At 40.8% G+C, this 50212-nt stretch carries 45 protein-coding genes, 1 pseudogene and 1 other annotated feature; of the genes and pseudogenes, 10 read left to right on the top strand and 36 right to left on the bottom strand.

Translation table 11 applies throughout. From position 1 onward, the window contains the following. Positions 1 to 84 precede the first annotated feature (84 nt). From V7201_RS10950 to V7201_RS10925, 6 genes are all read right to left on the bottom strand, one after another. Complete coding sequence (locus V7201_RS10950) at positions 85 to 1278, bottom strand: putative glycoside hydrolase (RefSeq protein ID WP_335376880.1); 1194 nt, start codon at positions 1276 to 1278, stop codon at positions 85 to 87. Positions 1279 to 1478: 200 nt separating this feature from the next. Then, positions 1479 to 2420 carry an ABC transporter ATP-binding protein gene (locus V7201_RS10945; RefSeq protein WP_335376767.1) on the bottom strand — a complete coding sequence of 314 codons (942 nt, stop codon included), beginning with the start codon at positions 2418 to 2420 and terminating at the stop codon, positions 1479 to 1481. A gap of 22 nt (positions 2421 to 2442) precedes the next feature. Beyond that, positions 2443 to 3477, bottom strand: coding sequence for an ABC transporter ATP-binding protein (locus tag V7201_RS10940; RefSeq protein ID WP_335376766.1), 1035 nt, complete (start codon positions 3475 to 3477; stop codon positions 2443 to 2445). 18 nt (positions 3478 to 3495) lie between these two features. Then, complete coding sequence (gene opp3C / locus V7201_RS10935; protein ID WP_335376765.1) at positions 3496 to 4524, bottom strand: oligopeptide ABC transporter permease; 1029 nt, start codon at positions 4522 to 4524, stop codon at positions 3496 to 3498. Next, the gene (gene opp3b, locus V7201_RS10930) at positions 4524 to 5453 is read right to left on the bottom strand and encodes an oligopeptide ABC transporter permease (RefSeq protein WP_335376764.1); all 930 of its coding nucleotides are present in this window, start codon (positions 5451 to 5453) and stop codon (positions 4524 to 4526) included. The genes opp3C and opp3b overlap by 1 nt, the downstream gene beginning before the upstream one ends. A gap of 139 nt (positions 5454 to 5592) precedes the next feature. Beyond that, positions 5593 to 7293, bottom strand: a complete 1701-nt coding sequence (locus V7201_RS10925) for a peptide ABC transporter substrate-binding protein (protein WP_335376763.1) — start codon at positions 7291 to 7293, stop codon at positions 5593 to 5595. A gap of 274 nt (positions 7294 to 7567) precedes the next feature. Here V7201_RS10925 and V7201_RS10920 point away from each other — a divergent pair, with 274 nt between their 5' ends. Continuing rightward, on the top strand, positions 7568 to 7933 hold the full coding sequence (locus V7201_RS10920) for a DUF3899 domain-containing protein (RefSeq protein ID WP_335376762.1): 366 nt from the start codon (positions 7568 to 7570) through the stop codon (positions 7931 to 7933). Between the two features lie 67 nt (positions 7934 to 8000). Beyond that, positions 8001 to 8228 (top strand) — a binding site (T-box leader). A gap of 59 nt (positions 8229 to 8287) precedes the next feature. Then, the gene (gene trpS / locus V7201_RS10915; RefSeq protein WP_335376761.1) at positions 8288 to 9277 is read left to right on the top strand and encodes a tryptophan--tRNA ligase; all 990 of its coding nucleotides are present in this window, start codon (positions 8288 to 8290) and stop codon (positions 9275 to 9277) included. Between the two features lie 135 nt (positions 9278 to 9412). On the opposite strand, the gene V7201_RS10910 is transcribed toward trpS, so the two are convergent. Next, positions 9413 to 10159, bottom strand: a complete 747-nt coding sequence (locus tag V7201_RS10910; protein ID WP_335376760.1) for a YjbA family protein — start codon at positions 10157 to 10159, stop codon at positions 9413 to 9415. 632 nt (positions 10160 to 10791) lie between these two features. Between V7201_RS10910 and V7201_RS10905 the strand changes: the two genes are divergently transcribed. The 3 genes and pseudogenes from V7201_RS10905 (at position 10792) to V7201_RS10900 (ending at position 11774) form a co-directional block, all read left to right on the top strand. Further along, positions 10792 to 11106: a hypothetical protein gene (locus tag V7201_RS10905; RefSeq protein ID WP_335376759.1), complete on the top strand. Its 315-nt coding sequence runs from the start codon at positions 10792 to 10794 to the stop codon at positions 11104 to 11106. Continuing rightward, positions 11025 to 11195: pseudogene (locus V7201_RS23200) on the top strand (nuclease-related domain-containing protein); the annotation flags it as partial. The gene V7201_RS10905 and the pseudogene V7201_RS23200, both read left to right, overlap by 82 nt. 24 nt (positions 11196 to 11219) lie before the next feature. Beyond that, on the top strand, positions 11220 to 11774 hold the full coding sequence (locus tag V7201_RS10900; RefSeq protein ID WP_335376758.1) for a hypothetical protein: 555 nt from the start codon (positions 11220 to 11222) through the stop codon (positions 11772 to 11774). 67 nt (positions 11775 to 11841) lie between these two features. Here V7201_RS10900 and opp4C (V7201_RS10895) read toward each other — a convergent pair whose 3' ends face one another. From opp4C (V7201_RS10895) to V7201_RS10835, 13 genes are all read right to left on the bottom strand, one after another. After that, positions 11842 to 12750, bottom strand: a complete 909-nt coding sequence (gene opp4C / locus V7201_RS10895) for an oligopeptide ABC transporter permease (protein WP_335376757.1) — start codon at positions 12748 to 12750, stop codon at positions 11842 to 11844. 11 nt (positions 12751 to 12761) lie between these two features. Then, complete coding sequence (opp4B, locus tag V7201_RS10890) at positions 12762 to 13727, bottom strand: oligopeptide ABC transporter permease (RefSeq protein WP_335376756.1); 966 nt, start codon at positions 13725 to 13727, stop codon at positions 12762 to 12764. 34 nt (positions 13728 to 13761) lie between these two features. Further along, complete coding sequence (opp4A, locus tag V7201_RS10885) at positions 13762 to 15480, bottom strand: oligopeptide ABC transporter substrate-binding protein (protein ID WP_335376755.1); 1719 nt, start codon at positions 15478 to 15480, stop codon at positions 13762 to 13764. Between the two features lie 48 nt (positions 15481 to 15528). Further along, positions 15529 to 16515 (bottom strand): ABC transporter ATP-binding protein, encoded by a 987-nt coding sequence (locus V7201_RS10880; RefSeq protein ID WP_335376754.1) that lies wholly within the window; start codon positions 16513 to 16515, stop codon positions 15529 to 15531. Beyond that, positions 16515 to 17537, bottom strand: a complete 1023-nt coding sequence (locus V7201_RS10875) for an ABC transporter ATP-binding protein (protein WP_335376753.1) — start codon at positions 17535 to 17537, stop codon at positions 16515 to 16517. The genes V7201_RS10880 and V7201_RS10875 overlap by 1 nt, the downstream gene beginning before the upstream one ends. A 179-nt stretch (positions 17538 to 17716) precedes the next feature. Then, positions 17717 to 18367: a DUF2268 domain-containing protein gene (locus V7201_RS10870; RefSeq protein WP_335376752.1), complete on the bottom strand. Its 651-nt coding sequence runs from the start codon at positions 18365 to 18367 to the stop codon at positions 17717 to 17719. Positions 18368 to 18643: 276 nt separating this feature from the next. Next, positions 18644 to 19513 (bottom strand): oligopeptide ABC transporter permease, encoded by an 870-nt coding sequence (opp4C, locus tag V7201_RS10865; protein WP_335376879.1) that lies wholly within the window; start codon positions 19511 to 19513, stop codon positions 18644 to 18646. A gap of 57 nt (positions 19514 to 19570) precedes the next feature. After that, positions 19571 to 20521, bottom strand: coding sequence for an ABC transporter permease (locus V7201_RS10860; RefSeq protein ID WP_335376751.1), 951 nt, complete (start codon positions 20519 to 20521; stop codon positions 19571 to 19573). A gap of 387 nt (positions 20522 to 20908) precedes the next feature. Beyond that, entirely contained in the window at positions 20909 to 22567 is a 1659-nt protein-coding gene (locus V7201_RS10855) for a peptide-binding protein (RefSeq protein WP_335376750.1), read from the bottom strand. A 91-nt stretch (positions 22568 to 22658) separates the two neighbouring features. Then, the gene (locus V7201_RS10850; protein WP_335376878.1) at positions 22659 to 23660 is read right to left on the bottom strand and encodes an ABC transporter ATP-binding protein; all 1002 of its coding nucleotides are present in this window, start codon (positions 23658 to 23660) and stop codon (positions 22659 to 22661) included. 17 nt (positions 23661 to 23677) lie between these two features. After that, positions 23678 to 24661 carry an ABC transporter ATP-binding protein gene (locus V7201_RS10845; protein ID WP_335376749.1) on the bottom strand — a complete coding sequence of 328 codons (984 nt, stop codon included), beginning with the start codon at positions 24659 to 24661 and terminating at the stop codon, positions 23678 to 23680. A gap of 713 nt (positions 24662 to 25374) precedes the next feature. After that, positions 25375 to 26616, bottom strand: a complete 1242-nt coding sequence (fabF, locus tag V7201_RS10840) for a beta-ketoacyl-ACP synthase II (protein ID WP_335376748.1) — start codon at positions 26614 to 26616, stop codon at positions 25375 to 25377. 108 nt (positions 26617 to 26724) lie between these two features. After that, positions 26725 to 27657, bottom strand: a complete 933-nt coding sequence (locus V7201_RS10835; protein WP_335376747.1) for a beta-ketoacyl-ACP synthase III — start codon at positions 27655 to 27657, stop codon at positions 26725 to 26727. Positions 27658 to 27857: 200 nt separating this feature from the next. Between V7201_RS10835 and V7201_RS10830 the strand changes: the two genes are divergently transcribed. Beyond that, positions 27858 to 28172: a hypothetical protein gene (locus V7201_RS10830; RefSeq protein WP_335376746.1), complete on the top strand. Its 315-nt coding sequence runs from the start codon at positions 27858 to 27860 to the stop codon at positions 28170 to 28172. A 31-nt stretch (positions 28173 to 28203) separates the two neighbouring features. On the opposite strand, the gene V7201_RS10825 is transcribed toward V7201_RS10830, so the two are convergent. The 4 genes from V7201_RS10825 to V7201_RS10810 all read right to left on the bottom strand — a co-directional run bounded on the left by V7201_RS10825 (position 28204) and on the right by V7201_RS10810 (position 31139). After that, a complete protein-coding gene (locus tag V7201_RS10825; RefSeq protein WP_335376745.1) occupies positions 28204 to 28392 on the bottom strand; it encodes a ComZ family protein in 189 nt (62 codons plus the stop codon). 24 nt (positions 28393 to 28416) lie between these two features. Next, complete coding sequence (locus V7201_RS10820; RefSeq protein ID WP_335376744.1) at positions 28417 to 29367, bottom strand: BMP family ABC transporter substrate-binding protein; 951 nt, start codon at positions 29365 to 29367, stop codon at positions 28417 to 28419. A gap of 140 nt (positions 29368 to 29507) precedes the next feature. Then, positions 29508 to 30335 (bottom strand): hypothetical protein, encoded by an 828-nt coding sequence (locus V7201_RS10815; protein ID WP_335376743.1) that lies wholly within the window; start codon positions 30333 to 30335, stop codon positions 29508 to 29510. A 66-nt stretch (positions 30336 to 30401) separates the two neighbouring features. After that, complete coding sequence (locus V7201_RS10810) at positions 30402 to 31139, bottom strand: hydrolase (protein WP_335376742.1); 738 nt, start codon at positions 31137 to 31139, stop codon at positions 30402 to 30404. Positions 31140 to 31367: 228 nt separating this feature from the next. On the opposite strand from V7201_RS10810, the gene V7201_RS10805 reads away from it, so the two are divergent. Beyond that, positions 31368 to 31559, top strand: a complete 192-nt coding sequence (locus V7201_RS10805) for a YjzD family protein (RefSeq protein WP_335376741.1) — start codon at positions 31368 to 31370, stop codon at positions 31557 to 31559. 86 nt (positions 31560 to 31645) lie between these two features. Here the strand turns inward: V7201_RS10805 and clpB are convergent, their stop codons facing one another. Beyond that, positions 31646 to 34246 (bottom strand): ATP-dependent chaperone ClpB, encoded by a 2601-nt coding sequence (gene clpB, locus V7201_RS10800; protein WP_335376740.1) that lies wholly within the window; start codon positions 34244 to 34246, stop codon positions 31646 to 31648. A gap of 114 nt (positions 34247 to 34360) precedes the next feature. Beyond that, positions 34361 to 34540, bottom strand: a complete 180-nt coding sequence (locus V7201_RS10795) for a YjzC family protein (RefSeq protein ID WP_251477395.1) — start codon at positions 34538 to 34540, stop codon at positions 34361 to 34363. A gap of 270 nt (positions 34541 to 34810) precedes the next feature. On the opposite strand from V7201_RS10795, the gene V7201_RS10790 reads away from it, so the two are divergent. After that, positions 34811 to 35623 (top strand): undecaprenyl-diphosphate phosphatase, encoded by an 813-nt coding sequence (locus V7201_RS10790; protein ID WP_335376739.1) that lies wholly within the window; start codon positions 34811 to 34813, stop codon positions 35621 to 35623. An 80-nt stretch (positions 35624 to 35703) separates the two neighbouring features. On the opposite strand, the gene argF is transcribed toward V7201_RS10790, so the two are convergent. From argF to argC, 7 genes are all read right to left on the bottom strand, one after another. Then, complete coding sequence (gene argF, locus V7201_RS10785) at positions 35704 to 36660, bottom strand: ornithine carbamoyltransferase (RefSeq protein WP_335376738.1); 957 nt, start codon at positions 36658 to 36660, stop codon at positions 35704 to 35706. Continuing rightward, positions 36657 to 39764, bottom strand: a complete 3108-nt coding sequence (locus tag V7201_RS10780; protein ID WP_335376737.1) for a carbamoyl phosphate synthase large subunit — start codon at positions 39762 to 39764, stop codon at positions 36657 to 36659. Before V7201_RS10780 ends, argF begins: the two co-directional genes overlap by 4 nt. Then, a complete protein-coding gene (locus V7201_RS10775) occupies positions 39757 to 40836 on the bottom strand; it encodes a carbamoyl phosphate synthase small subunit (RefSeq protein ID WP_335376736.1) in 1080 nt (359 codons plus the stop codon). Before V7201_RS10775 ends, V7201_RS10780 begins: the two co-directional genes overlap by 8 nt. A 75-nt stretch (positions 40837 to 40911) precedes the next feature. Next, on the bottom strand, positions 40912 to 42066 hold the full coding sequence (locus V7201_RS10770; RefSeq protein ID WP_335376735.1) for an acetylornithine transaminase: 1155 nt from the start codon (positions 42064 to 42066) through the stop codon (positions 40912 to 40914). Continuing rightward, positions 42066 to 42836 carry an acetylglutamate kinase gene (argB, locus tag V7201_RS10765; protein ID WP_335376734.1) on the bottom strand — a complete coding sequence of 257 codons (771 nt, stop codon included), beginning with the start codon at positions 42834 to 42836 and terminating at the stop codon, positions 42066 to 42068. Before argB ends, V7201_RS10770 begins: the two co-directional genes overlap by 1 nt. Before the next feature lie 13 nt (positions 42837 to 42849). Next, positions 42850 to 44085, bottom strand: a complete 1236-nt coding sequence (gene argJ / locus V7201_RS10760) for a bifunctional ornithine acetyltransferase/N-acetylglutamate synthase (protein ID WP_335376733.1) — start codon at positions 44083 to 44085, stop codon at positions 42850 to 42852. Between the two features lie 11 nt (positions 44086 to 44096). Next, positions 44097 to 45131: an N-acetyl-gamma-glutamyl-phosphate reductase gene (gene argC, locus V7201_RS10755; RefSeq protein ID WP_335376732.1), complete on the bottom strand. Its 1035-nt coding sequence runs from the start codon at positions 45129 to 45131 to the stop codon at positions 44097 to 44099. A 226-nt stretch (positions 45132 to 45357) separates the two neighbouring features. On the opposite strand from argC, the gene V7201_RS10750 reads away from it, so the two are divergent. Continuing rightward, a complete protein-coding gene (locus V7201_RS10750; RefSeq protein WP_438825041.1) occupies positions 45358 to 46050 on the top strand; it encodes a Crp/Fnr family transcriptional regulator in 693 nt (230 codons plus the stop codon). Between the two features lie 223 nt (positions 46051 to 46273). On the opposite strand, the gene V7201_RS10745 is transcribed toward V7201_RS10750, so the two are convergent. The 3 genes from V7201_RS10745 to V7201_RS10735 form a co-directional block, all read right to left on the bottom strand. Beyond that, positions 46274 to 46987, bottom strand: coding sequence for a YwiC-like family protein (locus tag V7201_RS10745; protein WP_335376731.1), 714 nt, complete (start codon positions 46985 to 46987; stop codon positions 46274 to 46276). A gap of 363 nt (positions 46988 to 47350) precedes the next feature. Beyond that, positions 47351 to 47878: a molybdopterin-guanine dinucleotide biosynthesis protein B gene (gene mobB / locus V7201_RS10740; protein ID WP_335376730.1), complete on the bottom strand. Its 528-nt coding sequence runs from the start codon at positions 47876 to 47878 to the stop codon at positions 47351 to 47353. Further along, positions 47866 to 49131, bottom strand: a complete 1266-nt coding sequence (locus V7201_RS10735) for a molybdopterin molybdotransferase MoeA (RefSeq protein WP_335376729.1) — start codon at positions 49129 to 49131, stop codon at positions 47866 to 47868. The genes mobB and V7201_RS10735 overlap by 13 nt, the downstream gene beginning before the upstream one ends. 342 nt (positions 49132 to 49473) lie before the next feature. Here V7201_RS10735 and ric point away from each other — a divergent pair, with 342 nt between their 5' ends. Then, the gene (gene ric, locus V7201_RS10730) at positions 49474 to 50172 is read left to right on the top strand and encodes an iron-sulfur cluster repair di-iron protein (protein WP_335376728.1); all 699 of its coding nucleotides are present in this window, start codon (positions 49474 to 49476) and stop codon (positions 50170 to 50172) included. Positions 50173 to 50212 lie beyond the last annotated feature (40 nt).

Raw genomic sequence — 50212 nt, 5'->3', positions numbered from 1 at the left:
CAATCAACAGGATTTAAAAATCAACATTCAGCTTTAACAGAACCTTTCATTTTATTCATACTCTCCGTTTTTATTTACACTTAGTTAAGGAGTGTAATCAACTTTGGGCGTATATCTGTTACTTGCGTTCCATAATAGATATTCATTAATTCCCTGATCATTGAGTGCCCGGATTTGGTCTTCGACTTCTTTCTTTCCGTAAATCAGGTAATTCCCGCTGCCAAGCCATGATGCCGTAAAGTCTTGTAGCCAAGGGCGAGAAATTGGCGGTGTTTTTAATTCATCTAATTTTCTCTTTTCAAGCTTTGCATATTCGACAACAAGCTTGTATGGCTCGGTATCAGGCTTGGCGATTCCAAAATAAGATGTCCAATGGCTTGGATAAATCATGGACGATATTAAATCTACATTTTCAGAGATTTTCGAGAAGTTCTGTCCGATTCCAGGAGCTTCAGGCAATGTCGCTGTATAGCCAAAAATATCTACCGATACTTTTACATCATAAGGCTCGAGTTCCTTTCGTGCATACGCGACAAAGTCAGTCACTGCGTTTACACGTTTTTGAACATTGTCCATTTTTACGTCCTTATAGTCCCCCATCGAATAAACAAGAGAAGCATCTCTGTTTTCAAAGCCTTCAGGGAATCGAACATAGTCAAATTGGATTTCTTTAAAGCCCATTTTGGCAGCTTCAATTGCTATTTGGACATTGTAGTCCCAAACCTCTTTTACAAAAGGATTAACAAAGGACTCACCTCTGCCATTTTTCCAAATTTCGTTCCCTGCTTTATAAGACCACTCTGGTTTTTTTTGCGCCAAGGCAGTATCCTTAAATACTACAACTCGAGCAATAGGATAAATTTGTTTTTCTTCAAGTGTCTTCATCATTTTCTTCGGATCTTTGATATAAGGTTTTCCTATGTCTTTAAATGCTGATGTTTCTTCTGGTTTGTATGTAAGGTAACCGTGGTCGTCTTTTATATCAATTACCATAGCATTTAAATCAGTTTTATCAATAAGATCAATAAGTTGATTAAACTTTTCTCCGCCGGCTGAATGTCCTGTCACATAAATCCCCCTTACAGCCTCTGGATATGTAAATTCAAACCCAGAATCGAATTTAAACCTTGGCATCTGATCGGGGATATTTCTAATAAAAGATTCATGTTCCCTTATAGGCAGTTTTTCGGTATTATGCGTTTTTTCGGCAGCAAATACTTCACCATTCATTTGTGATAAAGAGGCGGCCAATAAAGCTGCTGCTGCTATTTTTTTCATCTGCACTTATCATCTCTCCTTTTATATCTGGCACAATGTTTCTTATAATATATGAATCCTTGATTCTCATCTATGAATCTATTTTACCCACTTTCGACACTTTTAGATATCATAGTCTCATAATTTTGTTGGGATTTCTTTCCGAAATATATTAGTAACAAAGCAAAAAAAAACGATCTCAAATAATGAGATCGTCAAATTTATTTTACGTATTGCTGCTGATATTGTTTTAATTCTTTTTCTGAACAATATACATAGTGTCCAGCAGAGACTTCACGCATTTTAACTTCTTCGTTATCAGCGTACTGGTGCAAGTTTGGATCGTATGTCTTGCGGCGACGCGTACGTTCAGATTCTGGATCTGGAAGCGGAATCGCTGATAGTAACGATTGTGTATAAGGATGCAGAGGATTGTTGTAAAGGTCTTCTGCAGGAGCTAATTCGACTAGCTTTCCGAAATACATTACTCCAATTCTGTCGCTGATATATTTAACCATTGATAGATCATGTGCAATAAACAAGTATGTTAACCCTTTTTCACGTTGCAGTTTCTTCATCAGGTTTACAACTTGTGCCTGGATAGAAACATCTAAAGCGGAAATAGGTTCATCTGCAATAATAAATTCTGGCTGTACAGCAAGTGCGCGGGCAATGCCGATGCGCTGCCTTTGTCCGCCTGAAAATTCATGCGGATAACGGTTGGCATGTTCTCTATTTAAGCCGACAGTTTCAAGCAAGCTATATACCATTTCCATTCTTTCTTGTTTACTTTTCGCGAGACCATGGATATCAATGCCCTCTGCAATAACATCAGAAACCTTCATCCTTGGATTCAATGATGCGTATGGATCCTGGAAAATCATTTGCATACTTCTGTTAAATTTCTTTAAGTCTTTCTTATTTTTCTTGCCGTGTACGTTTTCACCTTTGAAGATTACTTCTCCATCAGTAGCATCATACAGTCTGATGATAGTTCTGCCAGTTGTAGACTTACCACAACCGGATTCTCCAACCAAGCCAAGTGTCTCTCCTTTATAAATATGAAAAGAGATACCATCTATAGCCTTTACTTCATTTGCTTGCCCCATATTGAAGTATTGCTTCAAATTCTTTATTTCAAGAAGCTTTTCTTTATTTTCCATGAAGCCAGTCCTCCTCTTACAGTTATTTCACGCCTATGAATTTCCGCATTCTGCTCTTTACAGCTGCCGGTGGTTCTACTTTGGGAGCATCTGGATGCAACAGCCAGGTAGCAGCATAATGTGTGTCAGAAACCTTAAACATCGGAGGCTGTTCTTCTAAATCGATTTGCATCGCATATTCATTACGTGGAGCAAAAGCGTCGCCCTTTGGCGGATGCAATAAGTTAGGCGGCGTACCAGGGATTGCATAAAGCTCTTCTTCTTTTGCATCCAGGCTTGGCATGGAACTGATCAAACCCCAAGTGTAAGGATGCTGCGGATTATAGAAAACTTCATCAACTGTGCCGATTTCTACTATTTTTCCTCCGTACATAACTGCCACACGGTCAGCTACATTAGCCACAACGCCAAGGTCGTGCGTGATAAAAATAATCGAAGTATCGATTTTATTCTGTAAATCCTTCATAAGTTCAAGAATTTGAGCTTGGATCGTTACATCAAGAGCTGTTGTAGGCTCATCGGCAATTAACACCTTAGGATTACAAGCTAAAGCAATAGCAATTACAACCCTTTGTCTCATACCACCTGAGAATTGGTGTGGATATTGGTTAATCCGCAATTCTGGTTTTGGAATACCTACAAGCTTAAGTAATTGCAGAGCACGTTCTTTTGCAGTGGATTTGCTCATGTTTTGATGCTTGATAAGCGGCTCCATAATTTGCTTGCCCACTTGCATGGTTGGGTTTAATGATGTCATCGGATCCTGGAAAATCATCGAAATATCTTTTCCACGTATCTTTTGCATTTGTCTGTCAGTAAGCTTAGTCAAGTCCTTGCCGTCAAATAGAATCTGGCCACTTTTTATTTCGGAGTTTCCTGGAGGCAATAATCTCATGATAGCTTTAGTTGTTACTGATTTTCCAGAACCCGACTCACCTACGATTGCCAGGGTCTCTCCCTTTTTCAGTTCAAAATTCACACCGCGGATTGCTTGAACCTCACCCGCAAATGTATGGAAGGAGATATTTAAATCTTTAACTTCTAAAATATTTTCCATAATTATTCACCTACCCTATTAATCGCGCATTTTTGGATCAAGCGCGTCACGTAATCCGTCTGCCAGCATATTAAAAGTGATCATGATGATACTGATGATAATAGCTGGAATGATCATTTCATGTGGATGAAGTCTAAGGACTTTAAAACCATCATCAATTAATGTACCAAGAGAAGCTAGCGGATCCTGTAATCCCAGACCAATAAAGCTCAAGAAAGCTTCAAAGAAAATGGCATTTGGAATTGTGAACATTGTATTGATGATAATGACTCCGGCAAGGTTTGGAAGCAAGTGCTTTGAGATGATTTTTCCATCTGATTCTCCTAATGTTCTTGAAGCAAGCACAAATTCCTGTTCCTTTAATTTCAATACCTGAGCACGGACGACACGTGCCATACCGACCCAGCCTGTAATAGTCAAGGCGACCGTAATTGAAATAATACCTGGTTTCAGCACAAGAATCATCAAGATAACGATAATCATTGTCGGTATTCCTACTAATACTTCAGTAATACGCTGCATGACATTGTCTAGTCGGCCTCCATAAAAGCCTGAAATCGCACCATAAGCAACCCCGATAAGCATATCGATTAATGCTGCTAATAAAGCGATATACAATGAAATTTGCGTTCCCTTCCATACACGTGTGAATAAGTCACGGCCTAGTGCGTCAGTACCAAACCAGTAATATTCTTTTACCTTTTTCATTTCATACATATTGATTTCTTTACCAGCATTATTGACCTTTACACCGTCAAATGGAAGCCAGCTTATATTTTCAAGACCCTGGATTCGAGGAGGCAAGTTGTTATGCCTTACGTTTTGGGTATCATATTCTTTACCGCTAATCAGTGGACCAATGAATGCCATTGCTACAAGTAAAAGCATGACAATCAAACTTGCCAATGCAGCTTTATTTTTACGGACACGCATCCAAGCATCCTGCCAGAAGGTTAAGCTCGGCTTGTTGATCTCCTCGCTTTTAGACGAATCGATAACCGCCGGTCTAAAACGATCTGGTGAAATTTTCGCTTCAAAATCAGCCATTACTTATTACCTCCAGACAGCCTGATGCGTGGATCAATGATTCCATATAAAATATCCACTACTAGGATGATGATTACAAATAATGCAGCAAATAAAATGGTTGTTCCCATAATAACAGGGTAATCATTAACTGTAATCGATTTTACGAATTGCTCCCCAAGTCCCGGGATGGCAAAAATCTTTTCTACAACTAGTGAACCAGTCATCATTGAAATAGCCAAAGGGCCAAGTACAGTTACCAGTGGAATCAAAGCATTTCTCATTGCATGCTTGAAGGCAATCTCAAAGAAACTTGCACCTTTTGCTTTAGCAAGCATGATATAATCCGAACCCATTACCTCAATCATTTCTGTTCTCATAAAACGTGCAGCGATCGCGATGGGGAACATAGACAATGCAATAGTCGGTAGCACTGTGTACTCAGGGCCTTTCCAGAATAGGACAGGGAACCATCCTAGTTTTACACCAATAAAGTACTGCAATAAACCGGCAAATACGAAGTTAGGGATTGATTTTCCCAATACAGCCAAAAATGTTGAACCATAATCAACCCAGCTATTTTGCCTGATTGCGGCGAAAATACCTAATACTAAACCTATAATAGTTCCTACTACCATTGCCTGGAAGCCTAATTGTGCAGATGGCCCCAAACGTTTGATCATCAAATCCGTTACCGGAGTATTATTAAATTGAAAAGAAATACCAAGATCACCTTGCAGTAAGTTCCCGATATACTTGGCATATTGTACAGGTACCGGCTGATCCAATCCATACTTTGCTTTCATTATTTGCAGCTGTGCCGGCGGCAATTTTGCAGCACTCGCGAATGGCGTACCTGGTATGATTTTCATTAAGAAAAAGGTCAGGGACGCAATAATGAAAAGAGTTAAAAACATATAAAAGAATCTCTTAAGTAAGTATTTCCCCATATGTGTGCACCTCCTATATTATTTCAATTTTCCCTATTGTTCGACAAATGCCATACAGGGAAAAAGAGAGTATATCTAGATATACTCTCTTTCTATCCTCAGAATTATTACACTCTGAAATAAGAAACTGCTATAGTTACTATTCTTCGATTGTTACCCATTGGAATGAGTAGTCAGGACCATAGTTATAGATCGCAAGACCTTTAACATTTGGATTCAATAGGATGTTAGCAGCACGCTGGTAAACTGGAGCTAGACCGAAGTCTTCGCCAAGCATGATTCTTTCAGCTTCTTGCTGTGCTTCCCATTGAGCTTTTTCATCAGTTGCAAGTTTGCCTTGAGCATCCTTGATTAACTGATCGTATTTAGGGTTAGAGTATGCCATTCTGTTGCTTCCGCCATCTGTAATCCATAGGTCAGTGAATGATAACGCGTTACCATAGTCAGGACCCCAGCCAGCGAATTGAAGATCATAATCCATTGCGTTGTCACGCTCTAGACGAACTGCGAAAGGAACACTTTCAAGCTTGACTGTCAAGCCAGGAAGGTTTGTTTCTAATTGGTTCTTGATGTAAGCATCAGTTTTCTTAGCTGCTTCAGTGTCTCCACCAAGGTAGCGAATTTCTAGCTTATCTACGCCAAGTTCTTTAAGTCCAGCTTCCCATGCTTTCTTAGCTTCTTCAGCGTTGAAAGTAACGATGTCGCCGTTCTTTTCACGGAAGTCTTCACCGTTTAGAGATACGAAATCTTTTGGTACGAAATAGTTTGCAGCAACAGATCCGTTGTTAAGGATGCTTGCAGCAAGGTCTTCTTTGTTGAAGCCCATTGCAATTGCCTTACGGATGTTTACGTTAGCAAGAGCTTTGTTCTTTTGGTTCATTTTGATCCAGAATACAGTTGGCTCCATCCAGCTAAGCATACGGTCGTCGCCTTCATATTGTGGAACGATATCAGAAGAAAGCAATCCAGTCATGTCTGTTTCGCCAGCTTCGAATGCGTTTACAGCAGAGTTAGAATCTTTAACTACGTTTACAGTGATTTTTTCAAGTTTAACTTGATCAGCATTGTAATAGTTTTCGTTCTTTTCAAGTACCCACTCAGTAGCGTCAGTACCTTCCCACTTAGTCATCTTGAAAGGACCGTTGTAAAGTAAGTTTTCAGCATTGCTTGCGAAAGCTTCGCCTTTTTCTTCAACAAACTTCTGGTTTTGAGGATAGAATGTTGGGAAAGCGAATAAGTCAGCCCAGTATACTACTGGCTTATCAAGTGTTACTTCTAAAGTCTTGTCATCAAGAGCTTTAACTCCAAGAGTGTTAAGATCGTAAGGCTTCTTAGCAGCACCAAGTGCAGTGATTTCAGCAGCACCCTTGATTTTGCCACCCATCATGTATGGGCCGTATGGAGAAGCAGTCTTAGGATCGATTGCGCGCTGCCAAGCATACACGAAATCTTTAGCCGTTACAGGCTCTCCGTTTGACCATTTAGAGTCACGAAGTTTGAAAGTGTAAACAGTTTTGTCTTCGCTGATTGTTGGTTCTCCATCAGCAAGTGCAGGAACTGGCTTGTGGTCCTGTCCAAGACGGTATAGACCTTCACCTACGTTGTTTATGTATGTGAAGCTAGTAGAACCTTCTGCAAGTACAGTGTCCATTGTTGGGATTTCAGAAGAATCCAACATTCTTAGTTCTTGTGGCAGATCTGATTTTTCAGCTGGTGTTGCGTTGTCATCGTCCTTAGGCTTGTCGCTAGCATTGTCGTCTTTTCCGCCGCTACATGCAGACAGGAAAAGAGAGAATACTAGAGTCAGAACCAAAAGCAATGAAAATTTTGACTTTTTCAAAGTTATGCCCCCTCTTTTTTTGTTGTTTTCTGAAAACTTTTTACATTCCCTATTATACATAGATTGAAAAAAATGTTCAATATTTTTCCGCGAAAAATTTACAACATTGAAACAATAGTAATAAATTACCTGAAAAATATGTGTTATAATGGTGACTTATAGGCATTTGTTCAATATTTCGCATACTTGGCTCACTGTAATATTTGAGTTTTTTTCGGCTGATTTTTGAAGAAATTACTTTTATAAAATAACAATTTAAGGGAGAAATAGTAAAATGAGTAAAGGTGTTGGGAAAATTTTATCAGGTTTTTTAAGCTCTCAAGTTTTAGTAGTACTTCTCTTGCTTCTCTACTACAAAAATTTTTCATTACTCAACTATATTAATATTTCTTTTTATATTTCAAGTTTTCTGCTTTTTACCTCGCTGCTAGTTTTTACAGTTAATTCTGGATTTTTTGATGCAATATCCTATTCGTTCAGGACTGTGTTTGCTGGCAAGGAAGACGGACAGAAGATCAAATCGATTAATGAAATGACACCTTTGTCTGAAATGGTGAAAATCAATACGAATCCGATTCTGATAGTTGGGCTTTTAGACTTTGTTTTAATGCTTGCGGCGCTTTCTATTTACTACCTGTAAAAATTCCCTTTGTGTCCCTTGCATCTTATGTCGTAATTGATTATAATTCTTGTTAATAAAATTGTATTTAAAGGCAATGACAAAGAATAGTACACTTGTTCGAGGTTTTCAGAGAGTTTGTGGTTGGTGCGAGCAAACAGCCTGGCATTTGGAATGGACTTTCGAGCCCCTGCTTCGAACCAAAGTAGATCCAGGCGTATACCCTGCGTTAAAGGGAACCATGCTTTATCTGGCATGGGCTGAGTGACTCATTATTGAGTAATTAGGGTGGCAACACGGACCATTCGTCCCTACTTTATGTAGGGATGGATGGTCTTTTTTTATATATTTTTTTAAGTAACAGGAGGAATTTACATGCAAACGATTTTTTCCGGCATCCAGCCAAGCGGGACGATTACTCTAGGCAATTACATCGGTGCTATGAAGCAATTCACTGAATTGCAGGATGAATACAACTGCTATTTCTGTATTGTTGACCTGCATGCGATTACTGTGCCTCAAGAGAAGCTGCAGCTTCGCAAAAATATCAAAAGCCTGGCAGCTCTATATATTGCCTCAGGTATTGACCCTGAAAAAGTTACACTTTTCATACAATCAGAGGTTCCGGCACATGCCCAGGCAGGGTGGATGATGCAATGTGTCGCTTACATCGGCGAGCTTGAAAGAATGACACAATTCAAAGACAAATCGACTGGAAAGGAAGCTGTTTCAGCTGGTTTATTAACATACCCTCCTTTAATGGCAGCAGATATCCTGCTTTATGGAACGGATCTTGTACCTGTGGGTGAGGATCAGAAACAGCATCTTGAATTAACAAGGGATTTAGCTGAACGCTTCAACAGAAAATACAATGACATTTTTGCAATCCCAGAAGTAAGGATTGCCAAGGTTGGTGCAAGGGTTATGTCATTGCAGGATCCTTTGAAAAAAATGAGCAAATCAGACCCAAATAACAAAGCTTTCATCTCCATGCTTGATGATCCAAAACAGATCGAAAAGAAAATTAAAAGTGCAGTAACTGATTCTGAAGGAATCGTGAAATATGATAAAGAGAATAAACCGGGAATTTCAAATCTCCTTTCTATTTATTCAATCTTATCCGGAAAGTCTGTTGCTGATATTGAGAAAGAATATGAAGGAAAAGGTTACGGAGATTTTAAAGGCGATCTTGCAAAAGTTGTAGTCGATGTGATTGAACCTATCCAGAAAAAATACTTTGAGCTAATCGACTCTCCAGAGTTGGATGAAATACTCGATCGAGGTGCTGAAAAAGCAAACCGTGTTGCCAGCAAAATGCTTGGCAAAATGGAGAATGCGATGGGCCTTGGCCGGAAAAGAAGATAACGTGAGTGGATAAATCAGGAGCTGACTTAGGTTGGCTTCTTTTTATTTTGGTTAATGAAGGTTTTGATTTTTGTACGAGATGGATTCATTAGATGTTTGTCTCCATTAAAAAAGGAGCTGATGATGATCAGCTCCCTAATTTACCTTTGGACCATGTTCCATTTCCCATAATTTCTCGAAAAATGTCTGGCCCTTTATTATGTTTTCGCAGAATTTTTCATGTTTACCGGACCAGCCATATTTCGTTTCTTCAAATAGCTGTTCCCACACTTCCTCGAACGAACGCTGCTGGATTTCTTCATATAACTCCGGTTTCCATTCAGTGAACCAGTAACGCACCTCAGCTACATTTTTTGATGAATTCAATTGATCCATTGCCATGAACAGCAATTGTTTCAATTGCCTTTCTTTGCGCGTCAGCCCCTTCATGAGATCGGGCGAAGGAGAAAGAATATGAAAGTCCTTCAAGGCGGTTTGGTCGTTGAACCCATATTGAATCGTATCCTGATTTTCAATCATTTCATATACTAACTGTTCCTGCCTTGGAATCAAACGGCTTTTTCGGATGGGAATATTGTAGCCAATTGTATCAACCGCGAGGATACCTGTTCCATCAGAAACGACAAAACAGTAGTCGAGCTGGGTGCGCTCATGGTTTTTCCTCAAGTACGCCTTTCTGTATATGTCATCCAGAAGCTGTTGAGGCAACTCTGATAAATCATTCTCAATATAATTAAATAGCAGATGATCAATTTTCAAAAGAGGCACCTGGTCAAGTAGCTCAACCCCGTCATCTTTGCGCCATTCATGAAAATGGCAGACATTATAGCCGTTCTCTTCCCCTTCGAACCAATTTACCCAGACATCATGAAGATACAACATGATTATAACCCCTCACTTCAAGAAACTGTTTGTCCATCAGTATGGGCAGCACTAAGTAAAATTATTCCTTATTAGGAAGATCATTTTTCATCGGTATGATGTGGCCAATATATACTAAGCCAGATGACGCCTATTCCTATAGGCAGCATGTAGCACTCCAACCTTTTAGCTATGAAGGTTAAATACTCAACAAAACCATGTCCCGCAATAATCATGTTTAAATAAGCAATTGTACTGATTCCACCAGACACCGCAATACCAAAACCAATGGTTAACAGTATCAATCTATATATCATTATTCTTGCCCATCTCATTGTGATCGTTGTACATAGCTTTCACCCTTGCCTGTCCATTTTTACATTTATATGATTGAGGGCGGGTGGACAGTACTGGGGATCTTTAATTAATGGACTCCTTAGAGTCATTCCGGAATATATTTTGGATTTCCGGAAAATAAGATATATTTTTCGGAATATATTTTAATTTTCCGGAATAAATTGAGACTTTTCCGGAATAACTCATTGTCTATCCATTTAAATAAAGGCAATTTTTCAACAATCCAGCCGTTAAAAAGGAATTCATCAGCAAACATAGAATTGTAGTGGTATATATCGGACAGAGGAGTGATGGAATTGTTCTATAAAGAAAGGAAAATACCACTTAAATTTAGAGCAGAAGAGGCAATTATAAGACGGCTTGATGGTACACATCCAAAAATCTCGCTTATTCAGGAAAACCATAGGAAATTGTCTGCAGGTATTCGTGGAGGAAAGGAATTAGATTATCAATTAGGCTTTCTTCCTAATGAAAAATACATAATCTTAAATGATCTTAGACTCCAGCAAAATGGTCACTTTTTTTTCAAATTGATACTCTTCTTCTATCCCCTAATGTTTCCTTCATTATTGATTCCAAAAACATTTCAGGAACTGTTTTGTTCGACTTAAATTTGGAACAATGTTTACGGATTTTTAATGGCAAAGAAGAAGGAATACGCGACCCTATTACTCAGGTTCGTACACACAAGCGACTTTTATCCCAATGGCTGATCGATAACAAGATGGGATCCATCTCAATAGAATACTTAGTTGTCATTGCACACTCCACAACAGTGATTAAAACACATGGAAACAGCACAGACAAAAATAGAAGATTACTACATTCTGATCAGCTTTATGAAAGGTTGATTGAATTTGAGAAACGATATTACAAAGAAAACCTAGCATTAAAAGAAATCAAAAAAATTGGCAAACAACTTCTAAAATCCCATACTTCCCTCCTTCCTAAAATCCTCTCAGCATATTCCATTGACCCTCTTGATATAAAGTCAGGAGTCCAATGCCCTTCTTGTTATGCAATACCCATGAATCGGCAGCACGGAAAATGGTTTTGCAACAATTGTGGCTGCAAATCCAAGGATGCCCATATTTCAGCTATAACAGATTATTCCCTACTTTTTAGCCAAACAATTACACTTTCACAATTCCGAAATTTTCTTCTTATTCCTGAATCTAAGGTTAAAATGGCATCTGATTTGTTAGTTCCCCTACAGCTCCCCCACCAGGGCACAAAAAAAGGAAGAGTCTACGACCTCTCCCCAATTTTGAAAATATGATTCTAGACCTATTTATCAGCATCCATTTTAACAAAAATAAAAAATCTACCTTTGTATGGTAGATTTTTTAACGGCGTGATCTAGGATTTAGCGCATCTTTCAAACCTTCACCAATGAAGTTGATGGAGAGGATTGTCAGAGTAATGGCAAGGGCCGGCGGGATCCAGATCCACGGTTTTCCTTGTAATACGTCTGGTTCATTTGCGAAAGAAAGCATATTTCCCCAGCTTGGTATTTCTGCTGGAACTCCAAAACCAAGATAACTTAATGCCGATTCCGACACAATCATTCCAGCGAATAGGATCGTTGCCTGTACAATGATAGTAGAAAGAACGTTTGGCAATAGATGCTTGGTGATAACCTTGAAAGGAGAACAGCCAATTGAGATGGCAGCGAGAATGTATTCATTCTCCTTCTCAGCCAGGATTTTGCTTCGTACAATCCTCGCAACACCGCCCCAGCTAAGCAAGCTGATTACCATGATCAGTACAACAAGTCCGTTTAACTTTCCATAGAAAATTGTACCTAAAACGATAACGAAAACCAGGAATGGGAAGTTTAGGACAAAGTCTGTAAACCTCATTAACATACTGTCAACAACACCGCCGAAGTATCCAGCAATAGAACCGACAACAGTACCGAACATTATAACGAATAAAGTACAACTGATTCCAACTAATAAGGAAATCCTGCCGCCATACAGCAGTCTCGTGAATACATCACGCCCGCTTTTGTCTGTTCCAAGCCAATGTTCAGAAGAGGGAGGCAGTGACATGGAACCAATATTTATTTTAGTAATGTCAATTGTCGTTATATATGGAGCCAAAAATGAAATGATTGATACGAAGATCAAAAAGATCAAGCTTGTCATTGCCAATTTGTTTGCCACAAACTTTTTGCGAGCGATGGCCCATGGAGACAAGCCTTTTTCTGGCTTCAGGTTAATCTGTGTATTTTTTGCTGTTGAAATTTCCATAGCCATCCTCCTTAATCAAGCCTGATCCTTGGATCAACAACTCCATAAAGTATATCGGCAACCAAGTTACCAAATAAAGTCAAGAATGAGAACATCATTGTTAAAGTCATCAGTACCGGATAATCTCTCTGTGCTACCGAGTTCAAAAACAATTGGCCAATTCCTGGGTATGTGAAGATTGTTTCAGTGATGATGGCACCGCCAACCAACGCAACAATATCAAATCCAAGGAAAGTAATCAGCGGGATCATCGAATTTCTTAAAATATGCTGATTGTAGATCTTGCTTTCAGCAGTTCCTTTTGCTCTTGCTGTTCGCACAAAATCTTTACGGCTATTTTCTATAATGTCATTACGCAAAAATTGCGTATAGCTTGCGGTACTTAGTAAACCTAATACAATGGCAGGCAAGAATACGTGGTGCAGCCTGCTGAACCAATAAGCAGCCGTTCCTTCTGTTGCGGATATATCCACCGAACCGTTTGAAGGAAACCAGCCTAGATTAAATGAAAAGAAATAGATGGCGAACACCCCTGCCACGAATGAAGGAAGTGCCAATCCTATATAATTTGCGGTACCTATGGCATTATCGCCTAATGAATAAGGCTTCCTGCCTGCATATATACCCATAATAAACGCAAGTATATATGTGATTAAAATACTTGTGAATCCTAGAAAAATAGTATTAGGCAAACGTTCAACAATAATTTCACTTGCAGGAATCTTATAACGTGTAGACTTTCCAAATTCACCCTGCATGAAGTTCGTAATCCATGTTAAATATTGCTCGTGGATAGGGTCATTATATCCGAGCTTCTCGCGCATCTCTGCTATGTATGCCGGATCCGTATTGTTCGGATCGATTTCTCCACTGAGTGAATCCCCTGGCATAAGTTTCGCCAGGGAAAACACTACGATAGAGATAAGGAAAAGCATAGGGATCATGCCGAGGATGCGTCGTAAACTGTACTTAAGCATATGCATTCTCCTTAACTGAATAAGTGGTTCTTAATTATTGCTTAATCCACCATTCGTGAGATGAATTTGAACCAGATACATCATATTTAACACCTTGTACACGCTTAGAAACAGCGATTGCTTCTTCAAGCTCAAGGATTGGCAATACTGGTACATCTTCATTCATAATCTTCTGCCAGTCAGCATAAAGTTGCTTACGCTTCTCTGTGTCAGTTCCAACTACTTCGATATCTACAGCATCTTGTAGAAGTTTTTCTGCTTTTTCATTTACATAGCGAGGGTAGTTCCATACAGATTCAACACCCCAAAGTGGTAGTGGATCTGGATCAGCGCCAGTACCCCAGCCGCCGTAGAATACTTCTAGAGCTGGATCGTCTTTTTCGATTTGGTCGTAGTAAAGGTTAACGTCAGTCATTTGAAGCTCAGATTTCAAGCCAACTTCTTCCCAGTACTGAGTCAAAGCTTTTGCACGTGCTTCGAAAGTAGGGTTTCCAGTTGCATAATGAGAGAATTTAACAACGAATTTTTCACCCTTAGGATCTTCACGGAATCCGTCACCGTCTTTATCAACATAACCAGCTTTGTCTAATAGTTCTTTAGCCTTTGCAGGGTCATAAGAATATTGAACAGGCATATCTTTGTTATCTGCAGCAATCCAGTGTGCAGATGGGATTGGACGATCTAGTGGTTTGCCAAGTCCGCTGAAGAACGCATTTACCCACTCTTCACGGTTGATTGCGAATAGCATAGCTTGACGAAGTTCTTTGTTAGCATACTTGTCAATGTTCATTACGTTTTTCTTGCCATCGTATTTACCTAATTTGAAACCAACATAGTAGTAAGATAAGCCAGGGAATCTTACAACATCAACATTATCTAAAGCTTCGATTTCTGGAAGTACTGTTGGGTGGAATGGAGTCATGTCAAGAGTTCCATTCTTAAGTTCTCCAGTAGTTAGGGAGCTGTCGATAACTTTAACAATGATCTTTTCTAGGTGAGGCTTGCCTCTCCAGTAGTCTTCATTTCTTGTAAGCTCTACTGATTCACCAGGGACAACTTTTGTAACTTTGAATGGACCAGTTCCTACAGGCTTAGTGCGAACCTGCTCAGAAGCAGCCATGTCTTTAGGTGCGATTCCTTCAAACTCTTTTCTTGAAAGCGGGTAAGACCAAACGTTTTCAAGGTTGTTAACACGGGCTTTGTCGAAAGTGATTTTTAAAGTGTAGTCATCTACAACTTCAAGACCAGAGATCTTGTCAGCTTTCTTTTCGTTGAATTCTTTAACACCTACGATAGTGTTAACGTTTGACCAGCGCTGGTGTTCTCCACCAAGTGTAGCGATTGTTTCGATTGCGAATACCCAGTCATTAACTGTTAGTTCTTCGCCATTGTGCCATTTTACGCCTTTTTCAAATGTGAATGTGAAAGTTTTGTTGTCATCAGTAGTCCAGCTAGCGATGCCTGGTACTGCTTTAAGGTTTTCATCATAGTCGATCAATGCATCGTCGAAGAATGCGATGATATCATCGTCTCCGTCGGCATCGTAGAAGTTCCAGTTCAATAGACCTTTGAATTCAGAATCTAAAGCGTAAACTAATGTGCCGCCATCTTGTGGCTGGCCTTCTGCAGTTGTTCCTTTGTCACCGTCTTTTGGTTCAGTTGTTGTCTTTTCTTTGTCTCCTCCGCTGCACGCAGCAAGGAATGTTGATAAAACCAATACAAGCATGGCTAGCCATAGCAAAGGTTTCTTCATGGTTTTCCCCCCGTTTTTCGTTTTTTTATTTGGTAAAAAAATTGTACCCTAGTAAAGGTGGCAAGCAACCTGATGTCCTGGCTTCACCTCCTTTAAAGCTGGCTTTACCTGAGAACACTCGGCCATCGCAGCTGGGCAGCGCGGATGGAATGGGCATCCTGTTGGAGGATTCATCGGACTTGGAACATCTCCTTCAAGAACGATCCTCTCCTTTTTCCTGCGCGGGTCCGGCATTGGAATAGCTGAGATCAAAGCCTGAGTATATGGGTGGAGCGGTTCAGCATACATGCTGTTGCGGTCAGCAATTTCTACCATATTGCCGAGATACATAACACCGATCCGGTCACTCATATGCTTAACGACACTTAGGTCATGAGCGATGAATAAAAAGGTTAAATCAAATTCCTTTTGAAGCTTCTTCAACAGATTAAGAACCTGCGACTGTACCGATACGTCCAGTGCGGACACCGGCTCATCAGCTATGATCAGCTTTGGCCTCAGGGCAAGTGCACGGGCGATGCCGATCCTCTGCCTCTGGCCTCCAGAAAATTCATGAGCATATTTAAAATAAGCATCTTCTGGAAGTCCAACTTTTGTCAGTAAATCCAACACTTCCTCTTTCAAATCCTTCGTGCTTACATTTTTAAAATTCTTGATTGGTTCAGCGACGATATCACCGACCATTTGCATTGGATTCAACGAAGCGTATGGATCCTGGAACACCATTTGGATATCCTGGCGGATGGCTTGCAGCGACTTCCCTCTTAATTTCGTGATGTCCTTGCCATCAAACAAGATTTCACCATCTGTTGCATTCAACAGGCGGATGATCGTTCTGCCGGTTGTTGATTTGCCACAGCCTGATTCACCTACAAGTCCTAATGTTTCACCCTTTTTTATCTCGAATGAAACATCATCTACAGCTTTTACATTCCCAATTGTTCGTTTGAAGAAGCCGCCTTTCACAGGATAGTAGGTTTTTAGATTCTTGATTTCCAGCAAATTCTCTTTATCTACTAAAGTCGTATTGCTCATTATGCCTTAACTCCTTCTCTTGGCATACTTGCTTCATATAGAATGCACGCCACGTCATGTCCCTTTTCGACCTCTCCCAGCAGCGGTGTAATGCTTGTACATTCCGGCATTGCTTTAGGACAGCGGTTAGCGAATCTGCAACCGGTTGCCGGCATATTCTTAAGAGATGGGACAATCCCCTTGATTGAGCTTAATTCTTCTTTGTCTTCATCCATTTTAGGGATGGCACCCATCATTAATTCTGTATAAGGATGCTTAGGATTATAGAAAAGTGTCTCAACATCTGCACGTTCAACAATTCTGCCAGCATACATAACAATTACTTCATCGCACATTTCAGCTACGACGCCGAGGTCATGAGTGATAAGGATAACTGACATATCGTTTACTTCCTGGATACTCTTGAGCAGGTCAAGGATCTGGGCTTGTACTGTTACGTCCAATGCAGTAGTTGGCTCATCTGCTATTAACAGCTTTGGCTGGTTGGCAATGGCCATCGCAATCATGACCCTTTGTCTCATACCACCAGAAAGTTGGTGAGGGTATTCATCAACAATTTTTTCCGGTCTTGATATACCAACGCTCTTCAGTAGCGCGATACTCTTTTGCCTTGCTTCAGCTTTTGAAATTTTTGTGTGGTTGAAAAGGACCTCTTGAAGCTGGAAACCAATCGTGAATACTGGATTCATTGATGTCATTGGTTCCTGGAATATCATTGAGATATCCTTGCCGCGGATTTTGTTCATTTCCTTTTCGGACATTTGTTCTAAATGAGTCCCCTCAAAAAGGATTTCACCGGATCTGATTTTACCGACGCCTTTAGGCAGCAGCTGCATAACCGAAAGACTCATTACAGATTTTCCGCACCCGGATTCGCCAACAATCCCGACTATCTGACGTGGTTTGACATGAAAAGAAACATTATCAACCGCATTGTAATATTGCCCGTCAATCGAAAAGGCTGTTTCCAGGTTTTTCACCTCTAGTAAAGGTGCTTCTTTATGTATTGAATAATTGCTCATTAGGGACACCTTCTCACATTTTAAATAATAAAATATTCTGCAAATTCAATATATTTTAATAAAATGTTATTACAGATTTATTACAATTGCAATACTTTTTTTTCAATTGGGAAATTTATTATTTTTCAAAAATAATAAAAAACCCCTGTATAAGGGGGTTTTGGCGAATCAAAAAAATGTTAAAAATTTAGCAACTTTGTAAATTTATCGGAAGGAAGTTTGAAGGAAGCTTTTTCAGTAAAGTTTTTATGCTGCTTGTATTGTTTTATGATTTCATATCCCATTGCATATCCCAAAAGCCTTGGCCTGCTTCCCATTCCAAATAAAATTTGATCGTGCAGTTTGTCTTTTCTTGTAATCAAAAGTTTTTCTGAAAGATCTTTTTTCCAAAAATTAGCTAATTCTTCTGTCGAATATCGCCGGCTCCAATCTCCGGTATATTCTTCTCCGCAATTTTCTGCAACTGCATGCTCTGCGAGGCCCTCGAGAATGATTGAGTCAAGCAGCGTGTACTCAGCTGGATCTTTAATCAAGCCGTTCATCCGGCATACATGGTGGTATTCATGGACAAATAATGCTTCTATTTCCTTTGGGTCTTCGATGGGGGTTAAAAATAAAAATAACTTATCTTTAAAGGAGACTCCGGATTTTCCCTTCCCTTCTTTCATTAATCTTCCGTTTGCAGTGTCCATCGGAAAAATAAATATCGGTATTTCAGGTCCTTTCCACTTCCTTTTATACTTCAAGTAGATATTCCCTATGTTCTCCCACAGCTTTCGTGACTTCATCTCTTCATACGTTTTCTTGCTCTTTTGATTCGGCTTGTACATACCAAAATCCTGTAAATATCGGTATATTCTTTGCGGGTTTACTTCACCTGGAAAATGATCCGTTAAACGTTCACATATCTTTTTTGGATTGTCAAAATTCATGTCTAACCATTGATCCGTCCTGATTATCCCATCTCATACCCTCCAAAGACTTTTTATTGTAAGTTTATGAAAGAAGCTTGGAAACGTTCAAAAAATCTTACACAAAAAATTTCCCAACATACTTCTGCTTGATGAAATTCCATTAATAAGAAAAAGCCAGGGAGCTCCTGGCTTCTACTCATTAATCTTTGGGTCAAGTGCGTCTCTGAGTCCATCTCCTACAAAGTTAAAACAAATGACAGTCAAAAGAATCATTAGCCCTGGAGCAAGGGGATACCACCAAGACTTTAATAGAATGGTAAAATTCTGCGCATCCTGAAGCATATTCCCCCAGCTTGCGTGAGGTGGCTGTATTCCTAATCCTAAATAGCTGAGGCCTGATTCAGCCAGAATGACATACCCGACAGCAAGGGTAGCTGAAACAATGATTGGTCCCATTGCATTCGGAAGGATATGAGAGAATATGATTGTATGAGTTTTCGTCCCGATCGTTTTTGAGGCTAGAACGAATTCTCTTGTCCTAAGCGAGAGAAATTCACCTCTTACAAGCCTGGCAGTAGTAGTCCAGCCAAGCAAGGCGAAAATTAGGATCAATTTATCGACGCCTGGCTTAAAGATGGTTACCAAAGTAATCAACAGGAAAATCGATGGAATGGAGAGGATGACATCAACAAATCTCATGATTATCGCGTCTACAATTCCACCCACGTAGCCGGCCACTGCACCAAGGAAGGTTCCTATTGTAATAGAACCGAGTACAGAGGCAAAACCGACGAGTAAGGATACTCTTGCCCCATATAAAAGCCTTGAAAAAGTATCCCTTCCGAAACGATCTGTACCAAGCCAATGCTCACTGCTTGGCGGCTGTAATTTTTGTAACAGGTTTTGTTTGGAAGGTGAATATGGGGCAATGACCGGTGCCAGAATGGCAGCAGTAATAATGATGATGAGAAAGACAGCACCCATAACAGCGAGTTTATTTTTGAAAAACTTTCTGGTGATAATCCCGAGCATCGTGTCTCGCTGTGTCTTGATGCCATGCATTTCAAGATTACCTGAGGTATTTCCAGCTAAGTTTGTTTGTGCCATGTGTACCTCCCCTTAGTACTCAATCCTTGGATCAAAAATTGCGTATAAAATATCAGCGACCAGATTGCCTATTACTACAAAGACAGCCGAGATCACCGTTAGACCCATAATAACTGGATAGTCCCGCTGAAATGCTGAATCTACGAATAACAATCCGATGCCAGGCCATGTAAAGATTTTTTCCACAATGACTGCTCCGCCGATGAAAGAAGGAATCATCAGCCCAAAGATTGTGATCACTGGTATAAGTCCATTGCGCAGGCCATGTTTATAGATAACCTTTTTTTCCTTAAAGCCCTTTGCTCTAGCTGTCCTGATATAATCCTGCTTGATTACCTCAAGCATACTGGATCGTGTATATCGTGTCAGTCCTGCCATATCAGCGGCTGCAAGAACAAATGCTGGCATTATCAAATGATGGAGCCGATCCCAGAGACTAAAAGGAGCGTTCAAGGTCGCAACCCCACCCGTCGGAAACCAATTTATCTGGACGGCAAACACCATGATTAAAATCAGGCCAAGGAAAAAGTTTGGCGTCGCTACTCCCAGGAAGGAAGTCACCGTAACTGTATAATCAAGCTTTGAATATGGCCTAGTTGCAGATATGACACCAAAAGGAATGGAAACCAACAATGCCAGGATTGTAGATACGACCATCAATAAAATCGTATTTGGCATTCTGTTCATAATCATTTCAATTACCGGGACGCCTTTACGGATAAGGGATGTCCCAAAGTCGCCCTGCAGCATAGCCCCGAGCCACTTAAAATACTGAATATGGATAGGATCATTGAGTCCGTACCTCTCCATGAATTTTGCCTTGTCTGCCGGACTGATCGTCGGATCCATCAACAAGCTGGAAGGATCACCTGGTGCCAATTTCATGATGGCAAAGGAGACAACCGTTATCCCTAACAGCAATGGAATGGCCATCAATATTCGGCGAATGATATAAGATAGCATGGAAATTCTCCTTTTTTATCAGGCTATTTTTGCTCTTATTTTGAGGCATGATCTTTTTAAAGGCTGTTTTCATAAGCATTGTTGCGATTAAAATAGTGTTGACTGGTACCGCTCACCTGTCCCGATGATCCCGCAGGACTTAGAAAAAGCTCTTTGAGCCGACACAGCACGATGAAAATGTGTTAGCCTTTCACCAATATTCCAAAACAAAAATCAGCTTTAATATGCCTAAAAAGCCTTCTATAAGAACTTGATAAAATATATGCGAATTACGAAAAGCTCCAAATCAATAATGTATGGTAATGACTGAAAATAGTCTTATTTTCAATAAGGAAGAAAGGGAAGAACATTCCTTCCCTTTCTATCTAAGTTGTGTGCCTCTTTAACTTATTTTTTAAGCCACCATTTGTAAATCTCATAAAAATCATCTCTTGCATTGAATACATAGCCTTCGAGATTTGCAGGCATTACACGGTGTACGTTTGGATAGTACAGGAACGAATACGGCTGGTCTTCTGCGATAATCTTGTAGATATCTGCATATGCCTTCTTATATTCATCTTGATCCATGATTTGTTTAGCATCTTCCATCAACTTATCCGCCTCAGGATTTGAATACCAAACAAAGTTTAGACCTTCTGCCTGCTGGCTTGTATGGAAAATATCATATTGATCTGGGAACGTTGATAAAGCCCATCCAAGTACAAGAGCGTCATAGTTCCAATTTGGTGCAGAAATTTGCTCAATGAATGCGCTCCATTCTACGATTTCAGGTTTCGCTTCAATGCCTACCTCTTTAAGCTGTTCCTGAAGAACAACAACGATGTCTTCACGGACTTTATTTCCCTGGTTTGTTTTAACTGTGAAGGAGAATTTCTTTCCATCTTTATCAAGGATTCCGTCTCCGTCAGTGTCCTTCCAGCCTGCTTCTGCCAGTAATGACTTAGCTTTTTCAACATCATATTCGAATTTTGGCACGTCATCATTATAAGCCCATGAAAGCGGACTTTCCGGAACGTGAGCAACTTGACCGTCACCGTTCATTACAGACGATACAATTGCTTCTCTGTCAATGGCATGCGTGATTGCCTGGCGGACTTTCTTGTCTTTAAACAGCTCATTCTTCTCGTTATAGCCAAGATATGTGTAGGATAGGCCTAATCCCGATTCTACTTTCACACCTGGGAATGATTTTACTGTCTCGATATCTGTTCCAGGGACACCAGCGGCAAATTGGATATCGCCAGCTTGAATCTGTGCGATCATTGCGTCCATGTCAGGAACGATTTTGTATGTTAATGTGTCAAGGTTCGGACGACCTTTGAAATAATCATCGAATGCTTCAACCTTTACATACTCTCCATCTTTCCATTCAACAAACTTGAATGGGCCTGTTCCGATCGGGCTCTTTGTATTGAATTCATGCTCGCCTAATTTAGCAACAGGTACATCCTTTAGGATATGTTCAGGCAAAATGCCATAGCTTAATGAAACCGGATAGAATGAAGCATCCTTCTTGCTAAGCTTGAACTCTACAGTGTAATCATCAATTTTGGTAACCTTATCCAATGCTTCAAATGCTGATCCGCGTTCCCCGTTATAATCAGGATTTTTTGGGATGCTGTACGTGAACACTACATCATCAGCAGTGAATTCTTCACCATCATGCCATTTAATGCCCTTTTTCAGTTTTGCAGTATAAGTAAGGCCGTCATCTGATGCCTGGATATCTTCCGCCATGCTAAGAGTTGGGTTAAATTCTGTATCTGAAGATACTAAGCTGTCGTAGATAAAGCCTTCAATATCCGAGCTAGATGTATCAGTTGAGTATAATGGGTTAAAGAGTGTTGGAGCACCAGTTGAACCAATGATTAAATCCCCGCCCTTTTGCGGTCCTTCAGCTACCTCTTCATCTTTCGTTCCGTCCTTGCCATCTTTTCCCTGGGAATTATCGGCTGGCTTGTCGCCGTTATTGCAGGCTGTCAGGAATATAGAGAGAATCAGGGTCAAGCATATTAACCACCACGAAGCTTTTCTTAATTTCACATTATTTCCCCCTTAAACTATATTGATTTTTTTGTTTTTCATAAACAAACCGGTGCACCTATCTCCTCCTTTCAAGTCATTCTGTCATCAGTTATTTGAATAGGTGACAGGCAACAAAATGGTTTTCTTTGACTTCATTGAAGTCAGGATTCACTTGCTTGCAAAGATCAAATGCGGCAGGACACCTTGTATGGAATACACACCCATTGGGTGGATTTGCCGGACTTGGAAGCTCACCTTTTAGAAGGATCCGTTCCCGCTTTTGCGCTCCTTTTTTCCTTGGTACAGGTACTGCAGACAGGAGTGCCTGCGTATAAGGGTGAAGCGGCTCAGCATATAGCTCTTTTTTTGAAGCAAGTTCCATCATTTTTCCAAGATACATAACTCCGACTATGTCGCTAATATGTCTGACAACACTCAAATCGTGAGAGATAAAAATATAGGTTAATCCAAATTCCTCCTGAAGGTCCTCCATCAGGTTGATAATCTGGGCTTGAATCGAAACATCCAGTGCGGATACTGCTTCATCGGCTATGATCAAATCCGGATTCAGCGCAAGGGCCCTTGCAATTCCAATTCTTTGACGCTGTCCTCCTGAAAATTCGTGTGGATAACGGTTTATAAAAGAAGCATTCAGGCCAACCTTCTCTAATAGTGCTTCTACCTTTTCATCTCTTTCCTTGCTTTTGTATTGATGATGTGTATCCAGCGGTTCTCGAATGATCGATCTCAATGTTTTTCTTGGATTGAGAGAGGCAAACGGATCCTGAAAGATCATCTGGATATTTTTGCGGACATCTTTGCGCAGCTCCGATTCAGAGAGATTAGAGATATCCTTCCCTTTAAAAAAGATTTTGCCTTCTGTAGGTTCATAGAGTCTGATAATTGTTCTTCCAACAGTGGATTTTCCACATCCTGATTCGCCAACTATGCCTAAGGTTTCACCCTTGTTCACCCTCAAATTTATTCCATCAACTGCCTTAATATGACCAACAGTCTTTTGCAGCAGTCCAGATTTAATAGGAAAGTGCTTCTTGACATTCGTCAATTCAAGTAAAGTTTCGGAGGTTTTTATCTGCTGAGTAAATCTCATAGTTTCATTTGTTGTGATCATTGGTTCACCTCCTTGCCATCTTGTAAAAAGCATCTTACTGAACGATTTCCGCTTTTAATCTCAAGCTGTGGCATTTCAGCATAACAACGATTAAAGGCATGCGGACATCTTGGTGCAAAACGGCAGCCAGGCGGGAGTTTTTCTGGTGACGGAACATTGCCCTCAATTGAGATCAGCCTTGCACGATCTTCATCAATCGATGGAATTGAGCCCATTAGGCCAACTGTATATGGATGAAGAGGTTCTTCAAATAATTCTTCTACAAGTGCTTCCTCTACCACCTGCCCCGCATATAGAACAATCACTCGGTCCGCTACCTCTGACACCACACCTAAATCATGAGTAATGATCAGGATTGAGGTATCAAATTTTTTACTTAAATCCTTCATTAAATCCAAAATTTGAGCCTGGATGGTAACATCCAAGGCAGTTGTTGGCTCGTCAGCAATCAGGAGTTTAGGGTTGCAGCTCATAGCCATTGCAATCATTACCCGCTGCCTCATGCCTCCAGATAAACGATGCGGATAATCATTCACAATTTCATTCGCCCGGGAGAACCCAACCATTTCTAGCATCTCGATTGCCTTTTTCTTCGCCGTGGTTTTGTTTAAATTCTGGTGATAAGTCAGTACTTCTGTAATCTGTTCGCCAATGGTAAGGACTGGATTAAGAGAGGTCATGGGCTCCTGGAAGATCATTGAGATATCATTCCCGCGTATTTTGCACATTTCATCCTCACTCAGCTTAGTAAGATCTATCCCTTCAAAATTGATCTGCCCGTCCACGATTTCCCCGGGCGGGTTTGGAATCAGTCTCATGATCGATAGTGAGGTTATACTCTTTCCCGAGCCAGACTCTCCTACCAAAGCTACCGTTTCTCCTTTATTTATGACCAAATCAACTCCGTCGACCGCAGGAATGACTGTTTTATTTCTTTTAAAATAGGTTTTTAGATTTTTCATTTCCAATAAAGCTGCCACTTTTCTTGTCCACCGCCCTATCTAACTTAAATTGATATAAATTAGTGATATAAACAAAGTTAAAGATTCTAATAATTATTAATTATTAAAAAATGTTTCATTTTATTACTCTTTCATTACTTTTTTGATAGGAATTTATAAATAGCGGGACTTGAGATTTAGATTTTATAGGCTTTTAGGTACAGGTTTTTGGTTAGAGGCCGTTTACAGGAAGAAACTTTATTGGAGAAATAGAAGTGCGCAAAGGCTTAACTCACCTCAGAAAAGGAGCATCTTTTGTGGAAGTCAACAAATTTTTACTAGCTAATGATCTTGAGTGAATTTTCAAGAACCGCTCAATCTCTTTTTAACACGCGATTGAGTGTTGACTATAAGAAGGTCATATTATATTGGTCCATTAATAAAGTCCTTGGATACCTAAAAATACAAAATGCGGAAAATTAGATCACCAATAAAGGCTCTTGGGTACCTAAAAATACAAGAAGTGGAAAAAAAGGTCGCCAATAAAGACCCTTGGTTATCTATAAGAGCAAAATGTGGAAAAGGAATGGTTATGAGAGACGCTCATATGACCATTCAATCAGCTTTTACGTTCGAATGGTGGGGGGAGGTTTCAAAGATCCCCATCTCTCGTCCAAACAAAATAAAAAGACTGTAGACAACTCGATTTTCATCGAGATTGTTTACAGTCTGAGACGGCACTCCCTATCGTTTTATACGTTATATTTACGAAATGCTATTGTAGCGTTATGTCCGCCAAATCCTAAAGAGTTGCTTATTGCAGCATTAACTTCCTGTCTGCGTGCTTCATTCGGCACATAATCCAGGTCGCATTCTGAATCTGGAGTTTCAAGATTAATTGTTGGCGGCAGTATTCCTTCCTTTAAAGCAAGGACAGTGAAAATTGCCTCAATACCACCTGCTGCTCCTAGCAGGTGACCAGTCATTGATTTAGTTGAACTAACAGCAAGGTTGTAAGCATGCTCGCCAAAAACGGATTTAATAGCCATCGTTTCGAATTTATCATTATATTCCGTGCTCGTTCCATGAGCATTGATATAGCCAACTTCTTCTGGTGCAAGTCCGGCATCGTCAAGTGCCATTTTCATCGCACGTGCTCCGCCTTCGCCTTCAGGAGCTGGTGCGGTGATATGATAAGCATCTCCGGTTGCTCCATAGCCAACGATTTCAGCGTAAATTTTTGCGCCGCGGGCAAGTGCGTGTTCCAGTTCTTCAAGAACAACTATACCTGCTCCTTCACCCATTACGAATCCGTCACGATTTTTATCGAAAGGTCTGCTTGCCTTTTGTGGATCCTGGTTCGTTGATAGAGCCGTGTTCGCACAGAAGCCGGCGAATGACATTTTGGTGATTGGCGCTTCTGCTCCACCTGATACCATCACATCAGCATCACCGCGCTGGATCACTTTGAAAGCATCGCCAATCGAGTTTGTACCAGTCGCACATGCCGTTACTGTACAAGAGTTAAAGCCTCGGGCGCCAAGAGTGATGGATACTTGTCCTGTAGCCATATCTGGAATCATCATCGGCACGAAGAATGGGCTGACCCTGCGGTAACCTCTGTTCATGAAGGTTTCATGCTGCTGCTCAAATGTTTCCATTCCGCCGATTCCAGATCCGATCCAAACCCCTACTCTAGGTGCATTTTCATCGTTGATTTCAAGGCCAGAATCTTTTACGGCCATCAAGGATGCAGCAACTGCATAATGAGTGAAGCGATCCATTTTCCTGGCATCTTTTTTATCAATAAAATTTTCTACATTGAATTCCTTTACTTCCGCAGCTACCTTAGCAGGAAAGTCATCTGCATTCAGCCTTGTTACCGGGCCGATTCCTGAGACACCTTCAACAATATTATTCCAAGTAGTTTCTGCATCATTTCCAAGCGGAGTGACTGCCCCGATACCAGTAACTACAACTCTGCGTTTCTCCATCTTCATTACATCTCCTTTTACTAGGCTCTGTCGTTGTATAGAGCTTGAATTTGGCCTGGCTTTTCGCCTATTTATGAATAATCTATCCGAATAGCTTTTACTTCATTATTATTGGCCCCAGCGCATGGCGATTGCTCCCCATGTAAGACCGCCGCCAAAACCAACCATGACAACTAAATCCCCATCCTTAATTTTTCCTGCTTCAAGTTCTTCCGCTAGGGATATAGGAATGGAAGCTGCTGATGTATTTCCATATTTATGGACGGTTTTTGACATTTTTTCAACCGGCAGTTCAAGTCTTTGGCGGGCTGCTTCCATAATTCTTATATTTGCCTGATGAGGAATCAGGAAATCAACATCCTCTTTAGATAGCCCAGCTTTTTCAAGAACATTGATGCTGCTTTCTCCCATTTGCCGAACGGCGAATTTAAATACTTCCCTGCCATTCATGACGATATAATCTTCCTGATAAAGATGCTTGCCACCTGAACCGTCAGCTCCCAGCTCGAAGGAAAGAACTCCTTTGCCATCTCCTACAGGGCCCATTACTACTGCGCCGGCTCCATCACCAAATAGCACAGCGGTATTCCGGTCTTGCCAGTCGGTGATTTTAGATAGCTTTTCCACACCTACTATTAAAACATATTTATAAGTACCTGCTTCAATAAATTGTTTCCCTGTGACCATCCCATACATGAAACCCGCACATGCAGCACTTAAATCCATTGCCGCCGCTTTCTTCGCTCCCAGTTGGTCCTGGAGCATACAAGAAACGGTTGGGAACGGCTGGTCAGGAGTGACTGTAGCTACAAGAATCAAATCAATTTCCTCCGCCGAAATCCCTGCTTTGTCAATTGCTTCTTTAGCGGCACGATAAGCCATATCGGACGTATCCATATCATCCCCGGCAATCCTTCTTGCTTCAATCCCTGTTCTTGAACGAATCCACTCATCTGAAGTATCCATTCTTTTTTCTAGATCAAGGTTTGTCACAATATTATCCGGCAAGTACCGTCCAACCCCTATTATCCCTGCATTCATGGGATCCATCTCCTTTTTAACCTGATTTATGTCTATTATCCCTCAAGTATTATTATCAATTATTATGACTTGGTACTAATTTTATCAGAAAAGGCTCTTATCCTGCAACTGTAAATTAAGAATTCCGCATATGACCTAGTCCATGTAACCATTTACTTCATAAACTAACACTGAGTATTAAATAGAAAGGGGCGAATACAATGGGGGATGAGCGAACCCGGGATGCCTTCGATTTTATGCTGGGGGGAAATAGCAAAAATCTGCGAGATCAATCGATTCATGAGGAGAATGAATCAGAAAATGATTTCCGGCATTTCATGTTTGGTAATTCAACAGAGGAAGAAACGAAAGCAAGAGATAACAAATCGACTGGAAGCGGCCTGCTCAACCAGATTGATTTAGGTGAAGTTCTATATCATGTCGACACACTGATTACTTCTGCAAAAGAATTGAAGCCTCTTTTTGGTAAAGTACGTCCTTATTTTGATCATCTCATAGACAAAAATAAAAGCTGAGGCAATGAGCCTCAGCTTTTTCCCATAGAAATTATTCTTTTGCTGCATCTGCTTTCCCAAGCTCATATGCTTCATTCATCACTTTAGTGAACAGTGTGAAAAAAGGCTGCAGGTTGTCCATAGTCAGCTCAATACCAGCGGCTTCAAGCTGCTGTTGAGCTTCAGGAAGATACTTCATGGCAATTTGCATAAATTCCATTGTTTTGTCGTTATTTTGCATGATCATTGTCTCCTCTAGTCAAAATTATTGGTTAGGTAATTTGCCGGTTTCTTTATACTCATTGATCATCCTAGTCAATTTCTTGCGATAAGCAGGATCAACTTTAGGGCTGAACTTTCCAAGTGTGATGACACCATCCTGAAAATCAAAGGTGAGATTGCCGGATTTGAGCTCTCCCTTATTGAACTTCTCTGCCGTCAATTCATACAAATCATCTACATGCTGGACCGTACTTGTCAAAACAGTTGACTCTCCAAAATCGGACTGGTCAGATATGTATCCTATTACATATAATCCCTTTTCCTTCACTTTTTCAATCACTGGCACATTAAAGCCATCTCCAGCAGGGTAAATAACATCAGAACCCTTAGCCAATACATCATCCAGGACATCCAGAGCTTTTCTTTGGTCATCCCAGTGCCCTACAAAACGGATATCGACTTTCATATTTTCGTTTTCAAAAATCGCCCCATCATAAAATCCTTCCACTTCGGGCTGCCATTCATACGCTGCAACAATCCCCACTTTCCCTGTTTCAGACATATGACTCGCAACCATTCCTCCAAAGAAACCCATGGCATAAGCGTCGAAATTAAGGCTGGTCGTATTTTCATTTCTGGCATCTCCATTGAAGCTGATGAAATGGATTTTAGGATATTTCCCAGAAATTTTATTAAAATAGGCAGCGTATTCATTTCCATGCCCATAGATGAGATTGACACCTTGCCTGTCAAACTCCTTAACAGCCTCTTCGACAAGTTCAGGAGAATTCATGCCTTCTTTGAAGAAAACATCTACCCCCAGGCTGGTTTGGATTTGCAGCAGCCCTCTGTATCCCTTCGTTCCCCACACCTGATCATTAATAGTTTCAGGCACTAACAGGCCAACCTTCTCTACCTTCCCTGTTGCAAGAGGTTGTCCGCATCCTCCGAGCAAAAGCAGGCTTAACAATATGAGCCCGAAACGTTTCAGCATCCGATGCATCTCCTTTTTGCGGCACAGTGTAAACCCTTTAACAATACAGCACCAGCCAAATTAAATTGGAACCGATAAAAGAATCTTTTACCATTTTACTCCGAGGAGTATAGCTTTGAAAAGTGATTTATTAAAATCACTTATTCCTTGCTTTCCCTGATCCGGAAATATTGCTCCTTCTGCTTTTTTAATCCCATGCTGATCTTCTCATTTTTTTTCAAAATTTTTACTTTTATAAATTCATTGATTTTGGGAGTTCTATCAGCTTTTCTCGGTAAAAGCTCTGTTTGCTTCCCAAGCAATTCATTTGCACAACTGCGCCAAAGATTCGTTTTTCCGCTTGCTAAAAAATATTTACCTTCCTTGCCTGACACAGCTAACTCCATAATAGTCTCAACAGCATCTTGAATGTAAAGTGCGTCATGTGTCCATTCCCACTTCGCTATCACTGGAATGCTGCTTTCTCCTTCTAAATAATTTAGGGATTGCTGAAAAAAGTATTCTTCAGGCTGCCAGGGTCCATATATTGTCGGCAAGTAAATTTGGAGAACTGAACTATTTATTTTTTCAATAACTCTCAGCAAATCCAACTGGGAATCCGTTAATTTTTCATGTTTCAATGCTAAGTGTGCAGGCAGGATAAGAATGAGGGTCTGATTGGAACGGTCCATATTTTCAAGTGTGTTTAATATGTCATTAAAGTATTGTTCGATCATCCCATCTTGATTAAATTGCTCATATAATGAAATGAACAAATGTTCATTTGTCCCTGTAGCTTGCCATTCTTTAAAACTAATTTCTGAAAAGTTGGCATTCCTGCCTATTTCCATTTTCTTTTCTTCGATAAAATACTTATCATGTTTGCTTGCTATATGGACTCCTGCTATTTCTACCCCATCATTCAGCATATATTTGCACAAGCTGTAGCCGATAAAATCATACACATTAAGAATTGCTGCCCTTTCCATTTTGATTCCTCCTTGCAATACTCTCTTGTATCCTATGAATCTCATTTGAAAAATATTTGCAGGGAATTATAGGACTTGCTCATGTTTTGTGAAAAACTGCACTGTCTGGCTGCCAACTTGAAGTTTTTTTTCTGGGAGTACATAACTGATGGAAACTGGAAGCCTTTCTTTCTCCCATTTATCTGATAAATTTTTGAGAATTTTTGATTGCTTATATGCTCTGCTTCCAGATAAAACATGGATGATTTTCACTGGAATGTCAGGCTTAAGTTTTGACGCCACTTCTTCGCATTTCAGCTTCTCCTTCAGTTGAAATATATCCATTTCGTATGCTTTTTCTAGTTCCGCAATCAGCTTTTTGTAAAAGAACTTATTCTCTTTTTCCTGTTCCAAATGACCAGTTAAAGAGAAAACTGGATTTATCAAAACTAGTGACCTGATCTTTATATCAGACTGAGAGAACAGTTTCAAAGCCACAAGGGCACCCATTCCCTCCGCCACAACGTGGAAAGAGTTGTTGAGAATCTCATTACGAATGATATGGCAGCAAAGGCTCATTGCCAGATCGACAGCTTTTTTGCTGCCCCAGTGCCTGCCATATAAATTCGAATAAAACACGGTATATCCCTCATGTTTCCACATGTTCAACAGTGAACGTTTTCCTTCATTCTGCGTCCAGAAACTGCCTTTATTGTTCACAAAATGCCTTTCATCTCCCACTACCAGGATACCGAAACCGTTTGGCTTTTCAGGATAATGAATCATGCTCCACTCGGTATCCAGTTTAAAGTTCCGGCTCTCCATACTACCCACTCCTTCCTACAGATTATTCATAATAAAGTATGATATTTAATAAGAATTGAACGGGAGTTTGCCCATTTTTTCATCTTTTTCATCCTGTTGTGTGAAGAGGTGATCAAAATGGTGAATTTAATTAGTGAAAACGCTTTTTAATTTTATTAAAATTGATTTATAATTGAAATGGCTTATGGTAAGATGAGAAAAGATTTAAAAATGTAAGAGGTGAAAAATTTGCGATATTTTTGGACTTTTTTCTGGACATTCCTTTTGGTTCAAATGTTGAACTATGTAGTCGGTTCTATGAGTGGTGTACCATTTGACTTTACTGCTGGCACTATCCTTGCCGTTATTGTAACGATCGTCATTTTTATTCTTCCTGCCATTCTTCCAAATGAACCTGAAGAAAAGCATGGTCTACACTAAGTTTACTACATAAAAAAGTCATCCACATAGGGATGACTTTTTTTATTTTGACTTTGTTTATATTAACCCTAAACCCAGCCACTCATTTAATTGACCTGGAGCTGTAATTCACCATTTTCCACGGTTATTTCCACGGAGCTTTTTTCTTTGATCCTTCCAGCAATAATTTCTTTTGCAAGCTTTGTTTCGACACTTCTTTGAATGAAGCGTTTCAGTGGGCGTGCTCCATAGACAGGATCAAATCCATTTGCTGCCAGATATTCTTTTGCCTCATCACTGATGGTAAGCTGGACTTGCTGGTCAGCAAGCCGCTCCTGCAATGTGATAATCAGCTTTTCAACGATTAATTTGATTTCTTTTAGTGACAGAGGTTTAAATAATATGATCTCATCCACACGATTTAAAAATTCTGGACGGAAATGACTCCGTAATTGGCTCATGACCAGCTCTCGTGTTTCTGAAGTAATCTCCTCCTGCCCCTCATGACGCTCCAAAAGAAAATGAGAGCCAATATTCGAAGTCATAATAATAACTGTATTTTTGAAATCAACTGTTCTTCCCTGTGAATCCGTAATCCGTCCATCATCAAGCATTTGTAGCAGGATATTGAACACTTCAGGGTGTGCTTTTTCTATTTCGTCAAGCAGGATGACAGAATAAGGATTCCTTCTTACAGCTTCTGTAAGCTGGCCGCCTTCTTCATAACCTACATATCCGGGAGGCGCACCGATCAATCGGGATACTGCATGCTTTTCCATATACTCTGACATATCAATGCGGATAATATGCTCCTCACTGTCAAATAAAGACTGGGCAAGTGTTTTGGCTAGCTCTGTTTTTCCGACGCCTGTAGGTCCAAGGAAAATGAACGAACCAATCGGCCTGTTTGGATCCTTGATTCCAGCTCTTGCCCTTAGAACGGCATCTGACACAAGTGATACAGCTTCCTCCTGTCCCACCACACGCTGATGAAGGACGCTTTCGAGCTTAAGCAGCTTCTCCCTCTCGCCTTCGACCAGCTTCATGACAGGAATGCCAGTCCAGCGGGCAACGATGGACGCTATCTCTTCCTCTGTCACTTCTTCTCTAAGGAGCCTTTCTCCAGCCTTTGCACTTACTTCCGTTTCAAGCTCCTTCAGTTCTTTTTCAAGAGAAGGAATGCTTCCATGCCTTAATTCAGCGGCTTTGTTCAAGTCATAATCGTTTTCTGCCTTTTCCAGTTCACGGCGAAACTTTTCCAAAAGTTCGCGTTTCTCTTGCACCTTCTGGATTCCTTCCTTTTCCATCAGCCATCTTGCCTTCATTTCATTTGCTTTTTCGCGAAGGTTGACCAGTTCTGCCTGGAGTCCATCAAGCCGATCACGGCTGGCATCATCCTTTTCCCTTGTAAGGGCCGCTTCTTCTATTTCAAGCTGCATGACTCTTCTTGTCACTTCATCAAGCTCCGTGGGCATTGAGTCAATCTCAGTCCGGATCATGGCACAGGCTTCATCGACAAGATCAATTGCCTTGTCAGGCAGGAATCGGTCGGTGATATATCGATCAGACAAGGTCGCTGCAGCAACAAGTGCTCTATCATGGATATTCACACCATGGTGGATTTCAAATCTTTCCTTCAATCCTCTTAAAATCGATACCGTATCCTCCACATCAGGCTCCTGGACTAATACCTGCTGAAACCTGCGTTCAAGCGCAGGATCTTTTTCAATGTACTTGCGGTGCTCATCCAAAGTCGTCGCACCAATACAGTGGAGCTCTCCGCGAGCAAGCATTGGTTTTAACATATTTCCTGCATCCATTGCACCTTCTGTTTTTCCGGCACCAACGATCGTGTGAAGCTCATCAATAAAAAGAAGGATTTTCCCTTCGCTTTTTTTCACTTCATTTAAAACAGCCTTTAACCGCTCTTCGAACTCTCCACGGAATTTAGCGCCAGCAATCAGTGCACTCATATCAAGTGCAAAAATTGTTTTATCCTTTAAACCTTCCGGAACATCCTTCCGAACGATCCTTTGTGCTAGTCCTTCTACAATGGCTGTCTTACCGACACCTGGCTCACCGATCAGAACTGGGTTGTTCTTCGTCTTTCTTGACAGGATGCGAATGACGTTGCGGATTTCTCCATCCCGTCCGATTACAGGATCGACTTTTCCGGACCTTACTTCTTCTACAAGATCACGTCCATATTTCTTTAATACTTCATACGTAGCTTCTGGATTTTGCGAAGTCACTCTTTGGTTCCCCCTAACCTCTTGAATTCTTGGTAATAAATTTCCCCTTGAAATGCCCATCTTTCTCAAAGCAGAACCTGCTTCGGAGTTAGCCGAATCGATAGCAGCAAGAAGGACATGCTCTACTGATAAAAATTCATCATCTAATTGTGCCATTTCCTTTTCGGCTTGAGCCAAAACCTTTTGAAGTGATGCAGTAATATATAATTTCCCCTGTTCCACACCACTGCCGGATACCTGGGGCTTTTTAGCCAATGCTTTCTTTAATTCATCGTTAAGCTTTCCAATTTCAATACCCATACCAGAAAGCAATGTTGCACCTAAATTGTTTTCCTGTCCAAACAAGGATAGCAATAAATGCAGATCATCAACTTCCTGATGGTTATGTTGCACAGCCAGGGTTTGGGCTGATATAAATGCATTTTGTAAGCTTTCTGTCATATTGTTTAAGTCCAACACAACCACTCCTTTGACCATTTTTGACCTTTAATAATATTATAATAAAAATTCCCAATAAGTAAAGCCATCCGTATTGGATGGCTTTACGATTATCATTTGACTTTTGCTGCCTCAAGGTTTTCTCTGGTAAGTCCAGAGACGGTTGTGGTTTGAGGTTTCTGGAAAACGATCTCCTGCACTAAGCTTAAGCTTCTGGGGATTATTGACATTGCTGCCTGTCTCACCGATTTCAATATAAACTCCATTATTTGGCGCCTTTTGTCCAGGGCGGAATTGTCGATTCTGTCCCATTTTGCCTTCCTCCTTTAAAATAAGTATTCCGGCTATTTTATTATCTGCTTATAACCATAAACTATTTATAAAAACATCTGGAAGGCCTTTATCCTTTAATTAAGATGAAATTTACGTTAAATTGGTTTGTATTGAATTATTAAAGAGAAGGCTCTGTTAAACAGGGCTGTTGATTTTCGCCTTCCACTACAATCAACAGGTTTTAAAAACAACAGTGAGCGTTAAAAGAGCCAGAGAGAAAATAAAAATTTTGGAGGAGCTTGATTTGGTATGGAAAATCTTTTTGAATTAATTAAATACATATTATTGGGCCTTTTCCAGGGCATTACCGAGCCTATTCCTGTATCCTCTAGCGGACACCTCGAAATTGCTGAACATTTCTTTGGTCTTGAAATTCAAGGGATGAGCTTTGCGCTTCTGGTCAATACAGCGTCATTACTTGCCGTTTTGCTAATTTATAAAGATGACATCAAGCGTTTAATTGTTAACGGATTAGCATACCTTAAAAGCAAAGACCCGGAAGTAAAATCCGATTTTATGTTCATCATTTATTTGATCGTCGGTACCATTCCAGCAGGAGTAATTGGTATCCTATTTGGAGATTTTATCGAAGATAACCTGGCATCGATCAAGACAGTAGGCATTACCCTTTTAGTGACTGGTCTTGCTTTATGGATAATAAGGAACATTCAGGGCCGTAAAAGTGATGGTGAACTGAGCTACCGTGATGCCATCATTGTCGGACTTGCACAGGCAGTCGCACTAATTCCAGGCATAAGCAGGTCGGGTGCAACAATCGTTGCAGCTATGGGCCTTGGCATGAAACAGGAAACAGCATTAAGGTATTCCTTCCTGCTTTATATACCTGTTAGTGTCGGTGGAATGATTCTTGGATTTTCGGATATTGTGAATGATCCTTATTTGAAAGAGTTGGCTCTTCCATATGTGCTCGCATTTTTTGCATCTTTAATCGCATCATATTTTTCCTTAAAATGGTTCATGAATATTATGGCTCGAGGGAACCTGAAATATTTCGCTATTTACTGTTTCATAGTTGGGGCGCTTGTTATTTTCTTTTCATAATTCACGCTAAAAACCGGCTGCAATGCTGCAGCCGGTTCTTTTAGGCTTAATATAAAATCGTTTACTTGGTTAATCACATTTTAATCTTTTAGAATTTCCACAAGCAGCGCCTTTTGGGCATGCAGTCGATTTCCTGCCTGGTCGAAAACGACAGAGTGATCACCATCAATCACTTCTGCACTTACTTCTTCTCCGCGGTGCGCAGGCAGACAATGCATAAAGAGGTAATCCTTTTTTGCCTGTTCAAGCAAATCCTCATTTACTTGATAATCTTGAAAAGCTTTAAGCCTTTGTTCATTTTCAGCTTCCTGCCCCATGCTGGTCCATACATCTGTATAGATGATATCAGCATCCTTTACAGCTTTTGTTGGCGAATCGGTTATAACCAGCTTCGCACCAGTGATTTCAGCAAACTTTTCACACATTGCCGTTACAGCAGTGTCGGGAAAATACTCTTTCGGTGCAGCAATGGATACATTCATGCCGACTTTTGTACAGGCAATCATTAATGAATGAGCCATATTATTGCCATCACCGATATAAGCGAGCTTCAGTCCTGCCAGCTTCCCTTTCTTTTCATAAACAGTCAGTAAATCGGCGAGCGCCTGGCATGGATGAAAAAGATCGGTCAATCCGTTAATGACAGGGATTGCGGCATGTTCGGCAAGCTCCTCTACAGAACTATGCGAAAAAGTTCTGATCATGATGCCATCGAGATATTGAGAAAGCACCTGTGCAGTATCGGCGACCGTCTCTCCACGACCAAGCTGCAGGTCATTTCCATTAAGATAAAGCGCACTGCCGCCAAGCTGGATCATTCCTACTTCAAATGACACTCTTGTTCGTGTGGAAGATTTATCGAAAATCATTCCTAGAATTTTGCCTTTCAATGGGTAATCGAATTGTTTTTTCAATGTCTTTTCTTTAAGTTCAACAGCTTTTTCAATCAGGCCAATGATTTCCTCTGAAGCCAAGTCTGCCAATGTCAATAAATCTTTTCCTTTTAAATCGACGTCTAGCTGCTGCATTGTAGTCATTTCGCAATCACTTCCTCACTGGTTTCTTTATGCCATGCACCCAAAGACTTAACATCCCATCTCTCAATTGAGGAGCTATTTAAAAGTGCCTTCAATGTCTCTTTTTGTGTCAGTACGATTTTTCTGTTTTTGATTGCCCATTCCCTTAATGCTATATCTCTAGTTGATTCCCCTGAACAAAATAAAGCAACGATTTTTTGGTGGTCAGCACAATGATCAAACTCCACCATTTCCAAAGAAGGTAAATCGAATTGATTGCTTACTTCCACTAAATCACACTTATCTGCAAATGCGATTGCTCCTTCGAGAGGTTTTCCGTTAATGGAATGGAAACTTTTGCTCAATGCCTCCTCCGTTGATGGTGCAATACTGATTCCTTCCCCAGTGGAAATCATTTGTGGCCCTGTCTTGGAATCCAGTCCCTTCAAAGCAAAGTTTGAAAAAACAGGATGTTTAACACAACTAAACGGAGCATCCGAATCAAGCAGCAATTCGTCTTTCGACAAAAAGTATTTCCCGAGCAATATTTTTGTCGCTTTTTTCACTAATTCCACTCCGGCTATCTTGCTAACTATCGGCATCGTCCTGCTTGAACGAGGATTGATTTCAAGCAGCAATACTTCATTTCCATTCACAATAAATTGGATATTCATTAACCCTTTATAGTTAATTTCTGTTACGATTTTCTTTGCATATTCTGCCATCAGCTGTTTTGTTTCAGCTGAAAAACTCTGGGCTGGGATCATACAGAAGCTATCTCCCGAATGCACACCCGTTTTTTCAATATGTTCTATAATTGCTGGAATAAGGACATGTTCTCCATCTGAAGCAAGATCAAGCTCCGCCTCTTTAGCTTCAAGATATTGGTCCACGAGGATTGGATACTGAATTTTACCTGCCTCAATGACATTGAATAGCTCCTGACGATTACCGATCACAACCATGTTCAGTCCGCCGATTACATAGGAAGGACGAATCAGTACAGGGTAACCCAATTGTTCAACAGCAAGCAAAAGCTCAGCTTTATTCGCTGCTGTTTCTCCTTTAACTCTTGGGATCTCCAGCTTATCAAGCAGCTGATAAAATTGGTCCCGGTCTTCAAATAGGTCAATTGTTTTAGAGCTCGTGCCAAGCAGCTGGACACCTGCTTCTTCAAGTCCCTTTGCCAGGTTCAAAGCTGTTTGTCCGCCGAGCTGGACGATCACTTCTTGGATTCCCTCATTCTCGATAACATTTAAAATATCTTCAAGCATCAATGGTTCAAAGTACAATCTGTCAGAGATTGCAAAGTCTGTGCTTACAGTTTCCGGATTATTGTTAATCATGATTGTTTCTACATCTTCTTCGTTTAAGGCAAATACCCCATGAACGGAGCAATAGTCAAATTCAATTCCCTGTCCGATGCTGATGGGCCCGCTGCCAATGACCAACACCTTGCGTCTGCTGCTTGCGGCAGGTGCTTCATTTTCTCCAAAATAACTGGAATAGAAATAATTTGAAGAAGATTCAAATTCAGCGGCACATGTATCGACCATTTTATATACTGGTGTTACATCATGACTTTTTCTTAGTGATCTAATCTTTTCCTCAGTAACCTTCCATTCTTTGGCTAAAAATTCATCGCTAAATCCTTTTTCTTTAATGTGTCTCAACTCAGAGGCAGTAACCTGTTCGCTGCTTAGTCCTTCAATCATCTTTTCCATATCAATCATCGCCTTGAATTTAGCGAGGAAAAATAGATCAATATTTGTTTTTTGGTGCAGCAAATGAATGTCCTCGTCACGTCGAAGCAATTCAAGAAGCGCAAAAATCCGCTGGTCGGTCTGTTTTGCTGCCAAATCATAGAGCTGCCCATCTGTATATTGTGAGATGGCAGGTAGCTTAAGATCCAGCGTTTTGATATTCAAAGATTTAACCGCCTTAATAAAGGCACGCTCAAAACTTCGATCAATAGCCATCGCTTCTCCAGTTGCCTTCATCTGTGTGCCCAATGTCCTGTCAATCTGGGGAAATTGTTCAAACGGCCATTTCGGTATTTTTACTACAACATAGTCCAATGCTGGTTCATAGCTTGCATAAGTATTACCGGTGACAGGATTCTTGATTTCCGCCAGGTTATAGCCAACAGCTAATTTCGCTGCCATTCTGGCAATCGGGTAGCCTGTCGCTTTTGAAGCGAGTGCTGAAGACCTGCTTACCCTTGGGTTCACTTCAATCAAATAATAATTCTTGCTTTCAGGATCAAGTGCAAACTGGATGTTGCAGCCGCCAATGATTCCTAAGGCAGATATAATTTTAACAGCTGATGTTCTCAGCATCTGATATTCCCTGTCTGTCAGTGTTTGGGAAGGAGCAACAACGATTGAGTCACCAGTATGGATGCCCACTGGATCAATATTTTCCATATTGCAAATCGCAATACATGTGCCAGCGGCATCCCGCATCATTTCATACTCGACTTCTTTAAAACCTGCAATGCTCCGTTCAATCAGGCATTGAGTAATTGGGCTCTCATTCAGCCCGCCGGTTACAAGTGATATTAATTCGTTCATTGAGGACGCGATTCCGCCGCCCGTGCCTCCAAGCGTATAAGCAGGTCGAACAATTAATGGAAAGCCAATTTTCTCAGCAAATGCGATTGCCTCCTCAACCTGCTGAACAACCTCACTTTCAGGAACTGGCTCATTCAGTTCATGCATCAAACTGCGAAAAGCCTCTCGATCTTCTCCCTGCTTGATGCTCGCAACTGATGTCCCAAGCACTTTTACCTTGTATTTTCCAAGGATTCCTTGCTCACTCAACTTGAACACCAAATTCAAGCCTGCCTGGCCCCCTAGTGTTCCGAGGATTCCATCAGGCTTTTCGAGTGCAATAACCTTTTGTACACCTTCCACTGTCATTGGCTCAAAGTAAACAGCGTCTGCAAAGACATGGTCGGTCATAACGGTGGCAGGGTTGTTGTTTACAAGGATGACCCTGTATCCTTCCTCCTTAAGTGCTATACAGGCCTGTGTTCCTGCATAGTCGAACTCGGCTGCCTGGCCTATGATGATGGGACCAGAACCAATTACTAAAACTGATTTAATACTAGTATCTTTAGGCATAGCTGACTTCTCTCCGCTTTTTGTATTTGACTGTTTGGATGAATTCTTCAAATATAAATGTACTGTCCTCTGGTCCAGGACTTGCTTCAGGATGGAACTGTACTGTCAGGAGAGACAGTTTATCATGGTAAAGTCCCTCGATCGATTGGTCGTTTTTATTGTAAAAACGCACCTTCAAGCCAGTTTTGCCAATGCTGTGCTGGTCAACAGCATAGCTATGGTTTTGTGATGACATGAATACCTTGTCTGCTGTCACATCATAAACAGGCTGGTTTGCTCCCCGATGACCAAATAACATCTTTTTTGTATCTCCACCAAGGGCAAGCGCTGCCAGCTGATGTCCAAGGCAGATTCCTAAGGTTGGATAATACTCAATCACTTTTTTTATTTCTGGCAGCTTGGCAGCTAATTCTTTCGGATCTCCAGGCCCATTTGATAATAGGACGCCATCGGGCTGGAGGGCCGAAATTTGTTTAAAGGTATAGTGGTATGGAACAATTGTTACAAGACAATTTTGTTTTACTAAGTATTCAGCGATCGATTTCTTAAAACCATAATCAATCAAAACAATGTGCGTATCACCCGAGCCAATTGTTTTAGGTTTAATGGTCGATACTTCCTTTACTTTCAGGCCTGCAATCATGTCACAACTTAAATCACCTGCAGGGTTATTTGATAGAACAGCTGGCATCGTTCCATTCTGACGGATGCTTTTTACAAGTTCTCTTGTATCAACATGTTCAAGTACCGGTACATCCCATTTCTTTAAATATTCTAAGAATGAATGCTGAGCTTCATAATGGTAGGCGGTGCTTGCCGCTTCGTATACAACGACAGCTGCTGCATGCGGCCTCTTGCTCTCAAAGTCTTCATCATTTATCCCATAGTTGCCGATAAGCGGGTACGTAAAAACAATGATTTGATGTTTATATGAAGGATCTGTCAGAACCTCCTGGTACCCGGTCATCCCGGTAAAAAACACAATCTCTCCTGCAATTCCTTCTTCAGCCAGCTTCCCGTGCAAGTGACCCAGAAATGTCTTGCCGTCAGCCAGTTGCAGATATCCTTCCATCTGACACCTCTCCTGTTGAATATTTATTTATTTTATTTTATTTTTATACATTTATTTTTAAAAAATATACAGCCTTTACGCTGTAATGGAATGTATGTTTACAGTGTCTTCTATTATATGAACAGCCTTTTCAATCTCGTCCTGACTTACATTAAGCGGTGGAAGTAAACGGATCACTTTTTCTCCAGCTGGCAGCGCAATCAGTCCCGCCTTTCTTAAAGCAGTCAGGATCGGCTGAACCTCTTCTGACATTTCAATTCCTGCCATCAGTCCAAGTCCCCTGATTTCCTTTACACTCTCCAAATGGCCAAGTCTTTTATCGAGCAATTCAAATAATAACTCCCCTTTGGCCGCTGATCCTAGTAAAAATTCATCGTTAAAAATGATTTCCATCGTCGCAGATGCTGCAGCCGAACTTACAGGGTTTCCTCCAAATGTTGAACCGTGACTCCCTGGACCGAAGAATTCCTTCAGCTCAGCTTTTCCAACGGCAGCTCCAATTGGGAGTCCACTTCCAAGACCTTTGGCAACAGTGATAATATCTGGTTTAATCCCAAAATGCTGAAACGCAAATGGCTTCCCTGTTCGCCCAATTCCTGTCTGGATTTCATCAATGATCAGCAAGGCACCATTTTGTATACATGCTTTTTCTATTTCTTTAAGGAACTCGGGCTCAGCGACATGGATTCCGCCTTCTCCCTGGATGATTTCAATCATGACCCCTGCTGTGTCCGGTCCAATTTCGTTTTGGAAGGCTTCAAGATCATTGAATGGAAGGTGCACAAATGTTTCGAGCATGCTGCCGAATCCCTGTTTGATTTTTTCCTGGCCGGTTGCAGCCATCCCTGCGAATGTCCTGCCGTGAAATGATTGCAGGAAGGAAATGATTTTCGTTCGCCCGGTAGCTTTTCTCACTAGTTTAATTGCTGCTTCATTCGCCTCAGCTCCACTGTTAGCAAAGAATACACAATCCAATCCCGCAGCTTCTGCCAGTTTTTCCGCTGCTACTTCTTGTATGCTTTGAGGGAAGAGATTAGAAACATGCCAATATGATTCCAGCTGTTTTTTAACTGCAGTCTCTACAGGCTCAGGTCGATGCCCTAAATTGCATACACCGATACCTGAAGTGAAATCAAGGTATTCACACCCATCCTTTCCATAAATCCAAGCACCTGATGCTCGTTCAGGCTCAATTTCCCATCTCTGATAAGTCGGGAATAAATAGCTCATTATAAAACCCTCTCTTTTGCGGCAATCGATGTCCCATGCCAGCTGTTATTTTTATAAAATTGCTTTTTGCCAGAAATGATCATTACTTTTTCTACCCCGGCAGCCATTGCAGATAAGGCTGACATCACCTTAGGCACCATCCCGCCATAAATTTGGCCATCAGCAATATAGCCTTCTACTTCTTGTTCAGTCACGTCACTGACAATCTCACCTTCGATAAGAATTCCTTCTACATTTGTTACAAATGCACAGCGTTCGGCCTTTAAAACCTTCGCAATGGAGGCCGCGGCATAGTCGCCATTGATGTTCAGCTTGAAGCCATCTTTGGCAGCTGCGATCGGTGTGATAACCGGTATATAGCCGTTTTCAATTGTCATCATGATTAATTCATTGTTTACTTCGGAAATAGTCCCGACATATCCTAATGCGTTTTTATCAAGATAATCTCCCTGGAGGCAATCCCCATCGCTACCGTTAATGCCAAGTGCATTGAAGCCATTTTTAATCAGCATTCCACAAAGCTGCCGGTTTGTTTGACCAGATAAAACCATTTCAACGATTCCCATTGTTTTTTCACAAGTCACCCGCAAACCATCTTTGAATTGTGCTGTTATCCCAAACAAGTCCAGCATTGAGTTGATCGCTGGCCCGCCGCCATGGACAATTACGGGGGAAAAGCCGTTCTCCATCAACTCTCTTAAGCTTGAAAAAAAATCATCAGTCAGCTCATCCAATACACTTCCGCCGCATTTAATGACTATTATCCTCAAAGAATTCGCCCCTTTATGTGCGATAACTTGCATTTATTTTCACATAATCATATGAAAGGTCGCAGCCCCATGCCATGCCAGTGCCGTCACCAATTTGTAGGTCAACAAAAATTTGCACTTTATCATTCATTAAGTATTCCTTCGCATCTTCCTCGTTAAAAGCAATCGGAGTGCTGAGTTTAAGCATTTTGATTGGGCCAAGAGCGATATCGACTGTTTTTGGATTTACAGCTGCCTGGCTTTGGCCAATTGCACCGATAATCCTTCCCCAATTCGCATCTGCACCATACACCGCTGTTTTGACAAGGTTTGAGCCGGCAATCTTCTTTGCGATTGTACAGGCATCTTCATTTGTCTGCGCGCCTTTTACAGATACCTCAATTAATTTCGTTGCTCCTTCCCCGTCCTTAGCAATTTGTTTTGCAAGGCTGGCGCAGCTTTCTTTTAACAGTTCAAGAAAAACTGGCCACTCTGGATGCTCAGGGCTTAAAGGAGCATTCCCCGCAGCACCGTTCGCGAACACAAGTACCATATCATTTGTTGATACGTCCCCATCTACCGTTATTTGGTTGAAAGTAGTATTCGTGACTTCTTTTAATGCCAAGGTAAGATGCTCGCTCTCTATAGCTGCATCTGTTGTCAGAAAACCAAGCATTGTTGCCATGTTCGGATGAATCATTCCCGATCCCTTAGCGGCTCCTCCTATGACTACTGTCCTTCCATCAATAACTGCAGAATAACAGCATTGCTTCATGACAGTATCCGTTGTCAGGATTGCTGTTTGAAAGGCTTCTGCATCACCAGCTGACTTCCCTAATTCGAGATTGTCAATTCCGGCTTCAATTTTTTCCATCTGTAAAAATTCACCGATGACACCGGTGGAAGCTACAGCCACATGATGTTCAGCAATACCTAATTTTAAAGCGGCTAATGACCTCATCTTTAATGCATCCTGATATCCTTGTTCGCCTGTACATGCATTCGCACAAGCACTATTTACAACGAGCGCCTGTAGAACACCTTCTTGGGCGATGCTTTCCTGTGTTACCAGCAAAGGAGCTGCCTGAAAGTGACTCGTAGTGTATACAGCCGCACAATTCCCCGGTGTTTCGCTCACAATCATACCTAAATCAAGCTTGTTATAACGAAGTCCCGCATGGACACCGCCGCAGAGGAACCCTTTTGGACTAAGGATGCCGCCATCCGTCATTTCTTTAATTAAGTTCTGGTCAGTTAATGCCTGGTACATGTTATCCTCCTTTATGGGTACAGGGGTATCAATCCAAGACCTGCCGTTTCCTCTATACCAAACATAAGGTTGGCATTCTGGACAGCCTGGCCTGCAGCCCCTTTCATTAAATTATCAATGACAGAAACGATTGTCAGCCTCCCGGTCCGCCGATCCGCGTGCAGGCCTATATCACAAAAATTCGAGCCTTTCACTTCTTTTACTGCAGGAAAAACTCCCTCTTTCCTAATTCTGATAAACGGGTGTGTATGATAGGTTTGTTCATATAAATCTAGCAATCTTTCTGTATCAACTTCATTCCTAAGCTGAACATACATGGTCGCCATGATCCCTCTTGTGATAGGAATTAAGTGTGTGCTGAATGTAATAGTTACCTGGCCGCCATTCCACTTGCTAAGCTGCTGTTCAATTTCGGGAATATGCTGATGCTCGTTGACTTTATAAATTTTAAAATTTTCATTCAATTCAGCGTATAGCGTACCCATTGAAGGAGATCTTCCAGCACCCGACACACCTGATTTAGCATCGATAATGATGCTCGACTGATCAATTAATTTTTCCTCGAGAACAGGTGCAAGCCCCAGAAGCGCTGCAGTCGGATAGCAGCCAGGGTTAGCCAGAAGCCTCGCATCTTTGATCTCATCTTTATGCCATTCACTTAGACCATAAACGGCCTCAGCTAGAATCGAGTCATTTACCGGATCATGACCATACCAAGTTTTATATGAATCTCCTTTTTTCAGTCTCATATCTCCAGATAAATCAATTATCTTAATTTTGGTACCGAAAAATGAATCAACAAGCTTCCCAGAAACCTTTGAAGGTGTTGCCAGAAATACAACATCCGCTTCCTCAGCGATTTTTTCAATATCAATTTTTGTAAGGACTTTATCAAAAATTCCAGTTAAGTGTGGATATTCTTCGGATACTGGTTTTTCATCTCTCGTCGTATGGACCGAATGGATTGTGAAATGGGGATGATTTGCCAGGAGGCGAATCAGCTCTCCTCCCCCATATCCTGTTGTACCGATGATAGCTGCTTTCACTTTTCTCCTCCTTTTAGAAATGTATAAATAACCAAAAATATTAATAAATATTAATTATGTTCTTTTAATTATAAGAATTCACTTTTCAAAACGCAACAAATTTATTAACAATATGTGAACAATTCGCAATTTTATTGCTGGCTTAATATGCTTTACAATATAATTATATTAATTTTTTATACGGACAGGAGTATAAATGACCTGCCGTACATGAGGTGGTATTAACATGCAGGCTGCAACAATCATGTCACCAAAGCTGAATAAAGTATTCGAAAAGGTTCATAGGATCAAAAAAATTGAAAAAGGCTCATTTCTTTTTGAGGAAGGAAATAACGCAAGTGAGCTGTATATTATTCAAAGCGGCAAATTCCAGATCAGCAAGATGGTTGCTGACGGTCGTGAACTGACAATCAGAATGTGCTCAGCCGGTGAATTGGTTGGAGAGCTATCATTGTTCAGCCCTGCATCAAGCCATTTACTTACTGCGAAAGCCTCCGAGAGTGGAACTGTAGCAGTAATCCAGAAGGATAATCTGGAGAATGAAATTGCGAAGGATAATGCGCTCGCGCTGGAATTAGTAAAATGGCTTTCATTACAGCACCGAAAATCACAAACAAGGTTTCGGGATCTTGTTCTGCACGGCAAGAAAGGTGCTTTATATTCGACATTAATACGGATGGCAAACAGCTATGGTGTGGTGACGGACGAAGGAATTAAAATCGATGTTTCCTTGACAAACCAGGAGCTCGCCAATTTTTGCGGCACATCCCGCGAGGTAGTCAACCGACTGCTGAGCGAGTTAAGGAGAAATAATAGCATTTCCATTGATAAGGGCTACATCACTGTTCATGCATTGAATCGGCTTAAAAGAGAAATAGATTGTGAAAGCTGCCCTGCTGAAGTTTGTAATATTGAATAATGATGTTATTTATGTATAGTTTTTATTGATATTTTTAGGCAAGGCTATTTTAAAAGACATTGCTGATTTTAGCACCTGTTGATTGGAGCGAAGCGACGAGGAGGCTCACCTGACGCCCCGCGGAAAGCGAGTGCCTGGAGCGGAAATCAACAGACAAGTTTAACAGAGCCAAAGCAAAAAAGCAGAAGCTGCCAGCACATTCGGGCAGCTTCTGCTTTTCTATTTAAATTGAAAACAACATAATAATGAAAAACAATGCAGCATTTATTATTTCATATATACCTACTTTCGTAACCGATACTGGTTTTCCATATAGTAAAACCGCCCTAATTAAGCTTGGGACTGCTGCCACTGCAACAGTCTCCTCGCCTGCAGCCAGCCATAAAGCTGGTACAAGGAGATGATAGGTCCATGATATCCATTTAAAGCTCTGATTCTTCTTTTCACGAATCATCGTTTTTACATAGAGTGTACTGCCTGTAAAAAATAAAATGGAAGCTGCAAATACAAGGACTGCTTTTACGTTAATCACAGCGCCAGGCAGATAACTGCTGGCCAGCCCAGCTATCGAAAAAACAATGATTGCACTGAGGTCATTCATTAGTGCCCGATCTTTATTTTTTGCTGAAAAATAAGCATTGAGGATAAAGAATGGAATCATCGAAAATCCAAAATAAGCTATGGATGGCGTTGTAAATAACGGAACCATCAAAAACACCAGGGCTGGAATCATATAGATAAGCACCCATTTGCGATAAAGTGAAATTTTCTTCTTTTTAAACATCAATAACAGTGGATATGTTGCTAAATATAATAATATCCAGCCTATGAAAAACGGGACATGCTGCCAGATTACTTCACTTGCCGCTGCTCCAAGCCAGAAAGGGATGATCAGCATAGCCCAGGCTCCGTGTTGTTTTGGCATAAATAACTTCATGAATCAACACTCCCTTGTTCTTTCCTGACTTAAATATAGAATAATTTCTACATCAAATAAGTGAAGCTTATCACATATCACTTTTCCATTTATCGAATGTCATTGAACTGTCAAAATACGTTCTTTTTCATGCATTCCTGCAAATACAAAAAAAGCTGAACCAAAAGATTCAGCCCTGACTGTTGATAAACCCGATTAAATTGAGCTTGTTTACAGTTTCTCATCTTGTGTGGGAATTATAACAGGTTTTCAATAACTGATCTGTGACCTGCAACTTTGTCGACAAGCTAAGCTGAACAAAAAGATTCAGCCTCTATTTTCATATTGAATGTTTTGCGCTATTACATAAAGTTTCATTAATAATTATGTGAAATCGGCTCTAATACAATTGGTTAGCCAGGTAAAACCAGATTCATCACTTGTATCAAATGATGGGATGTCTTGGTCCATGAAATGCCTTGCCAGACTTGCATCACGATAAAAAATGACTTTAATACATGGCAGTTTTTCAAGAAGCTCCAGATCTCCCTTGTCCCTAAGAATGACAGCCTTTGGATACTTCTCGTTTTTGTATCCTTCAATTAGAATCACATCTGGTTTAAAGAAAGAAAGCATCTCGATTTCTTCCAAAAGAGTCCACTGTTTTTGTTCTGCCTGGATAAGGACCCTGCCTTCTCCTTCAACTAGGGAGACAGCTGCACCTGCTGCAATATGGCGTCCCGAATCCTTTGTTTCATCCACCTCTGGCTTACCACCGTGACCATGGTGCTTGATTGTAGCAATTTTCAGCCTGGATGCGGATAAATGTTCTATTAGCTTTAGGCTTAATGTCGTCTTGCCGCTGTCCTGGTATCCTGCAATCTGGAAAATGACCGGTTTTACCAAGGCCACTCACTGCCTGTGTGATCTTCGAGCATAAGAACATCAACTTCCATCCCCTGTTCAAAGCCTCTTGTACCGCCAGGAAGGATCATCAGCGAGTTCGCGCCTGCTAAACTCATGATGATATTTGACTTATCGAGACCGCTCGGAGTTACAACGAGCTTTCCATCCTGGATTGTCAATGCGCTTCTGACAAACCTGGTGAACGGATTTGCTTTTGGGAAATTAGCGTCTAATATGGCTAATTCCTTTCTTAGATGCGGCAGCTCGGAAAATAACATTGTCCTGATAATTGGTCGCGCAAACAGTTCAAAGCCTACATAACAGGCAGATGGATTTCCAGATAGTCCAAATAAAAGCTTTCCATCCATCTGAGCTACTGTTGTTACGCTTCCTGGTCTCATCGCTACTTTATTGAAAAGAACCTCGGCACCCATCTTGGCATAAATTTCAGGCAGATAATCAAAATCTCCCACAGAAACCCCACCAGTGGTGATGAATAAATCCACTTCTGCAATTGCCTTACTGACCGCTTCGAAGCATGTATCGAAATCATCAGGCAGCTGTCCAAAGTATTTCACTTCTGCTCCTGCACGCAGGATTTGAGCCGAGATCATATAGGAATTGCTATTTCGGATTTTCCCAGGCTCTAGAGGTTCATCAACCTCCAGAAGCTCGGTTCCGGTTGCATAAAGCCCGATCACCGGTTTTTTAGCCACAGGCACTTTTGCATAGCCGAATGTCGCTAGCATTGCCTGGATCCCTGGATTGATAAAAGTACCCTTTTTTACAAGCACCTCCCCCTCCTTTGCATCCTCGCCACGGTAGGAGACATTATCACCCTTATTGTGCTTGCGCTTTGTTTCCATATATTTTTTTCCGTCTCTCTCGACTTCTTTTGCCAATTCAAACATGACAACTGTATCAGCACCAACGGGTAATTGCGCTCCTGTCATGATCCTCACAGCCTGGTTAGGGCCAAGTTCTTTATCAGTCAGCATGCCTGCTCCAATATGGTCAACGACCTCAAACTGAACTGCCTGGGATTGAGAAGCATCCTGTGTGTCAATCGAACGTACTGCATATCCATCATACGGCGCCCTGTCAAAATGAGGAACGTCACTTGTTGCTTTTAGATCCTCAGACAGATAGCGACCGTAGCTTTCATTAATCGAAACGTACTCAGTTGAGCCCTTTTTCTTATGCTCCATTACCCTTTGTACTGCCTCTCCAATTGGAATAGGGTTTCTTTTCTCTAACATATTATCAGCTCCTATTGCAGGCTAAAACTTATCATGGCTCTTTTCGTGTATCTAGCATTTTCATTTAAAAAAGAACTTAAATTTCTTAAAAAAAGTGCCAATAAACATTCTAATTGTATTTACTACAAAACATTATGAAAAAGCCTTTTAGTAACATTACGCTTTTCATTATAAGAGTAATGGAAAAATGAAAATATAACAAACCTCACAGTATTCACTTCAAAAATTCCTTATAAATATGTAGATTTTTTGTGAAGTGTGATGCACATCACCAGGTAGTTAATCTAATTCCTATATGATGAGTTTGGAAACAGTAATAATAAATATATGGAGGTTTTTTACATGAAAATGCCTTTTAATCAAAATTCCTTAGTTAAGGATATTGTTAATTTGTTCCCTCAATCCAGTGATTTATTCAAGAAGAACCGTCTTGATTTTTGCTGTGGCGGCAATCGTCCACTAGCAGAAGCAGCTGCCGAACAGAACCTTAATGTTCCGACGATCATGGCGGAGCTTGAAGAGCTATATAAAAAACATAACGGAACTGCAGATAATATGGAGGTTTGGACAGAAACCGATTCTGATATCCTGATAGACCATATTAAAAATAAATATCATCGTGAACTCGAGGAAGAGCTTACCCTGCTTAGCCCATATGTAACCAAGGTTTCAAAGGTACATGGAGATCGTCATGAAGAACTTTTAAAGGTATATGAACTCTTCTATGAATTTAAAAAGGAATTACTTGAGCATACCGCCAAGGAAGAAGCAACAGTGTTCCCGATGCTGCTTCAATTGGATTCAGCGGATACCGATAAGCGCAATGAAATGATTTCTGAAATCACTGAACTTGAAAAAGAACATGATCATGCAGGCTCAATCCTTAAAGAATTGCGCGAAATAACATCCGATTTCACCCCGCCTATTGATGCTTGCGGAACATATCGTTTAGTATACAAGCGGCTGGAAGCACTTGAAGCACATACATTCATGCACGTGCATCTCGAAAACAATATCTTGTTCCCGCGGTATATTGCCTAATTGTGAAAAGACCTCATCAGGTTTGAACTATACCCCGGAT

This window comes from Bacillus sp. JJ1122 (assembly GCF_036964885.1).
Lineage (GTDB): Bacteria > Bacillota > Bacilli > Bacillales > Cytobacillaceae > Mesobacillus.
The sequence above is the reverse complement of the archived record's forward strand: the minus strand, read 5'-3'. Positions and strand labels throughout refer to the sequence as shown.

Excerpts from the sequence above, each read along its gene's own strand:
- V7201_RS10775 (WP_335376736.1), bottom strand. The coding sequence starts at position 40,836 with ATGGAAGGATATCTGCAACTGGCTGACGGCAAGACATTTCTGGGTCAC.
- V7201_RS10745 (WP_335376731.1), bottom strand. The coding sequence starts at position 46,987 with ATGAAGTTATTTATGCCAAAACAACACGGAGCCTGGGCTATGCTGATC.
- V7201_RS10860 (WP_335376751.1), bottom strand. The coding sequence starts at position 20,521 with ATGCTATCTTATATCATTCGCCGAATATTGATGGCCATTCCATTGCTG.
- V7201_RS10940 (WP_335376766.1), bottom strand. The coding sequence starts at position 3,477 with ATGGAAAATATTTTAGAAGTTAAAGATTTAAATATCTCCTTCCATACA.
- opp4A (WP_335376755.1), bottom strand. The coding sequence starts at position 15,480 with ATGAAGAAACCTTTGCTATGGCTAGCCATGCTTGTATTGGTTTTATCA.
- opp4C (WP_335376757.1), bottom strand. The coding sequence starts at position 12,750 with ATGGAAATTTCAACAGCAAAAAATACACAGATTAACCTGAAGCCAGAA.
- opp3b (WP_335376764.1), bottom strand. The coding sequence starts at position 5,453 with ATGGGGAAATACTTACTTAAGAGATTCTTTTATATGTTTTTAACTCTT.
- argJ (WP_335376733.1), bottom strand. The coding sequence starts at position 44,085 with ATGTACCAGGCATTAACTGACCAGAACTTAATTAAAGAAATGACGGAT.
- V7201_RS10735 (WP_335376729.1), bottom strand. The coding sequence starts at position 49,131 with ATGTTAGAGAAAAGAAACCCTATTCCAATTGGAGAGGCAGTACAAAGG.
- V7201_RS10770 (WP_335376735.1), bottom strand. The coding sequence starts at position 42,066 with ATGAGCTATTTATTCCCGACTTATCAGAGATGGGAAATTGAGCCTGAA.
- V7201_RS10850 (WP_335376878.1), bottom strand. The coding sequence starts at position 23,660 with ATGAGATTTACTCAGCAGATAAAAACCTCCGAAACTTTACTTGAATTG.
- fabF (WP_335376748.1), bottom strand. The coding sequence starts at position 26,616 with ATGGAGAAACGCAGAGTTGTAGTTACTGGTATCGGGGCAGTCACTCCG.
- V7201_RS10945 (WP_335376767.1), bottom strand. The coding sequence starts at position 2,420 with ATGGAAAATAAAGAAAAGCTTCTTGAAATAAAGAATTTGAAGCAATAC.
- V7201_RS10810 (WP_335376742.1), bottom strand. The coding sequence starts at position 31,139 with ATGGAGAGCCGGAACTTTAAACTGGATACCGAGTGGAGCATGATTCAT.
- opp3C (WP_335376765.1), bottom strand. The coding sequence starts at position 4,524 with ATGGCTGATTTTGAAGCGAAAATTTCACCAGATCGTTTTAGACCGGCG.
- V7201_RS10795 (WP_251477395.1), bottom strand. The coding sequence starts at position 34,540 with ATGGGACAGAATCGACAATTCCGCCCTGGACAAAAGGCGCCAAATAAT.
- V7201_RS10880 (WP_335376754.1), bottom strand. The coding sequence starts at position 16,515 with ATGAGCAATACGACTTTAGTAGATAAAGAGAATTTGCTGGAAATCAAG.
- V7201_RS10790 (WP_335376739.1), top strand. The coding sequence starts at position 34,811 with ATGGAAAATCTTTTTGAATTAATTAAATACATATTATTGGGCCTTTTC.
- opp4C (WP_335376879.1), bottom strand. The coding sequence starts at position 19,513 with ATGCATGGCATCAAGACACAGCGAGACACGATGCTCGGGATTATCACC.
- V7201_RS10920 (WP_335376762.1), top strand. The coding sequence starts at position 7,568 with ATGAGTAAAGGTGTTGGGAAAATTTTATCAGGTTTTTTAAGCTCTCAA.
- V7201_RS10910 (WP_335376760.1), bottom strand. The coding sequence starts at position 10,159 with ATGTTGTATCTTCATGATGTCTGGGTAAATTGGTTCGAAGGGGAAGAG.
- V7201_RS10830 (WP_335376746.1), top strand. The coding sequence starts at position 27,858 with ATGGGGGATGAGCGAACCCGGGATGCCTTCGATTTTATGCTGGGGGGA.
- ric (WP_335376728.1), top strand. The coding sequence starts at position 49,474 with ATGAAAATGCCTTTTAATCAAAATTCCTTAGTTAAGGATATTGTTAAT.
- argF (WP_335376738.1), bottom strand. The coding sequence starts at position 36,660 with ATGACTACAATGCAGCAGCTAGACGTCGATTTAAAAGGAAAAGATTTA.
- V7201_RS10870 (WP_335376752.1), bottom strand. The coding sequence starts at position 18,367 with ATGTACAAGCCGAATCAAAAGAGCAAGAAAACGTATGAAGAGATGAAG.
- V7201_RS10825 (WP_335376745.1), bottom strand. The coding sequence starts at position 28,392 with ATGCAAAATAACGACAAAACAATGGAATTTATGCAAATTGCCATGAAG.
- V7201_RS10875 (WP_335376753.1), bottom strand. The coding sequence starts at position 17,537 with ATGAGCAATTATTCAATACATAAAGAAGCACCTTTACTAGAGGTGAAA.
- V7201_RS10950 (WP_335376880.1), bottom strand. The coding sequence starts at position 1,278 with ATGAAAAAAATAGCAGCAGCAGCTTTATTGGCCGCCTCTTTATCACAA.
- trpS (WP_335376761.1), top strand. The coding sequence starts at position 8,288 with ATGCAAACGATTTTTTCCGGCATCCAGCCAAGCGGGACGATTACTCTA.
- V7201_RS10900 (WP_335376758.1), top strand. The coding sequence starts at position 11,220 with ATGGGATCCATCTCAATAGAATACTTAGTTGTCATTGCACACTCCACA.
- V7201_RS10780 (WP_335376737.1), bottom strand. The coding sequence starts at position 39,764 with ATGCCTAAAGATACTAGTATTAAATCAGTTTTAGTAATTGGTTCTGGT.
- V7201_RS10820 (WP_335376744.1), bottom strand. The coding sequence starts at position 29,367 with ATGCTGAAACGTTTCGGGCTCATATTGTTAAGCCTGCTTTTGCTCGGA.
- V7201_RS10750 (WP_438825041.1), top strand. The coding sequence starts at position 45,358 with ATGCAGGCTGCAACAATCATGTCACCAAAGCTGAATAAAGTATTCGAA.
- opp4B (WP_335376756.1), bottom strand. The coding sequence starts at position 13,727 with ATGCTTAAGTACAGTTTACGACGCATCCTCGGCATGATCCCTATGCTT.
- V7201_RS10815 (WP_335376743.1), bottom strand. The coding sequence starts at position 30,335 with ATGGAAAGGGCAGCAATTCTTAATGTGTATGATTTTATCGGCTACAGC.
- V7201_RS10835 (WP_335376747.1), bottom strand. The coding sequence starts at position 27,657 with ATGAATGCAGGGATAATAGGGGTTGGACGGTACTTGCCGGATAATATT.